The 57,671-nt window shown below is 59.5% G+C and carries 51 protein-coding genes (2 of these 51 only partly in view); 9 read left to right on the forward strand and 42 right to left on the reverse strand.

Annotation, left to right across the window (positions count from 1 at the left end):
- The 6 genes from WA845_RS16830 to WA845_RS16855 form a co-directional block, all read right to left on the reverse strand.
- Nucleotides 1-660: the 5' portion of an aldose 1-epimerase gene (locus tag WA845_RS16830; RefSeq protein ID WP_112552826.1), read on the reverse strand. 228 nt of this gene lie to the left of the window's left edge; 660 of the gene's 888 nt are visible here — the first part of the coding sequence; its start codon is at nt 658-660; its stop codon lies off the left edge, out of view.
- A complete protein-coding gene (locus WA845_RS16835; RefSeq protein ID WP_022563876.1) occupies nt 647-1,834 on the reverse strand; it encodes a galactarate dehydratase in 1,188 nt (395 codons plus the stop codon). The genes WA845_RS16830 and WA845_RS16835 overlap by 14 nt, the downstream gene beginning before the upstream one ends.
- A gap of 42 nt (nt 1,835-1,876) precedes the next feature.
- The gene (locus tag WA845_RS16840; RefSeq protein WP_162719081.1) at nt 1,877-3,601 is read right to left on the reverse strand and encodes an ABC transporter ATP-binding protein; all 1,725 of its coding nucleotides are present in this window, start codon (nt 3,599-3,601) and stop codon (nt 1,877-1,879) included.
- A gap of 8 nt (nt 3,602-3,609) precedes the next feature.
- On the reverse strand, nt 3,610-4,734 hold the full coding sequence (locus WA845_RS16845; RefSeq protein ID WP_004444561.1) for an ABC transporter permease: 1,125 nt from the start codon (nt 4,732-4,734) through the stop codon (nt 3,610-3,612).
- A 9-nt stretch (nt 4,735-4,743) separates the two neighbouring features.
- Nucleotides 4,744-5,730 (reverse strand): ABC transporter permease, encoded by a 987-nt coding sequence (locus tag WA845_RS16850; protein WP_003521681.1) that lies wholly within the window; start codon nt 5,728-5,730, stop codon nt 4,744-4,746.
- A gap of 121 nt (nt 5,731-5,851) precedes the next feature.
- Entirely contained in the window at nt 5,852-7,801 is a 1,950-nt protein-coding gene (locus WA845_RS16855; RefSeq protein ID WP_037092956.1) for an ABC transporter substrate-binding protein, read from the reverse strand.
- 301 nt (nt 7,802-8,102) lie between these two features.
- Between WA845_RS16855 and WA845_RS16860 the strand changes: the two genes are divergently transcribed.
- From WA845_RS16860 to WA845_RS16870, 3 genes are read left to right on the forward strand one after another with little or no spacing between them, the layout of a single operon-like run.
- A complete protein-coding gene (locus WA845_RS16860; protein ID WP_003521683.1) occupies nt 8,103-8,822 on the forward strand; it encodes a FadR/GntR family transcriptional regulator in 720 nt (239 codons plus the stop codon).
- 58 nt (nt 8,823-8,880) lie between these two features.
- The gene (locus WA845_RS16865) at nt 8,881-9,762 is read left to right on the forward strand and encodes an SMP-30/gluconolactonase/LRE family protein (protein WP_112552824.1); all 882 of its coding nucleotides are present in this window, start codon (nt 8,881-8,883) and stop codon (nt 9,760-9,762) included.
- 31 nt (nt 9,763-9,793) lie between these two features.
- Complete coding sequence (locus WA845_RS16870) at nt 9,794-10,690, forward strand: dihydrodipicolinate synthase family protein (protein ID WP_022563871.1); 897 nt, start codon at nt 9,794-9,796, stop codon at nt 10,688-10,690.
- 135 nt (nt 10,691-10,825) lie between these two features.
- Here the strand turns inward: WA845_RS16870 and WA845_RS16875 are convergent, their stop codons facing one another.
- From WA845_RS16875 to WA845_RS16910, 8 genes are all read right to left on the reverse strand, one after another.
- The gene (locus tag WA845_RS16875; RefSeq protein ID WP_112552822.1) at nt 10,826-12,478 is read right to left on the reverse strand and encodes an MFS transporter; all 1,653 of its coding nucleotides are present in this window, start codon (nt 12,476-12,478) and stop codon (nt 10,826-10,828) included.
- A 115-nt stretch (nt 12,479-12,593) separates the two neighbouring features.
- Nucleotides 12,594-12,938, reverse strand: a complete 345-nt coding sequence (locus WA845_RS16880) for a formate dehydrogenase subunit delta (protein ID WP_112552820.1) — start codon at nt 12,936-12,938, stop codon at nt 12,594-12,596.
- Nucleotides 12,939-13,001: 63 nt separating this feature from the next.
- Entirely contained in the window at nt 13,002-15,884 is a 2,883-nt protein-coding gene (gene fdhF / locus WA845_RS16885) for a formate dehydrogenase subunit alpha (RefSeq protein ID WP_337322463.1), read from the reverse strand.
- A 4-nt stretch (nt 15,885-15,888) separates the two neighbouring features.
- Complete coding sequence (locus tag WA845_RS16890; protein WP_337322464.1) at nt 15,889-17,445, reverse strand: formate dehydrogenase beta subunit; 1,557 nt, start codon at nt 17,443-17,445, stop codon at nt 15,889-15,891.
- Entirely contained in the window at nt 17,442-17,921 is a 480-nt protein-coding gene (locus WA845_RS16895) for a formate dehydrogenase subunit gamma (RefSeq protein WP_112552814.1), read from the reverse strand. The genes WA845_RS16890 and WA845_RS16895 overlap by 4 nt, the downstream gene beginning before the upstream one ends.
- Nucleotides 17,922-18,034: 113 nt before the next feature.
- Complete coding sequence (locus tag WA845_RS16900) at nt 18,035-18,958, reverse strand: LysR family transcriptional regulator (RefSeq protein WP_006700319.1); 924 nt, start codon at nt 18,956-18,958, stop codon at nt 18,035-18,037.
- Nucleotides 18,959-19,058: 100 nt separating this feature from the next.
- Complete coding sequence (locus WA845_RS16905; protein WP_112552812.1) at nt 19,059-19,781, reverse strand: aspartate/glutamate racemase family protein; 723 nt, start codon at nt 19,779-19,781, stop codon at nt 19,059-19,061.
- A 21-nt stretch (nt 19,782-19,802) separates the two neighbouring features.
- Nucleotides 19,803-20,432 (reverse strand): flavin reductase family protein, encoded by a 630-nt coding sequence (locus WA845_RS16910; RefSeq protein WP_022563864.1) that lies wholly within the window; start codon nt 20,430-20,432, stop codon nt 19,803-19,805.
- 129 nt (nt 20,433-20,561) lie between these two features.
- Between WA845_RS16910 and WA845_RS16915 the strand changes: the two genes are divergently transcribed.
- Nucleotides 20,562-21,239 (forward strand): GntR family transcriptional regulator, encoded by a 678-nt coding sequence (locus WA845_RS16915; protein WP_006700316.1) that lies wholly within the window; start codon nt 20,562-20,564, stop codon nt 21,237-21,239.
- A 9-nt stretch (nt 21,240-21,248) separates the two neighbouring features.
- Here WA845_RS16915 and WA845_RS16920 read toward each other — a convergent pair whose 3' ends face one another.
- The 7 genes from WA845_RS16920 to WA845_RS16950 all read right to left on the reverse strand — a co-directional run bounded on the left by WA845_RS16920 (nt 21,249) and on the right by WA845_RS16950 (nt 29,676).
- On the reverse strand, nt 21,249-22,271 hold the full coding sequence (locus WA845_RS16920) for an ABC transporter ATP-binding protein (protein ID WP_080823115.1): 1,023 nt from the start codon (nt 22,269-22,271) through the stop codon (nt 21,249-21,251).
- On the reverse strand, nt 22,268-23,251 hold the full coding sequence (locus WA845_RS16925) for an ABC transporter ATP-binding protein (protein WP_112552810.1): 984 nt from the start codon (nt 23,249-23,251) through the stop codon (nt 22,268-22,270). Before WA845_RS16925 ends, WA845_RS16920 begins: the two co-directional genes overlap by 4 nt.
- Nucleotides 23,244-24,737 carry an amidohydrolase family protein gene (locus WA845_RS16930; protein WP_111813770.1) on the reverse strand — a complete coding sequence of 498 codons (1,494 nt, stop codon included), beginning with the start codon at nt 24,735-24,737 and terminating at the stop codon, nt 23,244-23,246. Before WA845_RS16930 ends, WA845_RS16925 begins: the two co-directional genes overlap by 8 nt.
- The gene (locus tag WA845_RS16935) at nt 24,737-25,930 is read right to left on the reverse strand and encodes an amidohydrolase family protein (protein WP_112552808.1); all 1,194 of its coding nucleotides are present in this window, start codon (nt 25,928-25,930) and stop codon (nt 24,737-24,739) included. Before WA845_RS16935 ends, WA845_RS16930 begins: the two co-directional genes overlap by 1 nt.
- Before the next feature lie 5 nt (nt 25,931-25,935).
- On the reverse strand, nt 25,936-26,883 hold the full coding sequence (locus tag WA845_RS16940) for an ABC transporter permease (protein ID WP_004444582.1): 948 nt from the start codon (nt 26,881-26,883) through the stop codon (nt 25,936-25,938).
- An 18-nt stretch (nt 26,884-26,901) separates the two neighbouring features.
- On the reverse strand, nt 26,902-27,870 hold the full coding sequence (locus WA845_RS16945) for an ABC transporter permease (RefSeq protein WP_004444583.1): 969 nt from the start codon (nt 27,868-27,870) through the stop codon (nt 26,902-26,904).
- Between the two features lie 240 nt (nt 27,871-28,110).
- On the reverse strand, nt 28,111-29,676 hold the full coding sequence (locus WA845_RS16950) for an ABC transporter substrate-binding protein (RefSeq protein WP_111813776.1): 1,566 nt from the start codon (nt 29,674-29,676) through the stop codon (nt 28,111-28,113).
- A gap of 159 nt (nt 29,677-29,835) precedes the next feature.
- Between WA845_RS16950 and WA845_RS16955 the strand changes: the two genes are divergently transcribed.
- On the forward strand, nt 29,836-31,371 hold the full coding sequence (locus WA845_RS16955; protein ID WP_112552806.1) for an amidohydrolase family protein: 1,536 nt from the start codon (nt 29,836-29,838) through the stop codon (nt 31,369-31,371).
- 189 nt (nt 31,372-31,560) lie between these two features.
- On the opposite strand, the gene WA845_RS16960 is transcribed toward WA845_RS16955, so the two are convergent.
- From WA845_RS16960 to WA845_RS16990, 7 genes are all read right to left on the reverse strand, one after another.
- Nucleotides 31,561-32,625: a porin gene (locus tag WA845_RS16960; protein ID WP_044458912.1), complete on the reverse strand. Its 1,065-nt coding sequence runs from the start codon at nt 32,623-32,625 to the stop codon at nt 31,561-31,563.
- Nucleotides 32,626-33,077: 452 nt separating this feature from the next.
- Entirely contained in the window at nt 33,078-35,252 is a 2,175-nt protein-coding gene (locus WA845_RS16965) for a putative bifunctional diguanylate cyclase/phosphodiesterase (RefSeq protein WP_112552931.1), read from the reverse strand.
- A gap of 231 nt (nt 35,253-35,483) precedes the next feature.
- Nucleotides 35,484-36,419, reverse strand: a complete 936-nt coding sequence (locus WA845_RS16970; RefSeq protein WP_337322465.1) for a 2-hydroxyacid dehydrogenase — start codon at nt 36,417-36,419, stop codon at nt 35,484-35,486.
- Nucleotides 36,420-36,442: 23 nt separating this feature from the next.
- Nucleotides 36,443-37,174, reverse strand: a complete 732-nt coding sequence (locus WA845_RS16975; protein ID WP_004444596.1) for an amino acid ABC transporter ATP-binding protein — start codon at nt 37,172-37,174, stop codon at nt 36,443-36,445.
- Nucleotides 37,155-37,814, reverse strand: coding sequence for an amino acid ABC transporter permease (locus tag WA845_RS16980; RefSeq protein WP_003521700.1), 660 nt, complete (start codon nt 37,812-37,814; stop codon nt 37,155-37,157). The genes WA845_RS16975 and WA845_RS16980 overlap by 20 nt, the downstream gene beginning before the upstream one ends.
- The gene (locus tag WA845_RS16985) at nt 37,811-38,515 is read right to left on the reverse strand and encodes an amino acid ABC transporter permease (protein WP_112552803.1); all 705 of its coding nucleotides are present in this window, start codon (nt 38,513-38,515) and stop codon (nt 37,811-37,813) included. Before WA845_RS16985 ends, WA845_RS16980 begins: the two co-directional genes overlap by 4 nt.
- Nucleotides 38,516-38,581: 66 nt before the next feature.
- Nucleotides 38,582-39,385 (reverse strand): transporter substrate-binding domain-containing protein, encoded by an 804-nt coding sequence (locus tag WA845_RS16990; protein ID WP_337322466.1) that lies wholly within the window; start codon nt 39,383-39,385, stop codon nt 38,582-38,584.
- Nucleotides 39,386-39,680: 295 nt separating this feature from the next.
- Between WA845_RS16990 and WA845_RS16995 the strand changes: the two genes are divergently transcribed.
- Together WA845_RS16995 and WA845_RS17000 are read left to right on the forward strand one after the other, a co-directional pair.
- Complete coding sequence (locus tag WA845_RS16995) at nt 39,681-40,001, forward strand: hypothetical protein (protein WP_006700306.1); 321 nt, start codon at nt 39,681-39,683, stop codon at nt 39,999-40,001.
- 172 nt (nt 40,002-40,173) lie between these two features.
- Nucleotides 40,174-41,196 (forward strand): LacI family DNA-binding transcriptional regulator, encoded by a 1,023-nt coding sequence (locus tag WA845_RS17000; protein ID WP_035209565.1) that lies wholly within the window; start codon nt 40,174-40,176, stop codon nt 41,194-41,196.
- Nucleotides 41,197-41,410: 214 nt separating this feature from the next.
- Here WA845_RS17000 and WA845_RS17005 read toward each other — a convergent pair whose 3' ends face one another.
- The 7 genes from WA845_RS17005 to WA845_RS17035 form a co-directional block, all read right to left on the reverse strand.
- Nucleotides 41,411-42,439 carry a trans-3-hydroxy-L-proline dehydratase gene (locus tag WA845_RS17005; RefSeq protein WP_045533948.1) on the reverse strand — a complete coding sequence of 343 codons (1,029 nt, stop codon included), beginning with the start codon at nt 42,437-42,439 and terminating at the stop codon, nt 41,411-41,413.
- A 10-nt stretch (nt 42,440-42,449) separates the two neighbouring features.
- Nucleotides 42,450-44,144, reverse strand: a complete 1,695-nt coding sequence (gene lhpI / locus WA845_RS17010; protein WP_337322467.1) for a cis-3-hydroxy-L-proline dehydratase — start codon at nt 44,142-44,144, stop codon at nt 42,450-42,452.
- A gap of 111 nt (nt 44,145-44,255) precedes the next feature.
- Entirely contained in the window at nt 44,256-45,497 is a 1,242-nt protein-coding gene (locus tag WA845_RS17015; RefSeq protein WP_135856212.1) for an NAD(P)/FAD-dependent oxidoreductase, read from the reverse strand.
- Nucleotides 45,497-46,219 (reverse strand): amino acid ABC transporter ATP-binding protein, encoded by a 723-nt coding sequence (locus tag WA845_RS17020; RefSeq protein WP_004444624.1) that lies wholly within the window; start codon nt 46,217-46,219, stop codon nt 45,497-45,499. Before WA845_RS17020 ends, WA845_RS17015 begins: the two co-directional genes overlap by 1 nt.
- On the reverse strand, nt 46,212-46,865 hold the full coding sequence (locus WA845_RS17025; RefSeq protein WP_006700301.1) for an amino acid ABC transporter permease: 654 nt from the start codon (nt 46,863-46,865) through the stop codon (nt 46,212-46,214). The genes WA845_RS17020 and WA845_RS17025 overlap by 8 nt, the downstream gene beginning before the upstream one ends.
- 12 nt (nt 46,866-46,877) lie before the next feature.
- Entirely contained in the window at nt 46,878-47,543 is a 666-nt protein-coding gene (locus tag WA845_RS17030; RefSeq protein WP_004444628.1) for an amino acid ABC transporter permease, read from the reverse strand.
- Between the two features lie 69 nt (nt 47,544-47,612).
- The gene (locus WA845_RS17035; protein WP_004444630.1) at nt 47,613-48,419 is read right to left on the reverse strand and encodes an ABC transporter substrate-binding protein; all 807 of its coding nucleotides are present in this window, start codon (nt 48,417-48,419) and stop codon (nt 47,613-47,615) included.
- A 444-nt stretch (nt 48,420-48,863) separates the two neighbouring features.
- On the opposite strand from WA845_RS17035, the gene WA845_RS17040 reads away from it, so the two are divergent.
- Entirely contained in the window at nt 48,864-49,901 is a 1,038-nt protein-coding gene (locus WA845_RS17040) for an Ldh family oxidoreductase (RefSeq protein ID WP_337322468.1), read from the forward strand.
- A 286-nt stretch (nt 49,902-50,187) separates the two neighbouring features.
- On the opposite strand, the gene WA845_RS17045 is transcribed toward WA845_RS17040, so the two are convergent.
- The 3 genes from WA845_RS17045 to ftsZ form a co-directional block, all read right to left on the reverse strand.
- Nucleotides 50,188-51,153 (reverse strand): dihydrodipicolinate synthase family protein, encoded by a 966-nt coding sequence (locus WA845_RS17045; RefSeq protein WP_006700297.1) that lies wholly within the window; start codon nt 51,151-51,153, stop codon nt 50,188-50,190.
- Nucleotides 51,154-51,261: 108 nt separating this feature from the next.
- The gene (locus WA845_RS17050; protein WP_004444640.1) at nt 51,262-51,960 is read right to left on the reverse strand and encodes a GntR family transcriptional regulator; all 699 of its coding nucleotides are present in this window, start codon (nt 51,958-51,960) and stop codon (nt 51,262-51,264) included.
- Between the two features lie 241 nt (nt 51,961-52,201).
- Complete coding sequence (gene ftsZ / locus WA845_RS17055) at nt 52,202-53,164, reverse strand: cell division protein FtsZ (protein WP_004444641.1); 963 nt, start codon at nt 53,162-53,164, stop codon at nt 52,202-52,204.
- A gap of 479 nt (nt 53,165-53,643) precedes the next feature.
- On the opposite strand from ftsZ, the gene WA845_RS17060 reads away from it, so the two are divergent.
- Nucleotides 53,644-54,087 (forward strand): response regulator, encoded by a 444-nt coding sequence (locus WA845_RS17060; RefSeq protein ID WP_006700295.1) that lies wholly within the window; start codon nt 53,644-53,646, stop codon nt 54,085-54,087.
- A 496-nt stretch (nt 54,088-54,583) separates the two neighbouring features.
- Here WA845_RS17060 and WA845_RS17065 read toward each other — a convergent pair whose 3' ends face one another.
- The 4 genes from WA845_RS17065 to rbbA all read right to left on the reverse strand — a co-directional run.
- Nucleotides 54,584-54,730, reverse strand: a complete 147-nt coding sequence (locus WA845_RS17065) for a DUF1127 domain-containing protein (protein ID WP_004444643.1) — start codon at nt 54,728-54,730, stop codon at nt 54,584-54,586.
- Between the two features lie 217 nt (nt 54,731-54,947).
- Entirely contained in the window at nt 54,948-55,550 is a 603-nt protein-coding gene (locus WA845_RS17070) for an acyloxyacyl hydrolase (protein WP_168247116.1), read from the reverse strand.
- Nucleotides 55,551-55,688: 138 nt separating this feature from the next.
- Nucleotides 55,689-56,807, reverse strand: a complete 1,119-nt coding sequence (locus WA845_RS17075; protein ID WP_035209548.1) for an ABC transporter permease — start codon at nt 56,805-56,807, stop codon at nt 55,689-55,691.
- A protein-coding gene (rbbA, locus tag WA845_RS17080) for a ribosome-associated ATPase/putative transporter RbbA (RefSeq protein WP_135856216.1) crosses the window boundary here: on the reverse strand, nt 56,804-57,671 show its 3' end. The gene runs 1,901 nt beyond the window's last position; only the last 868 of its 2,769 coding nucleotides appear in the window; its start codon lies off the right edge, out of view; its stop codon occupies nt 56,804-56,806. Before rbbA ends, WA845_RS17075 begins: the two co-directional genes overlap by 4 nt.

The raw sequence follows: 57,671 nt of genomic DNA on the forward strand, positions 1-57,671 counted from the left end.
GAAGTCGACCTGTGCGCTTGACCAATCGGTGAAATGCAATGTGTATCCCGCTGCGGCGGGAATGGCGGGTTTCGGGCGAGGTGCCGGCGGCTGGCCGGTTGGCACGTTCTGCGCGTCCAGCGGATATTGCAGTTTGGCGTCCGTCCGCGCATCGCAACCGAGCCCGGCCGCCAGATAGGGATGCCAGCCCAGCGACACCGGCGCAGGCACATTAGCGCGATTTGTTATCGACAATTCCACGGTCATGCTGTCGTCTTCCAGCAGGAAAGACTGCTCGGCGCGGAAGGAAAACGGCCACTCTCCGTCAGCCTCGTAGTCCAGTGCCAATGCGACCCGATCCGACGACAGGTCCGAAATCTCCCACGGCCGGCGGTGAGCCGGGCCATGCATGGCGTCAGGCGCAAGCGCCGGATGCGGCAGCAGGTCATGGCGGATACCCGTATGGACGAAGGACCCGCGATAGAGCCGGTTGTGATAGGGAAACAGCGGGTATGCGCCGGCCCTCGGCCAGTTGAACGGCTCGAAATCCTGCTCCGTTGTCGGCACCAGAATATCACCGTAGTCCGCGTGCCACAGATGGGTCATCCTACCACCCCAAGCAGGGCGCAGGCGGGCATAGAGCCGCCCGCAGGCAACCGTAACCATTTCAGGCGAAGGCATAGGAGCCGTCAGGCCGTTTCGGCACCCGTCTTTGCCAATGAACATAGCCATCTTCCTGCATGGCTTTTTCATCCATCTCGACACCCCAGCCCGGGCGGTCGGGCCTCAGCTCCAGATATCCGTCCTTCGGCAGATAGGGGTCGACGACATAGCGGGTTTCGTCCTCGCGTTTTTCGAGATCGGTGCCGCCATAGACGTAGCATTGCCCTTTCGGCAGCCGGTATTCGAGAATCCGGAAATTCTGCTGGGCAGCGGAAAAATGCACGTTGACGGCGGTGGCGAGCGGTCCCATCGGGTTATGCGGCGCGATGCTGACGAAGTGGGCTTCCGCGAGCGTGGCGATGCGGCGCATCTCCGAAATGCCGCCGACGACGCAGATATCGGGCTGGATGATATCCGCACCCTTTACCTGAAGAAGACGCAGGAACTCATTGCGATTATAAAGGCTTTCACCGGTTGCCAGCGTGCAGTTCAGCCCCTGTTTCAGGTCTCCCCACATCTCGATGTTTTCCGGGCGCAAAGGCTCTTCGAAGAAAAGCGGATCGTAAGGGGCAAGCGCATTGCCAAGCTGGCGGGCGGCCGCTGGCTCGAAAATCTTGGCATGGGCGTCAAAGGCGATGTCGTAGTCCGGCCGCACCGTTTCGCGAAGCGAACGGAAATACTCGGCGGAACTGCGCACCACCTCGCCCCAGCGATGGGCGTGGATATCGAGGCGCCACGGGCTGAGCTTGAAGGCCGTGAAGCCCCAATCCTCGTTGAGACGGTCGAATTCCTCCTTTGCCGCCGGCGCATCCGGAGCGGTGTAGACACCGGCATAGACCTTGATACGGTCGCGCACTTCGCCGCCCAGCAGCTTGTAGACCGGCACGCCCGCCGCCTTGGCCGCTAGGTCCCAGAGGCAATGATCGAGCGCCGAGATCGCCGACAGACCGAGCGCTCCAGGCGGAAAGCGGTTCTGCTGGAGCAGGAGATTATAGAGATACTCCACCCTTGTCGGATCCTGACCGGCGAGGAATCCGTAGAGGTAATCCAGCACCGGCGGCAGGGCGAGATCGGGGCCGTGATTGTAACATTCACCCCAGCCGGTCAAACCGTCATCGGTATCGAGAGCGACGATGACACGGGGGCGGTCCTTGTCGCGGGTGACGAATACCCGCATGCGATCGATTTTCATGCTTCAGTCTTCCTCATGAATTGCAGCGTGCGAGGCCCGGCATCATCGCGCGACGGCCCCGTTCTTGACTTCGGATGGTTCGACGTAGCGGAATCTGCGGGTACGGTCCCGGTCGCGTGGGTCCGGGCGCGGAATGGCGGAAAGAAGCGCCTGCGTATAGGGATGATCCGGCGCGTTGCAGACCTTTTCGGCGTCTCCCACTTCCACCAGCTTGCCGCGATACATCACACCTACGCGGTCACACATATAGCGGATGACGCCGATATCATGACTGATGAAGATATAGGCGAGCCCCAGCTCGTCCTGCAGCCGCATCAAAAGATCCAGCACCTGGAACCGCACCGAAACATCGAGCGCCGAAGTCGCCTCATCCGCCACAATGATACGCGGCTTCAGGGTTATGGCGCGGGCGATGCCGATGCGCTGGCGCTGGCCACCGGAAAAAGCGTGCGGGTAACGCTCACGTCCGGCCGGATCGAGACCCACCTGCTCCATCAGCGCGCAGACACGCTCATCCAACTCCCTGCCCCTGGCAATGCCGTTGACCAGCAACGGCTCGCCGATGACCTGTGCCACGGTCATGCGCGGATTGAGCGAGCCGAACGGGTCCTGGAAAACCATGCGCAGCTCACGCCGTGCGGCTTTCAGCTCGGCGCCTTCTATCCTGGCCAGATCGACCACGCTGCCATCTGCCCGGCGATAGAGCATCGCGCCGCCGGTCGGATCGTAAAGGCGCATGATGGAGCGGCCCATGGTGGTCTTGCCGGAGCCGCTTTCGCCGACGATGCCGAGCGTCTCGCCCGGCAATAGTTTGATCGACACGCCATCCAGCGCCTTCATCTCGCCGAAATGCATGGAAAGGTCATTCACTTCGAGCACCGGCGCGGCCGTGAGATCGAGCGGAGGTCGCGCAAGCCGGATTTCAGCCTTCCGCTCCAGCTTCAGCACGGAGCCGATCAACATGCGGGTATAGGGGTCCTGCGGATTGTGGAATATCTCATCCACGGTTCCATATTCCTTGGCGACCCCATGGTGCATGACCAGCACGTCGTCGGCAATCTGCGCCACCACACCCATATCGTGGGTGATGAACAGCACCGCCATGCCATGCGCCTTTTGCAGCCGCGATATCAGGTCGAGGATTTCGGCCTGTGTCGTCACATCGAGCGCCGTCGTCGGTTCGTCGGCGATCAGAAGCTGCGGTTTGCAGGCCAGCGCCATGGCGATCATCGCACGCTGGCGCATGCCTCCCGAATATTGGAAGGCGTAGCGATCCAGCGCCTTTTCGGGGTTGGGGATTTCCACCTGGCGCAACAGTTCGATGGCCTCGGCGCGCGCCTCACCCTTGCTCATCTTGAGATGCAGCCGCAGGACCTCGGTGATCTGGTCACCAACGGTATGCACGGGTGAAAGCGACGACATCGGCTCCTGAAAGATCATCGCGATATCAGCGCCGCGCACCGAGCGGATGGCACGGCTGCGCGGATCGAGCTTTGCCAGATCCAGAGAGGTGCCGTCGGCGCGGTTGAGGATGATCGACCCGGACGCAATGCGACCGGGACTGTCGATGATCTGCAGGATGGAGCGGGCGGTGACGGATTTGCCGGATCCGCTTTCGCCGACGACGCAGAGGGTCTTGCCGGGATCGATTGAGAAAGACAGGTCGTTGACGGCCCGGAAAACGCCGTTTCTGACCGGAAATTCAGTGACCAGATTGCGGACTTCAAGCAGCGGTTTGGCTGGCTTCATGGAAAGAATGTCGCTCATCCGGGGCCTCACTTGTTATAGGGGTCGGCTGCGTCGCGCAGGCCGTCGCCGAGCAGATTGAGAGCCATGACGGCAATAACGACAGCCACACCGGGCAGGAACAGCCAGGGTGCGGTTGCAATCGAGCGGATATTCTGCGCCTCGCGAAGCAAAACGCCCCAGGAAATCGTCGGCGGCTGCAGACCTAGACCGAGGAAGGACAGCGATGTTTCCGCAAGGATCATCGCCGGAACCGCAAGCGTGACCGAAGCGATAATATGGCTCGAAAAGCTCGGCAGCATATGGCGGAAGATGATGCGCCCTTCCGGCACGCCATCCAGCCGGGCCGCGGCCACGAACTCTTCGGTCCTGAGCGACAGGAACCGGCCGCGCACGACACGGGCGAGCTGCGCCCACCCGGTCAGGGACAGGATGATGGTGATCATCATATATTGCAGCGTGGCAGGCCAGCCCTGCGGAAGGGCGGCGGCCAGCGCCAGCCAGATGGGAATGGTGGGGAGCGACAGCACGAAGTCGATCACACGCTGCATGACGAAATCGATGCGGCCGCCGTAATAACCGGATATGCCACCGAGAACGACGCCGAGCAGCAGCGAGAAGAACACGCCAACAAGACCGATGGACAGGGAGACCTGCGCGCCCTGCACAACGCGACTGAAGACATCGCGCCCGAGACGATCCGCGCCGAAGAGGAACAACGGCCGCGTTTTGTCGGTGGATGCCAGCAGATGGAGGTCCGTGGTGAACAGGCCGAACACGGAATATTCGTAACCGCGACCGAAAAGCTGAACCGGGATTTTCTTCGCCGTATCCTCGACGAAGACCGCCGCAAGCGTCTCCGGATTGCGGGTCAGCTTCAGCGGATAATAGTGCAGCCCGAGCGAGAAACCCTCGGTCGTATCGATGAAGTGGACGCGCTGCGGCGGATGGAAGGTGGCGCGGGCATTCTGAAGCACCGGATCGTTAATGGCGAAGAAGCCCGGCACCAGCGCGACGATATACATGGCGATGGTGATGAACAGGGCGGCCATGGCCAGCTTGTGGCGTTTGAACGCCCACCAGATGAGCTGCCACTGCGAAGCGACGGCGGCGCGGTCCTGCCGGGCATTGGTGGTCATGGTAATATCGCTCATGGTGCCCTCCTATTCGAGCCGGATGCGCGGATCGACCAGCGCAAGCAGGATGTCGCTGATCAGCGAACCGATCAGCGTCAGCGCGCAGATCAGCAGCACGAAAGCGCCGGCGAGATACATGTCCTGCGCCATCAGCGACTGCAAAAGCAGCGGCGCGGCCGTCGGCAGATTGAGCACGATGGCGACAACCACGGAGCCCGAAATGAGATTGGGCAACAGCCATGCGATGGTAGAGATGAAGGGATTGAGCGCAATTCTGAGCGGATATTTCGTCAGCAGCTTGAACTCGGACAATCCCTTCGCCCGCGCCGTGGTTACATAGGGCTTGGGCAATTCATCCAGCATATTGGCGCGCATGACGCGGATGAGGCTTGCGGTGGAAGACACGGCAAGGATGGCGACCGGCAGCCAGATATGGGCCATCAGGTCCATCATCTTGGCGATGCTCCACGAGGCGGTCTCATATTCCGCGGAAAACAGCCCGCCAACATCGGCCCCGAACTCTACCGCCGCGACATACATCAGCACCAGCGCCAGCAGGAACGAGGGTATGGAAAGGCCGAAAAAAGAAAAGGCAGTGAAGAGATAGTCGCCTATCGAATATTTGCGCACGGCGGAGAAGACGCCAATGGGAAGCGCGATGGCCCAGGTTGCAAGAAGACTTGCGATGGCCAGAACCAGCGTCAGTGCCATGCGCTCCCAGATAAGTCCTGAAACCGGCTGCTGCCACTCGAACGAAATGCCGAAATCGCCGCGGCTGACGATGCCCCATATCCATTTCAGATATTGCACGATCATCGGGTCATCGAGGCCGAAACGTTCGCGCAGCTGCGCCGCCGTATTGTGGTCGATGACCTCGTTGGAGGCGGCCAGTGTGGCGATATAGGTCGTCACATAGTCGCCGGGCGGCAGCTGGATCAGGACAAAAGCAAGGAAACTGACGGCAAACAGGGACGGTATCATCCACAGCAGGCGTTTTACGATGAAAAGCAGCATGTCGTTCTCGCAATCACATTGTGTCGCACGCGCCGCCTTCCACTCAGGAGACGGGCTGTGGGTGGTCGAAACAACCTGAGAGGCGTCGCCGCGTTGCGGCAGCGACGCCCATGTGGCGTTATCAGCTTGTGAAGGTGAACTGTTGCGGCAGCGCCGGGCCGGGATTGGGCCAGGTCCAGCTGTCGGGTTCCGTTTCCGGCACGTTGCGCAGATTGTTGCGGATGATGCCGAAACCGCCCACCGCAAGGCAGAGGCCGATCGTTTCGAACTCTTCCGCCGCAATTTCGAAGATCTGCTTCATCTTCTCGCCGCGCTTGGCAAGGTCGGCCGTGGAGCGCGCCTCATCGAAAAGCTTGAAGCGCTTCTTCTGGCTTTCCGGCGGCTCCTCGCCCTTCTGGCCGTTGGATGTATACCAGAGCGCCCACGGAATGGCGTAACGCGACCCCTGCGGATGGAAGGCGAAGAAATCGCGCGGGTCGAGCATCGGATCGAGACCGCCGGGACCGGGCCAGACGGCGGCATCATGGGCGTTGTCATCGCCGCGTGTATAATAGAGCGCGCGTTCGATGGTATTGACCTTGATGTCGACGCCGATCTGCGCCCATTGCGCCTTCACCAGCTCTAGCGCATCGACCAGATCGGGATAGAGCGTCGGGATAACATCGATGGAGAAGAAGATCGGCTGGCCATCGGGACGAAGCCGCATGCCGTTGCCGTTCTTCTTGTCGTAACCGGCCCTATCGAGAAGGTCGTTCGCCTTGTCGGCGTCATATTCGGTGAATTGCCGTGCCAGCTTTTCATTGTACCAGGGATGTGTCGGGCGTGGCCCGGCCTGGTACCCTTCGCTTTGGCCGAAATAAACGATGTCGATGATTTCCTGCCGGTTGAGCGCAATGGACAATGCCTGACGGAAAGACTTGTCTGCAAACATCTTGCGCATTGCCGGGTCTTTGTGGGTGATGTTCAGGTAAATCTGGCACTGCTGCGCGGCAGACGGCACCAAAGTCAGCAGGCGGTAGTCACCCTTTTTCATGTTCTGCGACAGGGTCGGCTTGTTGGCGAGAACGCTGATATGGCGCTCCTGAATGTCGATCTTGCCGGAAATGACGTTCAGCATCAGCGATTCGACATCCTGCGAAATGCCGAAATTGATTTCGTTGATATAGGGTAACTGGTTACCTTCGGTATCGACCTGCCAGAAGTATGGGTTGCGGGTCATGACCACCCGTGTCGCACCGCCGGAGTAAGGCTCCTTCACCACCCATGGATCAAGCGTCGGCTTGTCGACATTCGACCAGCGGGAGGGAATTTCGATATCCCCGCATTTGGCGCGGAACAGTTCGGTCCAGCTGGAGACGCCCGCCGCCTTCACATCAGCATCAAGCGCCGTGTTGTATTTCGGCAGGAACTTGCTGCAATAGTGTTTGGGAAACAGCGTCGGATGCTGGCCGAGCGGCGTGGCGAGGTTTTCGAGATAAAGCGCATTCGGCGCGGCGAATTTGAACTTTACCGTGAAATCGTCGACTTTTTCGACATCAACCGCCTTGCCGGCCACGGAAAGCTGCGCCGGCGTGGCACTGTAAAGCTCCTTGTTCTTGATGCAGTCCTCGATGGCGAACACCACGTCATCTGCGGTGAAGGGGTGGCCGTCCGACCATTTTGCGCCCTCCAGCAAATGGAAGGTGAATTGCGAGGCATCGTCGTTGACCTCCCATTTCACCGCAAGGTTCGGCAGAACCTCGGTGAAATCCATGTTCCAGCGAACAAGGCCCTGATTGCCGACCATGCGCAGGATGCCGTTATGGTCCGACGAACCGCGCAGGCCACGGCGCAATGTGCCGCCATAGGTGCCGATTTTCTCGTGCGGCGTCACCACCATCGGATTTTTCGGCAGGCGTTCGGCCAAGGGCGGCAATTTGCCGTCCTTTACCAGCGCCTCCAGTTCCGGCGCCTGCTTGCCGGCAGCAGCCCGCGCCGAGGCTCCCATGACGGAAAGTGCGGCCACGCCGCCAACACCCGCCATAAAGGTTCGGCGCGTTACGCCCAGTGAAAATGCTTCGCCATCGCGCATCGACAATCCTCCCAAAAAATCACCGGCAGCGAGACGGCTTTCACCGAACCGCGACGGCCCTCCCGGCCAGCCAGCAAGCCGATCCTCCATCGGCAGGGGCAGACCATATGGGCGTTTGCAGATGATTACAAGTATTGACAGATTTTTACATCTTTTTTATCTGTAGGCCGGCTTTCAGGATCAGGCTTGAAGAAAAAATCGGCAGGACAGCCCCCTCGCGCACAAAAACTCCGGTATCTCTGTTGCGATTAAAATGCAGGAAACCCATTAACTTCAGCGATTTGCAACGAAAGGGCTGCTGATGGACAATCACACTGCATCTGCCGCCGCTCGAGGCGAAACTCGGCTGAGCGACATCATCTACGAAAAAATCGTCGGCATGATTTCGGACGGGCGGTTTCCTGTGAACGAGCGGCTGCCATCGGAACAGAATCTGGCGTCGCTGTTCGGTGCATCGCGACCGGTTGTGCGGGAAGCGCTGGAGCGGCTTCGGAACGACGAGCTTATCGTTTCGCAAAAGGGATCCGGCTCCTATGTACGTCAGCAGCCGGATTCTTCCGTGTTGCAACAGGTGCCGGTCGGCTCGCTGGCCGACGTGCAGCGTTTTTTTGAGTTCAGGGCCGGATTGGAGGCTTCCGCGGCTGAGCTTGCGGCGCGCAACTGGCAGGCCGCTGACAGGGTGCGGATCGAGCAGGCGATTGCCGCGCTGGAACAATGTCTCGAGCGCAACGATCTCGGTGCTGAGGAAGATTTCGCCCTGCACGAAGCCATCGCGAAGGCGAGCCACAACCAGTTCCACATCACGGTGCGGATCTGGTTCAAGCCGCATTTCGCAATCGGCCAGTCGGTGACACGCAGCCTCAGCCTCAAGCGGACGCCGCAGCATGTGCGCGAAGTCCAGAACGAGCACACGGCAATCGTGGAAGCGATTTTTGCGCGACGGGAGCAGGCTGCGCATGACGCGATGAAAGACCACATATTGAAGGCGCGCGCCCGCATGTTTCAGGGCGTTGGCAGTTAGGCCGCATCCTGCACTGTCGAAAATAGAATCATAAAGGGCGGATGAGGGAGAGGAACCAGTGAGCCAGCCGCATATCATAGAACCGAAGCTCCGTTCCTTGATCGATACCCCGTTGAAGGTCGGCGAATCGCCTGCCTGGGACGAGCGAACCGGCGATCTGTGGTTCGTCGATATTCTCGCGCCCGCCATTTTCCGCCTGCATCCCGGCGGAAAACTCGACAGATACGAGATGCCCGCCCAGGTCGGCTGTCTCGGCCTTTGCGACAATGGCTTGATAGTGGCGGGCCTCAGGACCGGCGTGCATCTTCTCGATCCCGCGAGCGGCAAGCTCGATCTTCTCTGCGATCCGGACGGCGGGCGGCCCGACAGCCGCCTCAACGACGGAAAAGTCGGCCCGGACGGCCATTTCTGGGTGGGGACCCGCGATGAGGCCGCGATACAGACGGGCAATGCACGCCTCTATCGCGTTGCCCCGGATGGTGGCATCGAACGCATCATCGATGGCGACATGTTCACTTCGAACGGACTTGCCTGGAGCCCGGACGGCAGACGCATGTACCATTCCGACAGCAGCGGCCTCATGCTTCAGGCGTTCGATTTCGACGCTGCGACCGGCAGGATCGGCCCGGCCGAACGTCTGCACGATTTCGCGCCGGATGAAGGCAGGCCGGACGGTGCGGCGACCGATTGCGAAGGCTGTTACTGGAGCGCCGGCGTTCAGGCGGGACGTCTCAACCGCTTTTCACCGGACGGCGAATTGTTCGAGGTCTACAGGCTGCCGTTCAAGGGACCGACCATGCCCTGTTTCGGCGGTCCCGATCTCAAGACGATCTACCTTACAAGTCTCGTCACCGAGACGGACGGAATAATCACAGCAGGTACGGTTGTTGCATTCGATGCCCCGGTAGCCGGCACGCCCGTTCACAAATTCTCCATCTGAAGATGACTTTTGATCTTAAGGAACACAGTTGATGACGACATTCGATTTTCGCCAGGCCCTGAAGGGCATCTCCGGCGTTCCGGTAACGGCTTACGATGCAAGCGGCGAAGTGGAGACCGGTGTTACCGCCGAGATTTACGCACGCGTTGCAAAGGCTGGAATCCATAATATCGTCGCGGCAGGCAATACCGGCGAATTCTACGCCTTGACGCCTGCAGAAATTCTGAAGGTCTATGAGGCCGCGATAGAAGGTGTCGGCGGGAAAGCCCCGGTCACGGCGGCTATTGGACGCTCTCAGCGCGAAGCGCTCTCCTTGGCGCGTCAGGCAAAAGAAATGGGCGCATCCGCCGTCATGTCGCATCAGCCAGTCGATCCTTTCGCGGCCCCGCAATCGCAAATCGACTACTTTACCGGCCTCGCTGAAGGCAGCGAACTGCCGCTGGTCGCTTATGTCCGGGCGGACGGCTTTTCGGTCGATGACATGGTACGGCTTGCGAGCCACCCGAATGTCGCCGGCATCAAGTTCGCGACGACCGACATCATGCTTCTGTCGCGCGCGATTGCCGCTTCCGATCCGGACGGCGCTCTATATGTCTGCGGACTGGCTGAAAGCTGGGCGGCTGCCTTCGCGGCGGTTGGTGCGCGCGGCTTCACCTCCGGCCTCGTTAACGTGGCGCCGCAATTTTCGCTGCAGGTTCATGAGGCACTGACCTCAGGCGATTTTACGGCTGCACGGAAGATTGTTCAAAAGATCGAATTGTTCGAGCGGCTGCGCACACGATATCGCAACGGCGCCAATGTGACCGTTGTGAAGGAAGCCATGGACATACTCGGGTTCAAAGTTGGCCCGGTGCGCGCACCGGGACTGGCGCGTCTGGATAAAGAGGACCGTGCGACCCTTGAGGGACTGCTTGCCAGCTGGTCTTGATGGCGCCGAACCGTCCAGCTGCAAATTACGCAAATGACGGGGCGCGGTTCATCTGACGTGATCCGAACCGCGCCGCCTCGCCTTGATCGATCATGTGCCGGCCAAGAGCCGGCACATGAGTTTTTGGCGGAACGCCTAGCCGAATAGCGCCAGACTGCTTTTTACCGTGACCCACACGCCCCAGAGAAGCGGAATACCAACCGCAGCCCAGGCAAGAGCGGCCTTGGCGTCCAGTCCACCGCGACCGATCCCGAAGGAGCCTGTCGGCCCGGCATTCGCGGCCGCGGTCTTCGCCTGAAGCGCCGCCACCTCCGAATCCGACATGAACCACTTGTCCGAGAGCGGCCGCACGAAGGCGTTGGCCACGAGGCCGATCGCCAGCATGCCTGCCAGAATATACATGGTGCTTGTGTAGAGTGCGGGTCCGGGTGCCACGCCCGCCGCGATCTGCGCCTCGCGGATGTAATTGACGACCACGGGACCGGCGATGCCGGCAGTCGCCCATGCCGTCAGGAGACGGCCGTGGATTGCGCCGACGAACTGCGTGCCGAAGATGTCCGCAAGATAGGCCGGGATGGTGGCGAAACCGCCGCCATACATGGACAGGATGATACCGAAGGCGAGAACGAAAAGCGCCTTGTTGCCCATCGTCGCGAGCGTCGGCGCCAGCGCGTAAAGAATGATGCCGAGAATGAAGAAGCAGAAATAAGTGTTCTTGCGGCCGATCTTGTCTGACATGGAGGCCCAGAAAAAGCGGCCGCCAATGTTAAAGAGCGAAAGAAGGCCGGTGAAGCCGGCAGCAATCGCCGCAATCTGCGCCTTCTGGCCGGCATCGAGATCAGCAAAACCGACACCCGGAAGGCCGATCAGAGAACCCGCAAAAATTTCCTGCAGCATTGGAGAGGCCATGCCGATGACACCGATGCCGGCCGAAACATTCAGGCAGAGCACCGCCCAGATCAGCCAGAACTGTTTCGTCTTATGCGCGTCGCGCAGATGGACGTGTCGCGTGGTGATCATCGCGCTTTTGGCCGCCGGTGCCGTCCATCCTTCCGGGCGCCAGCCCGCAGGCGGAATGCGATAACCGAAGGCGCCCGCCATCATGAAGACGAAGTATATCAACGCCATGACGACGAAGGTCTGCCAGACGCCGACAGACGTCTCGGTCTTGAAGCTGTTCATCAGCAGGTTGGCAAGTGGCGCGCCAATCATGGCACCGCCGCCAAACCCCATGATGGCCATGCCCGTGGCCATGCCGCGACGATCGGGGAACCATTTGATCAGGGTGGACACCGGCGAGATGTAGCCGAGGCCAAGCCCGACGCCACCGATGACGCCGGCACCCAGCCACATCAGCCAGAGTTGATGGGTGACGACGCCGGCGGCTGCCACCAGAATGCCGCCGCACCAGCAGCAGGCGGAAACGAAGCCCGCCTTGCGGGGTCCCACCCGTTCCAGCCAGCCGCCCCAGATAGCCGCCGAGCAGCCGAGAAGCACGAAGAAAAGCGTATAGATCCATCCAAGATCAGCCACACGCCAATTGCATTCGGTGGTAAACAGTGCGCCGACCAGCGTGAGGCTGGAGCAGCTCGGATCCGTCGCTGGCAACGCTTTCGACAGCGGCAGCCAAAATACGCTAAAGCCATAGGCCATGCCTATGCACAAATGAATGGCAAGCGCTGCCGGCGGCACCAGCCAGCGATTGAAACCCGGTCTTGCGATTATTCGTTCGCGGTCCAAAAACCCGGCTTGCGCCGCCTCTCCCGCCGTTGCGCCTGCTACTGCCATTGACACTACCTCCCTCGTGAATGTCTGGACATTTTTCATTCGCCCCGCCAGGCGAATAGCGATGCCGCCGAACGTCCTCCCATGCGGCGGCAAGCTTCATTCATCTCCGCACGCGTCAGACGCGCCTTGTTTCGGGCACGCTCGGCTCCGAAAGGGATTCTCCCGCAATCGGTCCCTTGCCGCCCGGTGCGCCCTTCGCGTCTTCGCCGAGCCCGACGGCATCGGCCGCTGGCGCGTCTGGCCTTCTGATCTCTCTGGATGCGGCAATCACGAGTGGCCGAAAATCACCGAGACCGGCGTCCACCATCTCAAAGAAGCGCCGCCGCATGCGCGGTTCCCAGAACTTGTTGATATGGGTGGCAACACCATCGATACGGATATCTTCCGGCTGTGACAGAAAAAACGTCGCAATCTGGTTCGCCATCCTCACCAGCTTTTCGTCCGTGTGATTGAGTAACATGATCTACTCCCCGCGCCAGTTCACGTCCCATGATAAAAAGGCCGGGACAAGCCCGGCCCCCGATTATTCCGCAGCTTCCAGCTTGCCGGCGATGCGGCGGGACTGACGCGAAAGCGCATCATATTCTTCCTGCCATTCCGTCGGCCCGTTGGAGGGAGAGACCTGAACCGCCGTCACCTTGTATTCCGGGCAGTTGGTCGCCCAGTCGGAAAAGTCTGTCGTGATGACGTTCGCCTGCGTGCCGGGATGGTGGAAGGTCGTATAGACCACGCCCGGCGCCACACGATCCGTAATCAGCGCTCGCAGCGTCGTATCGCCGGAGCGGCTCGCAAGCTTGATCCAGTCGCCATCCTTGACGCCGCGCTGTTCGGCGTCATGCGGATGGATTTCCAGACGATCCTCCTCGTGCCAGACGACGTTTTCGGTGCGCCGTGTCTGCGCCCCGACATTGTATTGCGACAGGATGCGGCCGGTGGTGAGCAGCAGCGGGAAACGCGGACCGGTGCGTTCGTCCGTCGCCACGTATTCGGTGCGGATGAACTTGCCCTTGCCGCGCACGAAGCCGTCCACATGCATGATCGGCGAACCCTCTGGGAATTTTTCGTTGCAGGGCCACTGCACCGAGCCCTTCTCTTCGAGGTAAGCATAGGAAACGCTGGCAAAGCTCGGCGTCGTTGCCGCGATTTCGTCCATGATCTCGGAGGGATGGGTGTAGTTCCACGTAAGGCCCATGGCCTGCGCCAGCTTCTGGGTTACTTCCCAGTCGGCATAACCGTTTTTCGGCGACATAACCTTGCGCACGCGGTTGATGCGGCGCTCGGCATTGGTAAAGGTGCCGTCTTTTTCGAGGAAAGTGGAACCCGGCAGGAACACATGCGCATAATTCGCCGTCTCGTTCAGGAAGAGATCGTGCACCACGACACATTCCATGGCGGCAAGGCCGGCGGAAACGTGCTTGGTATCGGGGTCCGACTGGAGAATGTCCTCGCCCTGAATATAGATGCCCTTGAAACTGCCATCGACAGCGGCATCCAGCATGTTGGGGATACGCAGCCCCGGTTCGTTGTTGAGCTTCACGCCCCAGAGTTTCTCGAACACATCGCGTGTCGCATCATCGGAGATATGGCGATAGCCCGGCAGTTCGTGCGGGAAAGACCCCATATCGCAGGAGCCCTGCACATTGTTCTGACCGCGCAGCGGATTGACGCCCACCCCGGGACGGCCGATGTTGCCGGTCGCCATGGCAAGATTGGCAATCGCCATGACGGTCGTTGAACCCTGGCTGTGTTCTGTGACACCCAGACCATAATAGATCGCGCCATTGCCGCCCTTGGCATAAAGCCGGGCCGCGCCGCGCAGATCTTCAGCCGGTACGCCCGTGAAACGTTCCGTCTCTTCCGGACTATGCTGCGGCTCGGCAACGAAGGCAGCCCAATCCTCGAACTCCGACCAGTCGCAGCGCTCGCGAATGAATGCCTCATTGAACAAACCTTCCGTGACGATCACATGGGCAAGCGCCGTCAGCACCGCAACGTTGGTTCCCGGCAGCAGCGGCAGGTGGAAAGCCGCCTCCACATTTGGCGTGCGGACAAGATCGATACGGCGGGGATCGATGACGATCAGCTTTGCGCCCTGACGTAGCCGTTTCTTCAGCCGTGAACCGAAAACGGGATGGCCGTCGGTCGGATTGGCGCCGATGACAAGCACGACATCGGAATGCTCCACGCTGTCGAAATTCTGCGTGCCGGCAGATGTGCCGAAGGCCTGGCCAAGACCATAACCCGTGGGCGAATGGCAGACGCGGGCGCAGGTATCAACGTTATTGTTGCCGAAACCGGCGCGAATGAGTTTCTGGACGAGGAATGTTTCCTCATTCGTACAGCGGGACGAGGTGATGCCGCCAATGGACTCTTTCCCATAGGTGCCCTGGATGCGCCGGAACTCGGACGCAACGTGGGAGAAGGCTTCCTCCCAGGTGACTTCCCGCCACGGATCGCTGATCTTTTCGCGAATCATCGGGTTGAGGATACGATCTCTGTGGGTCGCATATCCGTAAGCGAAGCGGCCCTTGACGCAGGAATGGCCACGGTTTGCCTGTCCATCCTTCCACGGCACCATGCGCACCAGCTCTTCACCACGCATTTCCGCCTTGAAGGAGCAACCGACGCCGCAATAGGCGCAGGTGGTGACCATCGAATGTTCCGGCTGGCCAATCTCGATCACCGATTTTTCGGTGAGCGTCGCGGTCGGACAGGCCTGCACGCAGGCACCGCAGGACACGCAGTCGGAATCGAGGAATGCCTCGTGCGCGCCGGGCGATACCCTGCTTTCAAAACCGCGGCCTTCGATCGTGAGCGCGAAGGTGCCCTGCACTTCCTCGCAGGCGCGCACGCAACGGGAACAGACGATGCATTTGGAAGGATCATAGGTGAAATAGGGATTGCTTTCGTCCTTCGGCATAAAGCGGGCATTAAGATCGCCCTCCCCGGTGCGGGCCTTGACGTGATTGTCGCCGTCGTAACCATAACGCACATCGCGAAGGCCCACCGCGCCCGCCATATCCTGCAACTCGCAATCGCCATTGGCGGCGCAGGTCAGGCAGTCGAGCGGGTGATCGGAGATGTAAAGCTCCATCACGCCCTTGCGGATCTGCTTCAGCCGCTCCGTCTGCGTATGCACGACGAGACCGGCGGCAACAGGCGTGGTGCAGGAGGCAGGAGTGCCATTGCGGCCCTCCACCTCAATCAGACAGAGCCGACAGGAGCCAAAGGCATCCACCATGTCGGTGGCACAGAGTTTCGGCACATCGATGCCCGCTTCACGCGAGGCGCGCATGATCGAGGTTCCAGCGGGAACAGTCACCTGGCGACCGTCGATTGTGAGCGTTACCATGTCCGTAGCGTTGGACTTGGGGGTGCCGTAGTCGAATTCAGTTACAAGGGCCATGGTCTTACTCCGCCGCTTCAACACATGGGATGGGGGCAAAATCAGCAGGGAAATGCCGGAGCGCGCTCATGACGGGATAGGGCGTGAAACCGCCGAGCGCACAGAGCGAACCGAATTTCATGGTTTCGCAGAGGTCTTCCAGCAACGCCGTGTTTTTCTCCCGCTCGATTCCGAGCGCGATCTTGTCAACCGTCTCGACACCACGCGTGGAGCCGATGCGACAGGGTGTGCACTTGCCGCAACTTTCGACGGCGCAGAACTCCAGCGCAAACCGGGCCTGATGCAGCATGTCTGCCGTATCATCGAACACCACGATGCCCGCATGGCCTATCAGGCCACCAGCCGCCGTAAACGCGTCGTAGTCAAAGACCGTGTCGAACAGCGACACCGGGAAATAAGCGCCGAGCGGACCTCCCACCTGCACCGCCTTGACAGGCCGGCCGCTGATCGTGCCGCCGCCGATATCGTTCACAAGCTGCCCGAGCGTCAGACCGAAGGCGGTTTCGTAAAGCCCACCATGCTTGAGGTTGCCAGCAAGCTGGATCGGGATGGTGCCGTGCGAGCGGCCGACGCCGAAATCGCGATAAAAAGCTGCGCCACGATCCATGATGACCGGAATGGAAGCGAGCGAAATCACGTTGTTCACGACGGTCGGCTTGCCGAACAGGCCCTGCAGGGCTGGTAACGGCGGCTTGGCGCGCACCGTTCCGCGTTTGCCTTCGAGGCTATTGAGAAGCGAGGTCTCCTCGCCACAGACATAGGCGCCGGCGCCCATGCGCACTTCCATGTCGAAAGCGCGGCCTGACCCGAGGACGGAGGACCCAAGAATACCCGCACGCCTTGCGATTTCGATCGCCTTTTCCATGACCCTGATGGCGTAGGGATATTCCGAGCGGGTATAGATGAAGCCCTTGGTCGCGCCGACGGCGAGGCCGGCAATCGCCATGCCTTCGATCAGCACGAAGGGGTCGCCTTCCATGATCATCCGGTCGGCGAAAGTGCCGCTGTCGCCCTCATCCGCATTGCAGACAATGTATTTCTGGTCCGCCACCGCATCGGCAACGGTCTTCCATTTGATGCCGGTGGGGAAACCAGCGCCGCCGCGTCCGCGCAGGCCGCTCTGGGTCACCTCCGCGACGATATCCAACGGGGTCATCGCAACAGCTTTTTCAAGACCCTTCATTCCCTGATAGGTGCGGTAATCCTCTAGCGACAATGGATCGGTGACGCCACATCGGGCAAATGTCAGACGCGTCTGGCTCTTCAGGAACGGAATGTCCTTTGTCAGCCCGAGACAGAGGCGATGGGTCCTACCTTTCAGAAAATCTGCGTCAAAAAGCGAGGCGACGTCGCTTGCCTTAACGGGGCCGTAGGCGATACGGCCATGCTCGGTGCGCACTTCGACCAGCACTTCCAGCCAGAGCATGCCACGCGAGCCGTTGCGGACAATCTCGACCTCAAGGTTACGGCCAGCGGCCTCGCGGGCGATGGCATCGGCAACACGGTTTGCGCCAACGGCAAGAGCGGCGGAATCGGCGGGAACAAAAACGGTGACACTCATCGGCGTGCCTCCGCCAGAATCTCGACAAGACAGTCCTCATCAAGACGGGCATGGACTTCGCCATCCAGCATCAGGGCCGGTGCCTGAGCGCAGAGCCCGAGACAGAAGACCGGCTCAAGCGTGACGGAACCGTCAGGCGCGGTTTCGTGCCAGTCGAGGCCGAGGCGGGACTTGATGGTTTCCGCAAGAGACTCGCCACCCATCGACTGGCAAGCCTCGGCGCGACAGAGCTTTAAGACATGGCGACCATGCGGATGATCACGGAAATCGGGGTAGAAGGTGACGACGCCATGAACCTCGGCGCGCGATATGTTCAGCGCGGATGCGATGATCTGCTTGGCGCTTTCCGGGATATAGCCGAATTCTTCCTGCATTGCGTGCAGGATGGGTAGCAAAGGCCCCTCCAGATGGAGAAATTCATCAATGATGGCGGAAACACGCGCCGCCTCATCTACGGCAACCGCTCGAATATTCATAAGCCAGTCCTCCCAAACCGACAGGGGCAGGGATGACGAGCGGGATATAGTCAATCCTTTCGCAGCCCTGCGGTGCTTGCAAGATGTCGAGATCGGCGGGATCAGGTCAATAATCAGTTTCCGTCATTTGATAGGAAATTCCTATCAAATGCCTTCTCGGCGGCCCTTTGGCGAGCCTCGTGAAGCAGCGCGGAGACAAGCGGAGTGTGTGGTTCCCGGTGCGTGGCAATCAGGCCCACGAGGTGTTCGGGGTCCGGATCAGTAATCGGGATTATCCTGATCTGCTTAGGAAAACCAAACGATTCCGCGAGGTTACGCGGCATTATTGAAGCCCATTGTCCGGTGCGGATATGAGAAAAAAGCACAATCATCGAGTTGGATTCGAGAGTCGGCTTGGCTTCCACGCCAGCCTCGGCCATGTGCCGGTTGATGATGCGCCTGTTCTGCATGTCCGGAGTTAATAGACAAAGCCTAAGACTGGAAACCTGTTGCCAGGTAACGCTTTCCTGATCAGCAAGTGGCGTTCCGGCAGCCGCGATGAGGTGATAACGCTCGGAATAGAGCGGCACGGTGGTCACGCGTCCGAGCGGCTCATTGTCGAGGTAACTGATTCCCGCGTCGATCTCGAGGTTTTCAATCTGGCTCAAAACCTGCAGCGAGGTGCGGGACGTGACGGAAAAAGTCACATCGGGATGGCGCGCCTGGAAGGATTCGGTCAATCGCGGCACCATTGCAAGCGCGGTCGGAATGACGGCCAGACGTATATGTCCGGCCAGGCCCCTACGGGCGGCGCGCATTTCCTCACGCATGGTGCGTGTATCGCCAACGATACGACGCGCCCATTCCAGCACACGCTGGCCTTCCGGCGTCAGCCCCTGATACCGCGCTGAACGCACCACGAGAACGACGCCCAACTGATCCTCCAACTGCCGGATTGCCGCCGACAGGCTGGGCTGGGAGACACCACATTCCTCCGCCGCCCGGCCGAAATGTTCAGCCCGCGCCAATGCAATGAAAAATTCCAGCTTGTCGATCATACGCTCTCCCCCGCGGCGCGCCCGGTTGACCGGTGTGCGCGGGAGAACACTAGAACGTGGCGCGAGCGCCCGCAAATGGCCGCGGGCATTTTCCTGCAAGCTAGGCGCAGGCGACGAGGGCCGGCCCCTTCACCCGCGGATAGTCGTAAGCATTGACCTTCGAGGTATTGTAACCGGCGCCAACAAGAGCTTCGGCAAGCTTGATCGCTGCCGTCACACCATCGATGACCGGAACACCTGTGGCGTCGCGCAGCCGGTCGCAGAGCGAGGACATGCCCGCGCAGCCGAGAATGATCGCTTCTGCCGCATCCTCCCGCTTGGCGACCTCGATTTCGCGCCGAAGCAGCGCTTCCGCAACCTCTGGATCCTCCTCAAGACCAAGAACCGGCAGGTTGATTGCCCGGACCTTCCGGCAATGCCGTTGCGCGCCGTAATCCTCCACCAGATCTTCGATGATCGCGATGGAACGCGGCAGCGTCGTGATGATCGAGAAGCGGCGGCTGATCGTCATCGCCACCTGCACGGCGGCCTGGCAGATGCCGATGACGGGTCCTCGCGCCACTTCGCGTGCGGCGTGAAGGCCCGGATCGTCGAAACAGGCGATCACATAGGCATCCACGCCCTGCGCCTCACCCTTGCGGATTTCCGCGAGCAGCCCGGGAAGGGCCATGGCCTCATCCGCCTGCCCTTCGATGCTGACGGGGGTATCGTCAGGATTTGCCGCGGAGACGTGGGTCTCCTTCTGCTTGACCCTTAGCGCGCTATCGAGAGCCTGCGCGGTCATGGAGGCGGTGGAATTGGGGTTTATCAAACGAATATGCATCGCACGCATCCTGATGAGCTGTCACTTGCCGTCAGGCGCGGTGAAATCGGTGATTGGTGGCGCCTTCAAAACAAACTGGCGGTCCGAGGTAATGTAGTTGTCGGCGTGAAGCCGGGCGATCGGCTGGTAGCGATCGGCATCGACATAACGTCCCTCCTCATCGAGGCATTCGTTATGGACATGCATATGAACCACTTCGCCCAGCACCAGCGTGCGGCGGGGGTAATCGATCAGTCGCTCCACCCGGCACTCGAAGGCGCAGGGCGATTGCGCGGCATAACTCGCATCGATCTTGCTGCAGGGCATGGCCGTAAGCTTGGCCATCGACATCTCGTCAACTTCATTGTCGAAGCCGAGACCGCAGATCAGCATCTGCTCCGAAAGCGACATATCGACCATATTGACGACGAACTCGCCAGTGCGGCGGATATTCACCATCGTATCCTTTTCCTCGCCGCTCACCTTCGGCTGAATGCCGAGGACCACGATGGGCGGATCATGCGAAAAGACGTTGAAGAAGCTCATCGGCGCTGCATTGTTATGGCCCGCTTCCGAGCGGGTCGTCACGAGTGCGATCGGCCGCGGACCGATAAAATTCGTCAGAAGGCGGTAGCGGCTCTGGGGCTCAAGCGCGCTGAAATCGAATTCCATGATCGGCATCCTAATTTAGTCTACAATTATCTCTCATATTGTTGACAATGTTGCAACCAAAATCCCGTTGATACGGTTGACTTTTTCATTCACATCACGCTTCTCTAGGGCGATTGGGGAGTATGTCGAATGAGCGAGCAGGCCGGCCCGTCCACGCAGCAGATTGTCGAGAAAGTATGGCTTTCGATCGCCGAACGCCGGCTGCGTCCGGGTGTGCAGCTGAAAGAAGAGCAACTGGCGACAATCTTTGGCGTCAGCCGTGCCAGAATCCGCCAGGCCTTGTCCGTTCTCGAACGTGACGGACTGGTGACCATCGTTCCCAATCGCGGTGCTTTCGTCTCCAAACCGTCGGTCGAGGAAGCCCGCGACGTCTTCTTCGTGCGCCGTACCGTCGAGCAATGCGTTGTCGAAAGACTTTGCAAATCCGCCACCAAGACCGATCTCAAAAAGCTACGCGACCACGTGGCAAAAGAGCGCGTGGCCAATGCCAAAAACGTCACGACCGACATCATCAAGCTTTCCGGCGGGTTCCACCTTCTGCTTGCGGAAACGCTCGGTTCCGACTTTCTCTTTACCACCATGCGCGACCTCATTTCCCGCTCGTCGCTGATAACAGCCGTTTACCGTAACACGGATCGCTTCAACTGCGGCCCGGACGAACATGCGGAAATCGTCGATGCGATCGCCAACAATGATCCGTCGCGGGCCATCCACCTGATGACCCACCACCTCGAGCATGTGGAAGCGGAGCTCGATCTCAGCGAAATCCGCGACCTTTCCCACGACCTGCGCGCCGCGCTCGGCTGATTTTTCCGCTCAGGCGCGATGTCGCTCGCCCGCCCATTGCCTGTCATCTTCGACCAGATGACAGGCGACCCGCGTGCCGTTGGCAAGGCTCTTCACCTTAGGCACTTCTGCCGAACATTGCGCCGTTGCGAGCGGACAACGCGGGTGAAACGCGCAACCCGAAGGCGGCTTCAGAGGGCTTGGCACTTCACCGGCAACAATCTCCCGGTCCCGCTGCGGCGCCTTGATATTAGGGATCGTCTGGAGAAGCAGCCGGGTATAGGGATGGCGCGGATTGGCGAAAAGCTCTTCCGTATCCCCCTCCTCCACAATCCGCCCGAGATACATCACCGCAATGCGGTCCGACATGTGACGAACAACGCTCATGTCGTGGCTGATGAAGAGATAGGTGAGGCCGAGTTCATCCTGCAGGCGGCGCATGAGGTTCAGCACCTGCGCCTGCACCGAAACGTCGAGCGCCGATGTCGGCTCATCGCAGACGAGGAATTCCGGTTCGCTTGCCAATGCACGGGCAATGGAGATGCGCTGGCGTTGGCCGCCGGAAAATTCATGCGGAAACTTTTCGCCGTCAGAGGCTGAAAGGCCCACGGTTTTGAGAAGCTCCTCCACCCTATCCATCGTCTCAGCCTTGGTCGCGCGCAGCTTCAATTCGCGGATCGGTTCGGCGATGATGTTCTTCACCCGCCAGCGCGGATTGAGCGAGGCATAGGGATCCTGAAAGATCATCTGTGCCGACAGCGGTTTACCCTTGCCGCCTGCCGCGAAACGAAACTCGCCGGCACTTGGCCGAAAAAGTCCCGTTACCAGGCGGGCGACAGTCGATTTGCCACAACCGCTTTCACCGACGATACTGAGACAGCCGCCGGCCGGAACGGAAAAATCGATATCGTTGACGGCCTGCACGAACTGCCGTGGTTTGCGCTCGATGATGCGATTGAGCAGCGGGGCCGAAACGTCGAAGGTTTTCGTCAGGCCCTTCACCGTCAAGGCCGGCTTGCTCAATGCTGCCTTTTGAGATGCGGATTGTGTCATGCTGTGCCTCCTGCATTCAGCCAGCACGCACTGGCGCCGTTGCCGACGGTTTCGAGTTCAGGCCTTTCCCGCCGACAGCGTGGCCCGGCGAGTCCACAGCGTGGATTAAACGCGCATCCGGGCGGGATCGCGTCGAGACGCGGCATTGCGCCGTCGATCTGGTTCAGCCGCTCCACCCGTGCGCCAAGTGACGGGATGGAGGCCATCAAGCCCTGCGTATAGGGGTGGCGCGGTTCGTGCAGCACCTGCTCGACCGGGCCCACCTCGATCAGCCGGCCGGCATAAAGCACCGCCACACGGTCGGCAGCCTCGGCAATGACGCCCATGTCGTGGGTGACGAGCATGACCGCCGTCTGCTTTTCCTTGCACAGCCGCCGCAGCAGGGAAATGATCTGCGCCTGGATCGAGACATCGAGCGCCGTCGTCGGCTCATCGGCAATGATGAGTTTCGGAGAGGCGGCGAGCGCCAGCGCAATGACGACACGCTGGCGCATGCCGCCAGAAAACTGGTGCGGATAATGATCGACACGATCCGCAGGTGATGGAATGCCGACATCCTTCAACAGTTGAACGGCCCGTGCGCGTGCATCCGCTTTCGACAGCGGCAGGTGCTGGCGGATCGTCTCGACAAGCTGCGCACCGACCGTAAAGAGTGGATTGAGCGAGGTGAGCGGGTCCTGAAAGATCGCACCGATCTCACGACCGCGAATGCTTTCCATCGCCCGGTCATCCAGTTGATCGATACGGCGCGACCCGAGCCATATTTCGCCATCGGCAATGTGGCCGGGCTTCTCGAGCAGGCCCTGTATGGCAAGGCCCGTCATGGATTTTCCAGCACCGGATTCACCGACAACACCCAGAATTTCACCGGGCCGGATCGAAAGGCTGATATCGGAAAGCGCAGTAACGGTGCCTCGACGGCCGGGAAACTCGACCTTGAGATTGCGGACATCGATAACCGATTGGTTCATGTCAACCATGCTGGGCGACCTCCACCGGATAGCTCGGAGGGAAGATTTCGGAGACGGGCGGATTTGCCCAGCTCCGTTCGGGATATTTTGCAATCAGGCGATCGAACTGCGCCTGCGCCTGTTCACGGGCACGCCGCATGTCGATACGGGCGACCTGCCTTTCACGCATGGAAAGACGGCCGTCGACAAAAACGGCCCGCGTGACCTTGCCCGAACCACCGGTCACCAGCGTGGTGATCGGATCGATGCTCGGCGCCATGACGGTATCGTCGAGGTCAAAGACAGCAATGTCTGCCCTTGCGCCCGGGGAAAGATGGCCAAGGTCAGACCGGCCAAGCGCGCGCGCGCCGCCAAGTGTGGCCGCATCGAAGAGATCGGCACAGCGGATCTGGTCCGGAGCACCGTCATTGATGCGGCAGGTGATCAGCCCTACGAGCAAATTCATCAGCATGTCCGCCGGGGCCGTATCCGTTCCCATCGCGATATTGATGCCGCGTTTGCGGCAGGAGGAGAAGGATGAGAGCGTGCTGCCACCACGGCTCGAAACCAGCGGACAGTGGACGATGGAGACGCCGTTTTCCGCATAGAGCGCCAGATCTTCTTCCGTCGCATTGGTGGCGTGCGGCGCAATTAGCCTTTCGCTGAGCAGCCCGGCCTTGGCGAGCCAGACTGGCGCGGTCGAACCGTGGAGCTTGCGAACCGTATCGACCTCCATGACGCCCTGCGCCATATGGAGACGGAACTTGCAGCCGAGCTCGCGGGCCGCTGCGTCGGTGCGCTCTATGAGCGCCAGGGTGGAGGTTTCCACGCGGTCCGGCGCGAGCATGCCGCGCACCAGATCGCCGTGCCTTCCACTCTGCTTTTCGATGAAGGCGATTGCGTCGGCGAGGCCCTGAAAACCGCGCTCCTCATCAAAAACAGGCACCATGCGGCCCGGTTCTTCCAGCACCATGCCGCCTGAACGGAAGGCGGGGCTGAGATAAACGCGCAAACCAAGTTCCCCGGCGGCATCGGCGGCCGCCTCGAATTCCGCCACGGTCTCCCCCCATTCGCGATAAAACAGCGATGCGATGGGGGCTGCCGTGGTGATGCCATTGAGGAGCAACTGCCCGAAGGCGAAACGCTTCTGGAAGGCAAGCTCTTCCGGGGAATACATTTCGTAGGGACCAGCCTCGACATAGGAGCGCGGCCAGACACGACCCTTCGCCCAGCCCGGATGATGATCAATGCCGAGGATCGTCGTATCGAGATCGGAAAGCGCATCGAGATCGATCAGGCCGGGGCTGACGAGCGCATTGCCAAAATCGATACGCCGGGCGATCTCGCCGGGAAATTCATGCCCGACAAAGATGATTTCGCCGTTTTCAAAGACAACGTCACCGTTTTTGAGGAGCCGGTGCGATCCGTCTCTGTGCCCGACAACCCAGCTGGCTGTGAGCAACGTCCGCCCTTGCGGCCTTTCGCCAAGTTGCAACGTATTGAGAACGTCGCTCATCACGGCGCCTCCACGATGGCTTTGCCATCTCTCGCGGTAACCCGGCCGCCTTTGACGACTAGCGGCCGCGGCGCGATATCGACAACAGCATGCGCCAGCGTTTCACCGGTCAGCAGCGTGAAGTCGGCAGCACAGCCGATCTCCACGCCGTAATCCTCAAGACCCATGACATCGGCGCCACCCTTGGAAACGACATGCAGCACATGCGCAAGTTCGATATCCGAACGCAGACCGTTTTTCATGCCGATGATCTTGGCGCGATCCAGCATGTCCGGCTGTCCCCACGGACCCCATGTGTCGCGGATGCCATCACAGCCGCCGCCAACGCGCACACCCGCCTCCTTGAGGCGCATGATCGACGGCACGCTTGCCGATGGCGCACCCGTGGTCAAGATGGCGACATCAAGCCGCGCAATCTCGTCGATCAGCCTACCGACACGCAGATAGTCGTTCATGCCAAGGGCAAAGGCGTGGCTGATGGCAACGTTGCCCTGCATGCCGTTCGCCCGGATGCGCTCGAAGATGAGCTCCATCGTGAAGGCGCCGAGGTCGGCGGCTTCGTGCAGATGGATATCGATCGGCACGCCGTGTTTCGTCGCCAGTTGAAAAAGAATGTCCAGCTGGCCCTTTGGATCGCGGTCAATTCCGCATGGATCGATGCCGCCAAGCACCTCGCAGCCTTGCTTCAACGCCTCATCGAGAAGCTCCACCGTGCCGGGCATGACCATGACGCCGGATTGCGGGAAGGCGACGACCTCGATGTCGATGATGCCAGCAAGCTTTTCCCGTGTTTCCCAGATGCCCTCGACCAGCGTCAGCCCGTGGGTCGGGTCGATATCGACATGGCTGCGAATATGGGTGCCGCCATTGGCCACAAGCCCGATGGCATGGCGCATGGACTGGCGATGCGGATCGATGCCGATCTGAACGCGGTTTTCCCGCTCGAAATCGATCCGTTCGCGCAGGATGGCAGCACGATTGTTGACATGCCAGGGCATGCCCCACGTCGTCTTGTCCAGATGCGTATGGGCATCGATAAGACCGGGAACGGCAATTGCTCCCTTGCCATCCTCAACCGGCATGCCGGGTTCGACGTCAAATGTTCCGAAACCTGAAATCTTGCCGTTCCTGATCAAAATATCGCAGGCCTCGCCCGCCATGGGCCGTACGTTGCGCAGAAGAAGATCGTGCATGGAGTTCACCTCAGTTTCGGGTTGAGCGCATCGCGCAGCCAGTCACCCAGAAGGTTGACGGTGACGACGAGCAGGCAGAGTTGGAAGACAGGGAACAGCACGATCCACCAGGAGCCGGAAAACAAGAACTGGTTGCCGATACGGATCAGCGTGCCGAGCGACGGCTGGCTAGGCGGCATGCCAATGCCAAGGAAGGACAGCGTCGCTTCCGTCAGGATCGCCATGCCGAAATTCAGCGTCGCGGCAACCATGATCGGCGTTAACGTATTGGGCAGGATATGCGCCGCCATGATGCGGCGGGCGGGCACGCCGATCAGCTTTGCGGCCTGAACATAGTCCTTGCCGGTTTCAACGATGGCCTGGGCGCGCACCGTGCGGGCATATTGCACCCAGGCGGAAAGGGCGATGGCGAGAATAAGCACGGCGGAAGCACCGACCTCACGCAGATTGTCAGGTAGCATCTGGCGGACGACCGTCGATACGAGGATGGCAACCAGAATGGTCGGGATCGAGAGCGTGATGTCACCGATGCGCATCAGGAGGCCATCGGCAAAACCGCCGAAGTACCCCGCCACCAGACCTGCCGTCATACCGATGACGAGCGAAAGCAGCACGGAGGCAACACCGATGACGATGGAGATGCGTGTGCCGTAGAGAATGGCCGAGAGCATGTCGCGTCCCTGCGTATCTGTTCCAAGCAGAAACGGCCATTCGCCGCCCTCCTGCCAGATCGGCGGAAGCTCGGCCTTCCACATGTCCAGCGATGCACCGTCATAGGGATTCTGGGGCGCAATCCACGGCGCGAAGACAGCTGCGAGGATCAGGATTGCGAGAATGAGCGCGCTGATCTTGGCCGATTTACTGCGGCTGAACGACCAGTAGAGGTCGCTATCGCGCATGCGGCTGAAAAGTGACCGACGGGCGGTTTTTTCCGTTTGCGAAAGGTCTGTCATGAAACTGGCTCCCTTCGGTCAGCGCGCGGTGCGCAGACGCGGATCGATGACGGCATAGGCGATATCGACGAACGTGTTGAGGACAACGAAGATGAAGGAGATGATGCAGAGATAGGCCGCCATGACGGGGATATCGAGGAAGGTAACCGCCTGAATGAACAGCATGCCCATGCCCGGCCACTGAAACACCGTTTCCGTGATGAGCGCGAAGGCGATGAGCGAACCCACATTCATCGTCGTCAGTGTCACCACCGGCATCAGACAGTTGCGCAGCGCATGACGGAAGTAGATCCGCCAGCGCGGAATGCCGCGGGCCCGTGCGAACTTCACGAAATCGGACCGCAGAACTTCAAGCATTTCAGCCCGCACCAGACGCATGACGAGGGTGATCTGATAAAGCGAAAGCGCGATAGCCGGGAGAATGAGCGCAGCACGCCCGGACGAGGTCAAAAGCCCGGTTGACCACCAGCCGAGCTGAACGACATCGCCACGGCCAAATGCCGGTGCCCAGCCGAGGGAAACGGAAAAGACAAGAATGAGAAGAATGCCGACAACGAAGCTTGGCAGGGACACCCCGACGATCGACAGGAACTGCAGACCTTCCGTGTACCACTTCCCGCGCCGGATCGCCGTCAGAACACCCAGAGGCAGGCCGACGACCAGAGAGATCACGGTGGCAACCAGCACCAGCTCAAGGGTCGCGGGGAACCTTTCCGCGATCAGCGGCAGCACCTGCTGGCCGTTGCGGTAGGAAACGCCGAAATTGCCCTCCGCCGCGTCTTTGACGAACCGCAGATATTGGGTCGGCAGGCTGTCATTGAGGCCGAGCCTCTCACGCAGGGCTGCACGATCCTCCTGCGAGGTCTGTTCGCCGACCATCAGCTCGACGGGATCACCCGCCAGCCGAAAGATGAGAAAGGCGATAAGCGCAACGGAAAGCATGACCAGCACGGCATTTCCCAAACGCTTGATGATGAATACCAGCATTGTTACCTCTCGGACGCGAGCCTGAGCCGCGCAGGCTTTCAGGTTCGATCATTCTCTTCCAGAGATGGGCAAAGGTTACGCGGCGTGTAGGAACCACGAACACAGTGCAACTTTGTCGACAATTTTTGACACGGTTTCGTCGGCTTCACATCCAGTCAAATGAACTGGTGCGTGCTCGAATGTCCGCTGAAACAGGTGAGGCGCTCGGTCCAGTGACCGGCGCCTCGCTTGCTGTCCGTCTTATTTGTCGAGCTGGGTCAGCCAATGGCGTGGCTTGTTGTCGGCGCGGAAGTCGACGCTTTTGACCTTGGCCAGCATAGCCCACGCAATCGGCTGCTGATGCAGCGGAACGAGCATGGTCTCGTCCTTGGCGATTTTCAGCGCAGCTTCTTCGAGCGCCAGGCGTTTCGTATTGTCCTGCTCCTGCGCCGCCTGCGCAACAAGCTTGTCGATCTCGGGATTGGACCAGCCGCCATAGTTGGAGACGCCCATCGCGCCCTTGCGGGTCGAGAGGATCTGCGACAGCATCGAGAAGGCGTCAAGAGTCGGCTCGTTTGCCCAGCTGAGGTTGAAGACGTCAGCCTTGCCGCCATTGCGCTTAGGTGACTGCACGGAACGTGGCGCAATATCGATGGTCGGCTGGAAACCGCCACGCTTCAACATGTTGGCAACGCCCGAGCAGATATCCTCTTCGTTGACGCTCTCGTCATTCATGCAGGTATAGGTGAAGGCAAGGTTCTTCATGCCCGCATCGGCAAGCAGCTTCTGCGCCTTGGCCGGATCGGCCGGCTCGAACGTGTCCAGCGATTTGGCATAACCAGCGATCTCAGGTGCGATCAGCGAGCCGGATGGTCTTGCAAGACCACGCATGACTTTTTTGTTGATCAGGTCACGATCGATGGAGGCTTCGAAGGCCTGACGAACGCGCAGATCATTAAAGGGGTTCGGCTGACCGTTTTCCAGTTTTTCGCGGCGGTTGAAGCCAATGAAAAGCGTGCGGAGCTCGGTGCGCTTCTTGACCGTGATATTGGGCGAGGATTCCAGACGCGGCAAATCCTGGATCGGGGCGGAGTCGATCAGGTCGATTTCACCTGACAGCAGTGCCGCGACGCGTGTTGCCGCAGATGCGATCGGCACGAATTCGATGCGGTCGAGATTGTGCTTCTTCTGGTCCCACCAGCCTTCATTGGCAACGAGAACAGTCTTGCTGTCGGGAACGCGGCTTTCGAGCTTGAACGGGCCTGTGCCATTGGTGTGCATGGTGGTGTAGCCATCGACCTTCGAGGCGAAGTCGGTAGGCTTCTCGCTATTGTTATCTTTCAACCACTTGGCGTTGAAAATGAAGATATTGGTTATGTCGTTCAGAAAGAGAGAAGTCGGTGCGTTGACATCGAGGTCCACCGTGTAGGCGTCAACTTTTTTGACGCCAGCGTAAATCGGGATATTGCCCCGCAGCGGCGACGTCGCGTCCGAAGCGCGCGTGAAGGATGCGACGACATCATCGGCGGTGAAGTCTGCACCATCATGAAATTTCACGCCCTTGCGAAGGGTAAAGCGCCAGGTCTTTCCATCAATCAGCTTCCACTCGGTGGCGAGTGCCGGCTCGATCTGGAAGTCCGGTCCGTAGCGGACGAGACCTTCGTAGATATGATTGAGAAAAGCGAGGTTGGATGTGGACGGGACCGAATAGGGATCGAGCGAATAGAGATCGGCGCGACCGCCCCAGCGAAGGGTCTCCGCGCTGGCGGGAACGGCAATGGCGGCAGCAGCCATGGCCGCCAGGACAAAACTTCTGATACGGGACATTTGATCCCCCCTTTTTATTGATCGTTGGAAACCGGCACGGGTCCGGTCAGGCAGAAGGAGTATTGTTTCGCTGAGGCTTATTGTCAATAATATTGTTGACAATTATCGTACTCAAAATCGCAAGTTTTTGAATACGAGTTTAAGCGAGGAGGAGAGAATATGACAGGCTTTCTGCTGCGGCACGGAACGATCGTTACGGTCGACAAGGAGCGGCGCATTATTGAGAGCGGGGCACTGGCGATAGAAGGCGACAGAATTGTCGACATCGGCACTGTGGATGAACTTGACCCCCGCCACAGTGATAAGGCGGTTATCGACTGCAGGGGAAAGCTTCTCATTCCTGGCCTGATCGATGCCCATGGCCACGCGGGCCACGCCCTTCTTCGCAGCATCGCAGCGGACACCAATGCGATGTGGATGAAAATCATCACCCCGACCTATTACCACTACGTCACCCGCGACTACTGGTATGCCGACGGGCTGATTTCCGGCATTGAACGGCTGCGCGCCGGGGTGACGACCGGGGCCAGCATCATCACTTCGATGCCACGCGCGGATGACCCCGTCTTCGCCATCAACCACGCCCGCGCCTATAGCGAACTCGGCCTTCGCGAAATCATCTGCGTCGGGCCGTCAGGCCTCCCATGGCCTCATCCGGTCACACGGTGGGAGAGCGGTCTACCGGAACGTCGCGACGTTAGCTTCGACGAGATGATGGATGGCAGCGAAGCGGTGATCGAAGCATTGCACGGCAGCGCCGATGGCCGCATCAGCGTTTTCCTGACGCCTTTCACCATCGCACCGTCGGTCGAACCCTCCAATGCATCTACGCCGGACCAGGCGGTGAAACTGACAGAGGGTGACAGAATGCAGGCCCGCCGGATACGCGAGATGGCGCGCAAGACCGGTGTCAGGCTTCATTCCGACGCTTTTGCCGGGCAAATCCGCATGGCGTTTCAGGACAAGGAAAATGCCCTGCTTGGCCCTGACATTCACCTTCAGCATTGCTGGGGTATCTCCCACGACGAAATAGACATACTGGCCGAGACAGGCACACGCGTGACCCATGCGCCGCCGGGCCGCGCAACTCCCATCATGGAAATGATGTCAAAAGGGATTCGTGTCGCCATCACCACCGATGGCGCAGCTCCAAGCCGCCATTTCGACATGTTGCAGACGGCTCGCCTCGCGCAATTTACGCAACATCTCCTGCACAATCACGACCGCTACCTGCTTCCGCCGGGCAAGATCTTAGAGATGATCACGATCGATGCCGCCCACGCTATCGGCATGGAGGACGAGATCGGTTCGCTCGAGATCCGCAAGAAGGCTGACGTCGTCATCATCGACATGCGGAAGCCGCATCTCATGCCCATGTGGATGCCGGTCCACCGTCTGGTACATCAGGTTCTTGGCAGCGATGTAGATACCGTCTTCGTGGACGGTAGATTGCTGATGGAAAATGGCCGGGTACTGACATCAGATGTAGACGCCGCCATTTCCTTCGGTCAACAGGAAGCCATGGCACTGGCAGAACGGGCGGGTCTGAAAGCACACATGCACGATCCGGGCTGGGGCTGCCTGCTGCGCACGTTCGACGAACCCGTGCTCCCTCCCCGTCCGCCGGCGGATGCGAGATTCCGCGCCGCTGACCAAGGGCCTGTTCAGGATCACAAATCGACGCGGGATCACTAATCGACTGGGGTCGGCAAGGTCCCCTGGCACTTCTTGCCAAGATCACGACAAAGACTCCCCGGCCAGGAGAGGACCGGGGAGCAAACCTGACATCATGTCAGGAACTTTGACTGGAGCTAGCACTCACCCGTTCAAGAAACGGGGTGGATCTGAGTTGTCTAACCCGGTTATGCTTTTTGTCAGGCTCTGTTAGAACGAACGCTCAAGACGAACGAAACCGGTCCAGCTGTCGCCACCACCGTTTACGCCCTTCTTGCCATCGACGTCCTGATAGGTAACCGCAACCTTGGTGGAGAGACCAGAGGTGATCTTGTAACCAGCAGCGACGCCAGCGCGCCATGCATCGCGGCTGCCAACGAAGTCGTTGTTAGCGCCGATGTCGATCGTGCCGAAATACTGGAAGCCGGGGGTGATGGTCAGCTTGTCAGTTGCCTTGATGGCGTATTCAGCAGCAACAGTCCACTCGGACTCTTCGTAGTAGTAGTTGGCGCCGGAAGCCCAAGCACCGGAGATGCCGAGCGTGCCGGGACCGATGTCAGCAGTGATGATTGCACGGATTGCACCGTTTTCCTGGTTCGTGTCGTAACCGCCAAGCAGGTTGGCCTTAACGCCGCCGATCTTTGCGCCGATGATGGCGCTGATGCCAACATCGTTCGTGTTGGTCTGGAACTTGCCGCCCTTCGTAACGCCGAGTTCGGAAGTGCCCTTACGCGAACCTTCGAGCTCTTCAACAGCGGCACCGACGTAGAATGAGCCGGCGTCGTAGGTGTAACGGATAGCGTTCAGACGGGTGCGGTTGGAGCTGAGCTGGTCATACTCACCGGAGAGACCGTCGTCCCACCAGTTGTAGTAGAAACCGACTTTCAGGCCGCTGAGTTCGATGAAAGCCTGATCAAGAACGAAGTTGCGGTCAGTATCGTTGTCGGCCTGACCGCGCAGACCGATGTAGCCACGCAGGGCGCCGAGTTCTGTGTCGGTGCGGGTGTCAATGTTGAACTGGGCGCGGGTGAAAGAGTCCCAGTCAGATGTACCGGACTGGTTGCGACCGAAGTCGGTCTGGAAACGAACGTAACCGTCGAACTTCAGGCAGGTTTCGGTGCCGGGGATGTAAAAGAAGCCGGTGCCGAAAGCATCGCAGACGCGAACATATTCCATGGGCTCGGGCTCAGCGGCGACGATGGCGTCAGCGGCCTGTGCGCCGGATACTGCTGCGAGAGCCGCAGCGGAGCCGATCAAAAGGCTCTTGATGTTCATTTGTAATCTCCAGTCAAAAATTTTTCAACGAATGCGCAAATTTGTGGGCTGGTCTTTTCCCTGCCGCCCGCTTCCCTGCGCTGATCAGCAAATGACAGAAATCGCAGGGGAGTCGCAATTCAAATCTCCGGATTTAAAATACAACACGATGACGCAATCACATTACGTAGTAAAATTACAACAAATATAAAGTTTAAAATATAAAAATACACTTATATACACTGGGAAAGTAAGCTTTATTGGATATTTAATTTACGATAATATTCTAATATGGCGAAATTATCAACAATATTGCTGCAACAGGAGCCCAACAGCTCACCTTGAATAACAACGGTGATGTGACAATGGCAGAGGCTGGTGCAGTGACTGCGCAAGGCGGCGATACCCGACCTGGAACTCGCGCGTGGTGCTTCAATTCCGTTCGGATGACGCAGCGGGCGGTGGATCGGCGATTACAGCGGTTGGCTGGAAGAACCGGTTGCAAACGTGGACATCGCCTTCAGCATGCCCTCGATCTCGCCAGCCGCCACGGGGCGGCCAAAATAATAACCTTGCCCGTAGGGACAACCGGCAGCCCGCAAAAAATCAGCCTGCTCGGCCGTTTCCACGCCTTCGGCAATGACATCGATGCCCAGTGAACCGGCAAGCTGGATCATGATCGAAACAATGGCGCTGTCTTTGGTTTTTGCCGGCAGATGCGTGAGGAACGACCGGTCGATCTTCATGCACGAGAGAGGGAATGTCTTGAGCATGCCAAGACAGGAATAGCCGATGCCGAAGTCATCCAGTGCCAGGCTGACGCCCATCTGCTTGATGGCGCGCATGATGCGCACTGACGTGTCGACATCCTGAATGATGAGCGTCTCGGTAATCTCGATTTCCAGCAGCGAAGGTGCAAGGCCGGTTTCCTTCAGCACCGAACTGATCTGGTCCGCCAAGCCGGCCTGGAACTGCCGGGGGGAGATATTGACTGCCATTTTGACAGGCGACAATCCAGCAGCCATCCAGTCTCGCGCCTGACGGCACGCTTTTTTCAGAATGCTCTCCCCAAGCTCCACGATGAGGCCGGTTTCTTCCGCAAGGCCGATGAATTCCGCAGGCCCAAGCAGTCCCTCCGCCGGGTGCTGCCAGCGCACCAGCGCCTCCACCCCACTGATGCCGCCGGTAAGTAGATCGACCTGCGGCTGGAAATGAAGGATGAATTCATCCCGTTCCACGGCCCTGCGCAATTCCTCGATACGCGTGACCTTCTTTCTCAAATCGTCTGCCATTCGCGGCGAGAAGGTGGCGATACCGTCCCGACCATTATGTTTCGCTTGATACATGGCAAGATCGGCAGCGGCGACGATCTCCGCCGTGGTTTCCCCATGTTCCGGAAAAAACGCCACGCCGATGCTGGAAGTCGCCTTGATATCATAATTGCCGATGCGCAGCGGCTGTGAGACCGCAGCCTGGATGCCCCGAAGCCGGGATTCAAAACCGTCACGCTGCTTCTGCAGAATGACGACGAACTCATCCCCACCCACCCGCAACACGAGATCGTTTCGACCCAGGGTCCCTGCGATGCGCGCCGCCGTCTTCGAAAGCAGCGCATCGCCGACGCTGTGGCCCAGCGTGTCGTTGATCTGCTTGAAATTGTCGAGGTCGAGAAAGCAGACGGCGATCGTTCGCCTGGCTTTTGCCGCGGCCGCAAGAACTTCCGGCAGTCGTGTATCGAGAAAACGGCGATTGGGGAGCCGGGTCAGCATGTCGTGATCAGCCAGAAAGGCGATATGTTCGGCCGCACGTTTGCGGTCGATCGCGAGCCCCGCCATGCGTGCAGCCGCACCGATAAATTCCACCAGTGCCGGATCTGGCTGGCGGGCCGCGAGCATGCACCAGACAAAACCGTGCGCCTTGCCGTCGCTGGCGGGAATATCGAAGCTGAAGGCCGTGTTATCGGCAGGGGAAGTGATGATGTCAGGATCGCTGACCGAGGAAATCAGCGCCGTCAGCCCCGCATGCGGAGCGAGTGCCGGCGATGCATAAACCGAAGGTTCACCCGTAGCGGCGTCGAACACCCGTACGGCACAGGCAAGCCCCGTGGCGAGATTTTCAATCGCCTTGACGAATTCCTCGAGGAAATCCTCGATACGCGCCGCTGCGACAATCATTTCGAGAATGCGCGCCTGCGTCTGCAGCAGTCTTTCGGAAGCCTTTTTCTGGGTTATGTCCCTAGAAGCGCCGACCACCCCGATGATGTTGCCGGACTTGTCCCGCAGCGGCACGCGCGACATCATCAGCCAGCGGTCGATATCGCCACGCATGGCCCGCTCTTCGTAACCGAGATCCGGTTCTCCCGTGCGCATCACCCGTGCCTCGGTGTCGGGAATGCCCGCCCGCCGTGCTGCTTCGCCGTGAATATCGTAATCGGTGAGGCCAATCAGCTCCTCCACCGTGTCAAAACCATTTTCCTTGACGATTGCGCGGTTCGCAAACAGGAACCGACCTTCCAGATCCTTGGCATAGATAAAATCCGGCACGTGGTCGATCATCGCTTCCAACAACACATGCCGGTCGGATGGATTACTATTTTCATCTGTTGGGGTAGAGGCAGATGGCCCTGTTTCGCGCTTTTTCCGCGATATCCGGTTCTGCACGGGTGTCTTCGGGCCCTTGGAACGCACCTATCCGCCTCATCACTTTATAAGAGAGCAGAATAGTAGGATTATACATATTATATAAATATGAACGAGGGGCGGAGATAGGGTGGCCGGTGGCCGTCTGTACGCTTGCGGCGATGAAATAGCGCCTGTCTCAGGGAAAACGGCGCGGATAGAAGCCGCGCCGCCAGAATTCCGGCATCCAGCAAGGCCCCCTCACGCCACCGGCGTCGGCAGCTCCCTGCCGGCAAAATGCGCGTCGAGATTGGCAAGAACGAGGTCTGCCATGGCCCGTCGCGTCTGATGCGTGCCGCTGCCGATATGTGGGGCGATCGTGACGGTTTCGAAAGCAAACAGCGCTTCCGGCACACGCGGTTCATCCTCGAAGACATCAAGCGCAGCACCTGCGATCACGCCATTCGAAAGTGCCTCAATGAGCGCCTTCTCATCCACCAACGAGCCGCGAGCCACGTTGACAAGCACACCCTGCGGGCCAAGCGCGTTCAGAACCTCGGCACTGACGATATGACGCGTTTCGGCGGTGGCCGCTGCGGCGATGATCAACACGTCACAATTAGCGGCCAGAGCTTCGATGCTGTCATAATAATCATAGGCGACATCGCGACGATTTCTCGTGGTGTAGGAGATATGCGCATCGAAACCTTCGAGCCTCCTGGCAATCGCCTGACCGATGCGGCCGAAACCGAATATGCCATAGCGACGACCGGCCACGCGGGTGGAAAGGCCCATGTCGCCCTTCAGCCATTGCCCGGTGCGGACATATTGGTCTGCCTGCGGCAGCCTGCGTGCCTGCGCCAGAATAAGGCCCAGAGCAAGATCCGCGACATCGGCCGTCAACACGTCAGGCGTATTGGAAACACGAAAGCCGCGCCGCTTCGCTTCAGCCAGATCAACCTTGTCGAAGCCGACGCCGTTGATGGCAACGATTTCAAGCTTTGGTAACGCTGCACCAATATCCGCCGGCAGGCCGATATGACCGCCGGTGACGACGCCGCGGATCGCGCCGCCTTTTTCAGCAAGGAAGGCGGCCCTGTCTGACACTTCGAACAGGCGATGCACGGTGAAGCGCTGCGCAAGTTCTTCCTCCAGTGCCGGAATGAGCGGGCACAGTTGCACGATTTCAGTGGTCATGGATTTTCCTTTGTGCCGGTGAACTACTTTACATCGGCCTTGACGAATTGCCGGAGTTCCGGCGTTTGCGGATTGGCGAAGAGTTCGGACGAGCGGCCCTGCTCCCAGATCTTGCCCTTGTGCATGAAGATCGTTTCGGTCGCCACGCGCCGCGCAAAAGCCATCTCATGCGTCACGAGGATCATGGTCATGCCGTCTCTGGCGAGGTTTTCCATGACAGTCAGCACTTCCTCGGTGAGTTCCGGATCGAGCGCAGACGTCACCTCGTCGAACAGCATTACCTTCGGCCGCATGGCAAGCGAGCGCGCAATCGCCACACGCTGCTGCTGGCCGCCGGACAGCTGGTCCGGATAGGAATCGAATTTCTCCGAAAGACCGACGAGCTGCAGAACCTCACGGGCGATATCCTTGGTTTCCGATTTTGCCACGTCCTTGACGATGCGCGGCGCAAGCATGATGTTTTCGCCGACCGTCAGATGCGGGAACAGATTATAGCTCTGAAACACGATGCCGACATCGGTGCGCAGCTTCCGCAGGGCCTTGGCGTCTTCACCAATCGCATGACCGGCAATTTCGATGCGCCCGGAATTGATCTTTTCCAGCCCGTTCATGCAACGCAAAAGCGTGCTCTTGCCCGAGCCCGAGCGGCCGATGAGGGCGAAGACTTCACCACGGCCGACCGTCAGCGACACGCCTTTGAGGACTTCCAGAGCGCCAAAGCTCTTGTGAACGTTTTCAACGATTACTTCCGGCATGAAGCCTCCTTTCCAGCCAACGCGACAGCTGGGATAACGGGTAGCAGACGATGAAATAAAGTACGGCCACCGCCACGAAGACGCGGAACGGCTGGAACGTGGCATTGTTGATGAGCTGCCCCGCTCTCGCAAGTTCGACGAAACCGATGATCGATGCGATGGACGTGTTCTTGACTACCTGGACGGCAAAACCGACGGTCGGCGGTAGCGAAATTCGGATCGCCTGCGGCAGGATGACGTAGCGATATTGCTGGGCGCGGGTGAGAGCGAGCGATTCCGACGCTTCCCATTGCTGCTTCGGCACCGCCTGGATGCAACCGCGCCAGATTTCCGCAAGATAACCCGATGTATAGATGGTCATCGAGGCACCGGCGGCAAAAAGTGGCGGCAGTTCCAGCCCGGCAAGGCTGAGACCGTAATAGGACAGGAACAGGATCATCAGCACCGGAATGCCCTGGATCACCTGAATATAGGTGCCGGCGGCAATGCGCAGCGCCTTGAAATTCGAGGTGCGGGCGAGCGCCACGAAGAAGCCGACGATGCCGCCGCCGATTAGTGCAATGATCGTCAGAAGCACGGTCCATTGCAGGGCGGTCAGAAGGAAGCCGAATTCGTTCCAGCCGAAAGTTCTAAGGGTCATGACTGCACCTCCGGCAAAGCGGTCATCGTCTTGCGGGCTACGCGGCGACCGAACAGCCACATGCCGACAAGGGCAAGGATGAGCCGCAGGCTGAGCGCCAGCGCCAGATAGATGAGCGTGACGACGATGTAGACCTCGAAGGAGCGATAGGTCTGCGATTCCACGAAGGCTGCGGCCGCCGCAAGCTCATGGGTGGAGATGGCCGAGCATATGCTCGATGCGAGCATCATCAGCACGAACTGGCTGCAGAGCGATGGATAGACCTTGGCGATGGCGGGCACGATAATGACGTGACGATAAATCTGGTACTTGGTGAAGCCCAGAGCCTCACCCGCCTCGATCTGCGACTTGTGCACCGCCCCGATGCCGGCGCGGATGATCTCCGTGGAATAGGCGGCAAGATTGATCGTCATGCCGATCAGCGCCGCCGTATCCGCCCCGACGCGAAAGCCGAGACCCGGCAGGCCGAAATAGACGATGAACAGCTGCACGAGGAACGGCGTGTTGCGGATGACTTCGACATAAGCATCCACGATGATGCGGACGATGCCACCATTGATGGAGCGCAATGAAGCGAGAAGAATGCCGAAAGCGCAGCCGAGCACGATGGAGAGGACCGACAGCTTGATGGTCAGCCATATGCCGTTCAGAATTTCATTCTGATATTGGGCGAGCGCGCCGAATTGGAAGGTATAGGACATGCGTCACTCCGTTGACATTTCCCGGCCCGCCGAACGTATTCCCGGCGGGCGCGTTGAAAGGCTCAATCAGAAGCTTGGCAATTGCGGCAGCGGGCGACCGGTCCACTTGACCGAGATGCGGTCGAGATCGCCGGACATCTTCATCAGGTAAATGGAGGTGTTCAGCCACTGGCGCAGCTCGAAATCCTCAAGCTTGGTCGCCATGGAATTGCCCTGCTGGAAGAAGGTGAATCCGACCTGGAGACCGGCTTCCGGGCGCTGCTTGATGATTGCTTCACCAACCGTGGACGGCAGGGCGACGGCATCCACCTGACCCGCAAGCAAAGCTTGGGCGCTGGTGGAATCGTCTTCGTAAACGACGATTTCGAGACCTTCGACGTTAGCCTTGCGCAGCGCGGTTTCCTGTGAGGAACCGCGGTTGACCGACACGCGCTTACCCTTGAGGGTGTCGAGATTTTCGAATTTCTGGTCCTTGCCGGAGATGATATCCATGTTGAAGGCGCTGTATGGCTGCGTGAACATCACAGTCTTGGCGCGTTCGCCGGTCGGCGCGAGCGTCGCAACGAGGAAATCGACCTTGCCGGTCTGAAGGGCCGGAATACGCGCTGGAGGCGTCAGCGGCACCAGTTCCACCGGCAGCGACAGGTAGGAACCGATGAGATTGGCAACATCGACGTCATAACCGGAAGGGTTGCCCTTTTCATCCACCATGCCCATCGGCGGCGCGCCCGTGAGGACACCGATCTTGACCTTGCCGCGCGCCGTGATCTCGCTGAGCGAGACGGCATGGGCGGACGTTGTAGCCGCAAGCGAAGCTGCGGCAACGCCAACAGCAACGGTCATGTTTTTCAGAAATCTGGATATGCTCATGGTTTCTCCTCCAACCCAAATAGTAGCTGCCCAATGCAGAACAGCGGCCTTCGCAAACCGAAAAATGTTCTCGATAACATTTCTAGGCGCTTGACTGAAAACTCCTCTCAAGAAACTGTGAAAACACAGAACCAGATGAATTTCTTATGAAACTCAATCAGTTAGGATGATTATCGATTTTCCTCTCTTCGACATCGCTTCACGTTCTTGGCAGGATCAATAATGCATGTTATCGGTATCATTGCAAGTCCGATCTACAGAACTGTTTCGGTCGGCATTCATTTCGGGAGGAAACATGTACACACGCTCGGCAATTTTCGAAGGCAGGATTCACGCAGGCCGGGAGGAGGAGTTTTTTCGCATCGTCGAGGAAAAATTACTGCCTGTCTGGAAGCGCATGCCGAATGCGCAGGCGGTGCGAGTGATGCGTACGGAGCGCACGGACCCGGACGCGGCCCAGATCATCATGGTGCAGGAAATCGACTATCCGTCGATGGAGGCCGTGGAGGAAGCGCTGGTGTCTCCGGTCCGGCTGGAAGGCCGGGTACTGACGGATGAGATGATGAGCATGTGTGACGGGCGTTTCTACCATCTGGTCTATAGCCGCGTCGCGTAAATCCGGTGCACGTCGCATTGATCTGCAATCATACGGCGTGTTTTCCCTTGGTATCTTCGTGTATGTCTTGTCGTGAACCGGTCTTCATTCAGCCGGATTGTAACTGGGGAGACATGCTTTGGTGGAGCGCACGCCTTTGGCCGCAGCGTTAGTCACGTCAAAAAAAGCAACCATGAGCGACGTTTCAAAACTTGCGGGCGTCTCCAAGATGACCGTCTCGCGGGTGCTGGCCGATCCCGCTCTGGTGTCCGAGGAGACGCGCCAGAGGGTGATGAAGGCCATTGAGAAGCTTGGTTATGTGCCTGACCGAATCGCCGGTTCGCTTTCCTCTCGCCGCACCAATTTCATCACCGCCATCCTGCCGACTCTCACCAACTCAAACTTCGCCGACAGCGCTCAAGGCCTCGCCAATGCGCTACGCGCCGCCGATTACCAATTGCTGATCGGTTACACCATGTACGACCTGCAGGAAGAAGAGCGCGTCATCCGCACCATGATGGAGCGCCGTCCCGACGCGATTGTCGTCGCCGGCACGGTTCATACCAAGATGGCAAGCGAAGTGTTGATGCGCGCCGGTATCCCGATCGTTGAAATATGGGACGTACCCGAACATCCGATCGACCATGCGGTCGGCTTTTCCAATTACGAAGTGGGAAGAACCGCCGCCAAACACCTGATATCGCTTGGATTCACGCGCATAGGCGCACTTGGCTCCCGAGCCGATGGCGACGTTAAGGACTGGCGCGGCGAAAGCCGCCTGCTCGGTTTTGGGGCTGCCCTGCGCGAAGCCGGCATCGCCGATGATCTCATCATCCGCGAGGGCAGCGCGCCGGTCTCATACGATCACGGCGCGAAAACGCTGGGCTCCCTGTTGGCCAAGGCGCCCGATGTCGAAGCCATCTTCGCCGTGTCGGATATTTCCGCTGTCGGTGCGCTGATGGAATGTCATCGCCGCGGCATTCATGTACCAGATCAGATTTCCATTCTCGGCTTCGGTGATTTTGACATTGGCAGACAATGCTATCCGGCGATTTCAACGATACGGGTCGACGCGCAGATGATCGGCCGCAAGGCGGGCGAGTTGCTGCTTTCGATATTGGAGGCAGAAAAGGATGCCGCTGTTCCCGAGGGTGCGCGGGTGGATGTCGGCTTCGAGCTGATCGTGCGGGAGACGACGAAGCGGTTGGGCCGGTGAAGCTTTAGCCTCGTTGGAACGAGCGTGTACCGCTTCTTTCTTCTCCCCGCCGGGGAGAAGTCCGCGGCAGCGGGATGAGGGGGCAAGCTCTTCGTCTCTCGCGGAGTTACCCCCTCATCCGACCCTTCGGGCCACCTTCTCCCCGGCGGGGAGAAGAAATATGCCGCACCGCTGTGGCGTACTCACCATTCCACCCGAGTGACCTGTAACGCCCTTACCTCGCACCCCAGGTATCCGTCAGCCGATACCCCTCCGGCCATGGATCCGACGGATCGAGCATGTGCTGGTGTATTCCGGTGATCCAGCCGCGGCCGGATATTTCCGGCAGGATGGCCGGGCGGTCGCCGACTGTTGTGGTTCCGAGGATACGGCCCGTGAAGGTAGAGCCGATCAGCGACACCGCCGTCAGCGTTTCCCCTTCCTTCATTTCGCCGCGTGCATGCAGCACGGCCATACGGGCCGAAAGCGCCGTGCCGGTAGGCGAGCGGTCCACCTTGCCCGGCTGGATGGCGACGGCCGCCCCTGCCCGCAGGCCTTCGGCCGTGCGTTCCACCTTGCCGGCGAACAGGCAGAAGGAAAAATGCCGCCAGTCCGGGTTTTCGGGATGATCGAAACCCAGAGTCTTGTTGGCGGCGTTGGTGATGCGCACGCCGAGGCGGGCAATCTCGTGCGCCTCTTCCGGTTTAAGGCTGAAACCCATTGCTTCGGCATCTACGATGACGAAACTGTCGCCGCCGTAGGCCGTGTCCACTTTGAGCTTTCCAAGGCCTTCGACCTCGAGTTCGGCATCAAGCTTCGCGGCGAAGCTTGGCAGGTTCTGCACGAAAATACGCTCGGCCTTGCCGTTGCGGCATTCGGCCCGCACCTTCACCAGCCCGCCGGGAGCTTCCAGCAGCATATGGGTTTCCGGCTCCTGCATCGGCACGATACCGCCATCGAGAAGGACGGTGGACACGCAGATGGAGTTAGAGCCGGACATGGGCGGCGTATCCTCCGGCTCCATGATGATGAAGGCGGCATCCGCATCAGGATGTTTCGGCGGAACCAGCAGATTGACGTGGCGGAATACGCCGCCGCGCGGCTCATTCAGCACGAAGTTGCGAAGCGTCTCGTCACGGGCGATGAAACGGCTCTGTTCCCAGATCGTTTCGCCTGGTGGCGGCTTGACACCACCGACAATCACATCCCCCACCTCGCCTTCCGCATGGGCGGAAATGACATGAACGGTCTTTATACTGCGCATTGAATTCTCCTCAGGAAAGCCAGGCGGGACGACGGGAAGCGGCACGGCCGGTCAACGCGCTCTCGACGCAATCGGCAAGGCTGCCGAAGCGCACCGCGCGGCCGCTGAGACCGGGTCCGTAATGGGCGTATTTGCCGGAATTGGTCATCAAGGCGCGCGTCTTCGTCGGAAAGACCGGCTCGGAAATAGAACACCAGCAGAGGTCAGGCAGTACCTGTACACCGCTATCCTTCAGGCTTTTCAACGTGCCGTCGTGGGCAGCTGCATCGATGACCTGCTGGCCGGCTGTGACGATGACGGCAACATCCGCGCGGCGCCTGCGACCGTCGAAAACAGCCGCGAGGGCACGGCACTCCTCCAGCGACGCGTGGGGACTACCGATGGCGACCAGTTGCACCTCCTCCGGTCCCTCGTTGAGCAGCGACCACCCGGCCGCCATATCGGCAAGCGAAATGCTGACCGTGTCGGCCGTTTCCAGAGGCGCAATGCCGGCTTCCGGCGTAACGCCCTCGATATGTAGCATGGGCGCTGCGGAGGTGGTGCCGAAGGCAGCGCAGAGCGCTTTCAAATCATCCCGCGAGGGTTTCGCAGCCCCAAGCCCGCGCAGCAGCGGTATGCAATCGGGGGCCGCCTTGCCGGCGAGATAACCGACGAGCGGCCAGAACGCATCGTCTATCCCTTGCGGCAGCACCACGTCCACGATGCGCTGCGGCCGGCGATTTTCCTCCAGGTAAACACCCGAAAGCGGGGCCCTGCCCGTCATCGCGATACATAGATCGAGGAAATCGGGATGTTTGGCAGTGCGTGCACCAAGCACCGTATTGGCAAAAATCACCGCGTTCGATTCCGCCCAGGCAATCGATTCACCCGCGCCCGGCGCGCTGTCGAGCAGGTAAGGCGAACAGGTGAAGGTGGGCCGACAGCCCATGCGCACATAAGCATCCGCCAGTCTCGCCGCCGGATCGCCGAAATCATCCGGCACGCCCTGTGCCCGCCAGTTGGCCTTGTCCACCGAAATGGCGTTCATGGTCGTCGGCACCCGGACCTTGCCACCCATCTCAGCCATTTTTTCCGCGAAGGTGAGATTGGCGGGACTGGCATAGATGCAGCCGTCAATATGGCCCTGTGTGACGTTAACGAGCGCGGAAGCGCCCTGCTGGGCTGCCATGGCGACGATGATGCGCATGGCCTGGCGCACGGCGATGCCGTCGCGCCCTTGCAGCATCGCGCGGTCGTCACCCGTGAGATCGAGACGGGCAGTCGCGGGATGCGCTATGGCAAGCGAAAGGCCATCGGCCTCGATGCTGTTTTCATCGATGCGAACATGGGCCGCGCGGGAAAAGCGGGCAAAACTTTCGGCGTCGAGACGGACGACCGGCAGCGCCCGCTCGAACATTTCCGCCGCGACAAGTGCGCCCAAGGTCAGCACATCCTCCGCCTCGCAGAAAACGAGAGCGGATGGCGCCCGGCCCGTTAGAATAAGGTCGAGCAGAACGCCAGACCCGGTGCACGAGCCCCGGCTGGTCGGCATGAAGAGCACGCCGCCGGTTAGACTGACGCCGTGCAGCGGGTGATGCACGTCGATCACCCTGCCGGTGGCGGGATCGACACCGCCCCAGAAACTCAGCGCTTCCGTCGTGGCGATCACGGGGCCTTCGGCCGCACCGGTAAGAATGCTGCGGGCTTGCGGAACGGCAGAAGACATCGAAAATCTCCCTAAGGCATTTCCAGTAAAAGCGCGTCGCGCTTTGCGCCCCGGTAAATGCGTGAAAAAGTGCTAGAGAATTTTTGCGTTTCGGGGAAAAGCCGAAATCCTCTAGAAACGTTGCGGCGAAAAAGCGCTCGTGTCGATGGCGGGTTTTTGCCCCGTCAGAATGTCGGCGACGATGCGCGCCGTACCCGCAGATTGCGTCAGTCCCAGATGTCCGTGGCCAAAGGCGTAGACCACCCGCGCCGTGTGTCGCGCGTGCCCAATGGCCGGCAGGCTGTCCGGCAGCGAGGGGCGAAAGCCCATCCACTGCTTGCCGCCTTCGGTTTTCAGGCCCGGCAGGAAGGCTTTCGCCTTGGCCAGCAGCGCTTCGGATCGGGCAAAATTGGCCGGAAGCTCCAGCCCGCCCAACTCGACCGCACCGCCGACGCGGATGCCGGAGGAAAGCCGGGTAACGACGAAACCATGGCCGCCGAAGGTCACCTGCGTCCGCAGATCGAATGCGCCTGAGGGCAGGGTTGTATTATAGCCCCGTTCCGTTTCCAGCGGAATTTTTTCCCCGAGCGAACGGGCAATGCGGTGGGAAAATGCGCCTGCCGCCAGTACCACCCGGCCTGCCTTGCGCGTGCGGCCGTCATGGCTAACCACCTCGACCCCATCCTCCAACGGCCGGAGCGACGCAATATCGAGGCATTCGATACGCCCGCCCATGGTGCGAAAATGGTCGGCCAGCGCCAGCGTGTAAAGCCTGGGATCGGCAATGGAATACCAGCCAGGCGTGAACGTGCCGCAGGTGAAGCGCGGTGCGATGCCGGGCTGTATCTCGGCCATCTGCTCTGCGTTCAGATGCCGGAACTCGATACCGTGTCGCTCACGCGCCTTCCAGCCGCCGAGTGACGCTTCGAATTCCGCATCGCTTTCATAGACCTGGAGGTTGCCTTCCTTGCGCAGCATGGCAATGGTGTCGGTCCTTTTGAGGAACGGCTCCAGTTCGGCCCTGGAAAGGTCCATCAGTGCCGTCTGCGCTGCAGTTGAGTGCTCCACCTTCGAGGCGGCGCAGGCCCGCCAGAACCGGAACATCCAAGGCGCGATCTTCAGCGCATAGGCCGGCGGCACGCTGAGCGGCCCAAGCGGATCGAGCAGCCACTTCGGCGCCTTCCAGAGAATGCCGGGCGACGCGAGCGGCAGGATATCGGTGAAGGCGAAGGCGCCGGCATTGCCAGCCGAAGCGCCCGCCGCCGGTCCCTCACGGTCGATCATCGTGACCGAAAGACCGCGGCCCTGTGCCGCGATTGCCGCCGAGAGGCCGACAACGCCGGCCCCGATGACGATGACATCATTTGCAGGCATTACCGAACGCTCGCCAGGAACTTCTGCGTCTCGGGATGCTGTGGTGCGCCGAACAGCTGGTCTGGCGTGCCGATCTCGGCCATCACGCCCTGATGGAAGAAGGCGACGCGGTTCGAGACATCACGGGCGAAGGCCATTTCATGCGTGACGCAGATCATCGTCATGCCCTCATCCGCCAGCATCTTCAGCGTGTCGAGCACCTCGCCGACCAGCATCGGATCAAGCGCGGAGGTGACTTCGTCAAACAGCATGTATTCCGGCGACATGGCGAGCGCGCGGGCGATCGCCATGCGCTGCTGCTGACCGCCTGACATGCGGTTCGGATAGACCTTCAGCTTTTCGGCAAGGCCGACGTGGGTCAATTGCTTGACCGCAATTTCTTCGGCCTTCTCTTTCGAAATACCGAGCACCTTGCGCGGCGCCAGCATGACGTTTTCAAGCACCGTCAGATGCGGAAAGGCGTTCCATTGCTGGAAGACGATTCCGACCTTGCGGCGCAGCTTGTTGAGATCGGTCGACTTTGCATGCACCTCGGTGCCATCGATGACGATCTTGCCGCTGTCGATCGGCTCAAGGCCGTTGATGCAGGTGAGCAGCGTCGACTTGCCGGAACCGGAGCCGCCGATGATGGTGACGACCTCGCCCTTGTTGACGGTGAGGTTGATCCCTTTCAGAACCTCCAGCGGGCCGAAGGATTTGCGGACGTTTTCGATCTCAATCATTGGGGGACCACCGTCTTTCGAGATACCCGCCAAAACGGGCGATGGGGAAGCTGATAAGGAAGTAGATGGCGCCGCAGATCATCAGGATGGTCAGCGGTTCCTGCAGGCGGGTCACGAGAATCTGCGAGGCACGCAGAAGCTCAATGAGCCCGAGCCAAAGGACGAGCGCTGAATCCTTCATGACACCCAGCGTCAGGCCGATCCAGGCAGGCAGCGACACGCGCGTGGCAAGCGGCAGAACGATGTACCGCATGTCCTGCGACCAGGTCATACCGAGCGACCGGCAGGCGCGGCGGGTGTTCGAGGGCACCGCTTCGATGCCGCCACGCACGATTTCCGTGCAATAGGCCGCGGTATAAAGCGACAGAACCACGCAGGAGGTCGTAAAGGGTGGCCAGCCGAGCTTTGCGATCGACTGGAAGGCATTGCCGAGAACCAGCTGGATAAGCAGCGGCACGGAACGGAAGACATCCAGAACGAAGGTGAGCGGCAGGGCCCAGTAAGGCCCGAGCTGGAAGCGGAGGACGCCGAAGATGATCCCCATGATGGTGCCTGCCGTGACGGCGACGGCGGTGACGGCAAGCGTCATGCCGGCACCCTTGGCCAGGAAGGCGAGATCACTCCAGGTGAGAGCGGTTTCAAACATGGCTCACCTCTCTCAGTAACGGAAAAGACGCGCGGCCAGCAATCTGGCGGCGAGCGTGACGATCTTGGCGATCACGTAATAGATGACCGCGGCGAGCGCGAAAAATTCGAAGGTGCGGAACGAACGGGCGTTCAAGGCCTGCGTGACACCGGCGAGATCCGTGTTCATGCCGACCGTGACGCCGAGCGAGGTCATGAGGATTGCCCAGACCATCTGGTTCGTGGCAGGCAGGAAGGCAACCCGCAGCATCTGCGGCAGGATGATCAGCCTGAAGGTCTGCATCGAGGTCATGCCGAGCGAGCGGCCCGAACGCGTCTGCGTATCCGGAATGGCCTTCAGCGCGCCACGGAAATTTTCCGCGAGATAACCGGCATTATTGAAGGCGATGCCAACCAGAAGCGCGGTATAGGGGCTCAGATGAATGCCGAAATTGCCGAGCCCGAAATGGGCCATGTAGATCTGGAACAGCGCCGGCGTATTGCGGGCGATTTCCACCCAGACCGAGGCGAAGGCGCCGAGGATACGGTTGCCCGAAAGCCGGAACAACGTCAGCACGATGGCGCAGGACACGCCGATGACCATCGACAGGATGGCGATCTGCAGCGTCACCACCGCACCGTCCAGAAGCTGCGGCAAAGCCTTCAGCGCCTGATTCCAGTGAAATGTGTAGTTGAACATAACCGTCTCACCTTTCAGAAACGATCGACGGCGCGATCATTCGACCGCGCCGTTTTCGAAAAGTCCTGATCAGCGATAAACGCCGTTGACGGTGAGCGAAGGCACTTCCCCGCCAACCCATTTTTTGTAGAGCTCGGCGTAGCGGCCGGTGCGAACCTGCTGATTGATGAAGAGGTTCAGGTAGTTGATGAAGCCGTATTCATCCCGGTTGGTGAAGAGCGCGACGTAATCGATGTCGTAAGGCGCCTTGCCGACCACCGAGATACCGGCGAACTTGCCGCTCTTGACGTTGGACTGCGCAACGGTCGACGTGGAAACGGTGGCATCGATCTGCCCCTGGCTCAGGGCAAGAAACACATCAGCCTGGGTCTGGTAAGGACGGAATTCGCCGACGCCCCACTCCTTGACCGACTTTTCAAGCGCAATGGCTTCGAACGTGCCGGCGGTTGCGCCGACCGTCTTGCCCTTCATGTCCTCGAAGGACTTGACGCCGGACTTGTCGTTGGCGGTAACGGCCATTTCGAAGGCAAAGTAAGGCACGGTCATGCCAACCGTTTTGGCGCGCTCCAGCGTATCGGAGGTCGAAGCGACACCGACGTCGACGCGGCCGGACATCAGTGCCGGAATACGCTCGGGGAACGGCGTCTCGACGATTTCAGCCGTGACGCCGAGCGCCTTGGCGAGGTCGTTGCAATAATCGACGTCGAAACCGATAGGATTGTTGGCGTCATCGCGCGCGCCCATGGGCGGGAAGTCGAGCACAACCGCGCAACGCAGCGTGCCAGACGAGATGATGTCGTCAAGCTTGTCGGCCTTGGCCGGGGTGATAGCGGAAGTGGCGGCCAGCAGGCCGGCGAAAATGACCGATTTTTTCATTCTTGATTTGCTCCCAGAATTGGTCTGCCCTTGAAGGCGCGGTCACTATTTCCCTGTGGGGCTGAGAAATCAATAGAAAAATACAATGAGTATACAAAAAGAATTTTTTGCATCTGCGAACTGATGAGGTGTCGCGGATGATTACGCAAGCCGGCGCGGGGGAGCGGACAAGGTGGGCGAAACATTCAGCCTCCTTCATGCCGTTGCTTTTCACAGGAATCTAGCCAGCCCAAATCTTTGGGCTGAAAGAGGCTTTCCGATGCGCGCACGCGCGTCGACTGCAATCCTATGACAAGCACAGGAATGAGGGCTTAAGGTATCTTCGTGTTTGAGACGGTGGCCTTCTGCTGTGACTGAGCTTCATCGAAAAGACACGTTGCAATACTCACACCTTTGTATACTTTATGTATTCAAAATGTGCGAGCCCGACATCGGAGGATAATGATGAGCGACACCACCACCTTGACCATTGAAGAGCTTTCGACGCGGGTCGAGGCGATTTTCAGCAAGGCGGGCCTCAATAAGGTGCAGTCGGGCGCATTGGCACGCGTCATCACCGCCGGTGAGCGCGACGCCTGCAAATCGCACGGCATTTACCGTATCGAAGGCGCGCTCCGCACCGTCAAGGCCGGCAAGGTAAATCCGGATGCGATACCTGAAGTGGCCGAAGACGACGGCACGGCCGTCGTCAAGGTCAATGCGCATGGCGGCTTTGCCAACCCCGCCTTCGAACTTGGTCTGCCGGTTCTGGTGGAGCGGGCGAGACGCTCGGGCATCGCAGCACTCGTCGTCAATGACTGCACGCATTTCTCGGCGCTCTGGCCGGAAGTCGAAGGGCTGACCGAAAACGGTCTCGCCGGGCTGGTCATGTGCCCGAGCTATTCCACCGTCGCGCCCACCGGCGGAACCAAGCCTCTGCTTGGCACCAACCCCTTCGCCTTCGGCTGGCCGCGCAAGGGCACCTCCCCTTATGTCTTCGATTTTGCGACGTCGGTTGCGGCCCGCGGTGAAATCGAACTACACCGGCGGGCCGGAAAGCCCCTGCCGGACGGCTGGGCTCTGGACGCCGACGGCAAGCCGACGACCGACCCGGAGGCGGCCCTTGCCGGTTCCATGCTGCCATTTGGCGGCCACAAGGGATCGGCCATCGGCACCATGATCGAGCTTCTCGCCGGCATCATGATCGGCGATCTCACCAGCCCCGAAGCGCTCGAATTTCTCGGCACCACCACGCTTGCCCCCACCCATGGCGAATTGATCGTCGCTTTTTCACCTGAAGCCTTTGCCAAGGGCCGCCCAGGCGATCCCTTCCAGCGCGCGGAAGTGCTGTTCGACGCCATTATCGGCCAGGGCGCCCGCCTGCCCTCGGGCCGCCGCTTCACTGCCCGCGCCAAATCCGAAAGCGAAGGCATCACGCTTACCGCCGCCGAAATGGCCGGGCTCGACCGGCTGCTGGAAAAGGGGCTGGACGCGGTTTCCTGACCATTTGGATGGGGAAATGGAAAAAAGGCCCGCAATTGCGGGCCTTCATAACGACAACGTCACTCAGCGTTTTTTGCGACTTCATAGCATCCCCGCCATGTCAGCCCGCACTAGATCCGGGGTCCAGCGCGATCAAGTCCTTGACCGCGGAAGAGACCTTTCATGACGCAGACGCGCCCTGGCTGGATGCCGGATCTAGTCCGGCATGACGGAGGAGAGACATCAAACCTCATCACATGCAAAAAAGGCCCGCAGTTGCGGGCCTTTTTTACACAGCAGCAATATCTCAGGCGGCCTTGCAGGCCTGCACTGCGCCCGGCAGCTTGCTCCAGTCGGCGTACCAGCTGTTGAACAGCTTGAACTGTGCTTCGACATAACCCCGCTGGCTGTCCGTCAGTGCATCTGTTTCGTTGAAGTGCAGCGTGTATTCCTTGTCGCCCTTCAGCACCATCATGTGCTTGAAATAGAGAACCAGATCCGGGCCCTCGTCGAAGGACGAAAGAACGGCCAGCGCCTGTTCCAGTTCCAAGGCGCGTGCGCGGGCATCGGCGTCACCCTTGGCGGCAGCCTGCGACAGCTTGCAGAGGTGGATGACTTCCTTCGGCAGCACGTTGCCGATGCCGGTGATGGCGCCGGTTGCGCCGCAATTGACGAAGCCGTGGAAGACAGCGGTGTCGACACCGATCATCAGCGTGACTTCATCGTCGCGGCTGGTGATGTTTTCAGCCGCATAACGCATATCGGCCGGGCCGCCGAATTCCTTGAAACCAACGAGGTTCTTGTGCTCGGCGCGCAGCGCGAAGAAGAGATCGGCGCGGGTCGCAAAACCATAATAGGGGCTGTTATAGATGACGGCAGGGATTTCCGGTGCAGCCGAGAGGATTGCCTTGAAGTGAGCCTTCTGGGCGGCGATGACCGAACCGCGCGACAGAACGCGGGGAATGACCATCAGGCCCTTGGCGCCAACCTTCTGGGCGTGGGCGGCATGGGCAACGGCAGACGCCGTGTTGACCGCTCCGGTGCCGACGATGACGGGAACACCGGCCTTCACCAGACGCTCCACGCCTTCCATGCGCTGCTCGTCCGTCAGGAGCGGCCAGTCGCCCATGGAGCCGCAATAGACCACGGCGGACATGCCATCGGCGATCAGTTCCTTGCCCTTGCGAACAAGCGCATCGAAATCGGGGGTGCGATCATCCTTGCAGGGGGTCATCAAGGCGGGAATCACGCCGGAAAAAATGCTGGCCGTCATTACTAGCTCCTAAGGGACATGTTTTTCGGGAATGGACGCACGTCCGCGCCACCCTTTCGAGAGGGACATTACTATCTTGTATTTTATTTGTCGACAAGAATCGACAAGCTACAGATTTATTTCCAGCCGTTCGTTTCGCACCAGCAGTTTCTGCACCTGCCGGACGATCTGTTCAGCGTGCTCCCGCGCCAGTCTTTCGGAAAGAGCGATATCGCGTGCGGCAATCGCCTCGATCATCTCTTCATGATCATCGACAAAGCGCTTCGGCAGACGATCGTCATAGGACTGGTAATAAAGCCTGAGAATGCGCCGCCCCTCGTCCAGCAGCCGCTTGAACAGGCTGGTGAAATAGGGGTTGCGCCCGGCCTCCGCGATGGAAAGATGAAGGGCGGCGTTGGTGGAAATCATCGCCAGCGCATCCTGCTCCTCCACCGCAACGGCGAATTCCGCATTATGGGCGCGAATGCCAGCCAGATCTTCCGGGCGGTGATATTGCGCGGCAAGCTGGGTCGTTACCCGGTACATCAAGACCAGCGCATCGAAATAGGTGTGCATGTTGAGGAAATCGATGTTCGACACCATGGTGGAGCGGTTCGGCAGCGTATCGATCAGCCCCTCGCCCGAAAGCCGTACCAGCGCCTCACGGATCGGCGTTCGCGACATCTTGAACCGTTCGGCAAGCTGCACTTCATCGATGGGACTGCCGGGTGGCAGGACCAGATCAAGAATCTCGTCGCGCAGCAGATCGTAGACCATCTTCACACCGGAGCCGCGCTTGCGCTCGGCAGAAGCAATTATATCCGTCATAATCAAATCCTTCTTGTCGACATAAAGAGTACTATTATATTTTTTCGTTATCAACGACGTGTCACCGGGTCGCTGGCTTGCATGACGGAATAATTGTTCAAAAACAACAAAAAGCCGTCGCGAAAATTGCCCGCGACGGCTTTCGATCGTTCGGTTTGTGGGGCAGACGTCTTCATCGCGCTTTCACGGCCGGAGCGGCGAATAGCGGCTTCCAGCGGCGATGCGACGCCTTAGTCGGAGATTAGTTCCGCAGGCCGGTGGCCACGACGGAAATCTTGAAAGCGCCGTCCAGCGTTGGGTCGAACGAAGCGCCCATCACCACATCGGTTTCCTCGCTGACAGCCTCACGTACCAGCGTCATCGCTTCATCAATCTCGTAAAGCGTCAGGTCGTTGCCGCCGGAAATGGAGACCAGCGCGCCACGGGCTTCCTTCAGCGAGGGCTCGCCGAGCAGCGGATTGGCAATGGCCGCTGCCGCTGCTTCCGAAGCACGCTTTTCGCCCTTGGCCTGTGCGGTGCCCATGAGCGCCCGGCCGCCATTCTTCATGACGTATCGCACATCGGCGAAATCGAGATTGACCAGACCTTCACGCAAAATGAGATCGGTGATGCAGCGCACGCCGAGCGACAGTACCTTGTCGGCGGTTTTGAGCGCATTTTCGAAGGTGGTGCCGGCATCGGCAATGCGCAGCAGGTTCTGGTTGGGAATGACGATGACGGTATCGGCCGTGTTGAGCAGATTGGCAAAACCGTACTCAGCAGCCCGCATGCGGCGCACGCCCTCAAAGCTGAAAGGAAGCGTGACGACACCAACTGTGAGAATGTTCTTTGCACGGCAGGCTTCGGCAATAACGGGTGCCGCACCCGTCCCGGTGCCGCCGCCCATGCCGGCGGTGATGAAACACATATCATAGCCGCTCAGGTGATCCATGATCTCGTCGAGGGAATCGATCGCAGCCTGCCGGCCGACCTCGGGATCAGCACCCGCACCAAGCCCGCCCGTCAGTTCTGAGCTGAGCTGCACGAGCCGTGGCGCATTGGTCTTCTTCAGCGCCTGCGCATCCGTATTGGCCGCGATGAAATCGACGCCGCCGATACCCTCGGCAATCATGTTGTTGATCGCGTTTCCGCCACCGCCACCAACTCCGACGACGGCGATGTTGGGAGTGTTGCGGGCAATGGTAGCGCGCGGAGACTGTGTCATCGTCTAATTCTCTTTCCAAATTCATAGGGTCCCGCGCCGGTTTTGACCGCAACACGCGATTGATCGGTGGCGTTCCCGCTCTTCCTTCCTGGCGCGCGAAGGAGGCCGTAACGTCTTGAATTTCCATGTAAGCCTTAAGGACCGATTGCGGCCAAAAGACTGGTGCTCCAGCGGCGAAAGATGCGCTACGGCGACGTTCCTCCACCCTTCCCCCGGATGAAAACCAAACCGAATCAACTGCTTCGCTATCAAGAGGTGATAGCCCAAAAGGCACGTTGTTTACACTCCATTCACTATGTTTATCTCACTTTGGAACGAGTTGGCCCGCCGGGTGTTTGCTTGCCGACCGTGCTGAGGCGGCGGGTGATGAGATCAAACAGTCCCGACGCTCCAGATATTGTCGAAGCACCAGACGACCCCAAACCGCGGCGTATTTTTTCAGTTCGGTGCTTGGTAGCGTACTCAATGGAGGCAGGCATATGTTGGCAGACGTTTTGCAGAGTGAACCCGGCTTCCGCATGGAGCAGCCGCGGGTACTGATCGTGGAAGACGAGTTCCTCATCGCCATGGACATAGAGGATTCCATTCTTCAGGCGGATGAAGAGGCAGACGTCATCGGTATCGCCAACAAGCTGGATGATGCCGTGGCACTTGGCCGCCGCGCCGATATTGCATTTGTCGACGTCAATCTTGCCGATGGACAAACCGGGCCGGAAATCGGGCGACGGCTTTCCGAAGAGCACGGTGTGGTGGTCATCTTCATGACCGCAAACCCCGAGGTCGTGGTCAATCTCGGCATCGGCGCTGGCGTCATCGCCAAGCCCGTTCCGCAAGATGCAGTCGAACAATGCCTCACTTATGCACTCGCCAGACGCGCAGGCACCCGTGCCGTGACGCCCATCGGCATGATGGCATTCGACTGAGATATACCAACAAGGAAAACGGCCAAAAACAAAAAAGCCTGCCGCGGGAGGAGGTGCGGCAGGCTTTCTGAAAAGATGAACAGCGATATGGGAGGAGGAAAACCGCTGTCCCCGGGGCAATCCTTTGGGAGGAGGAGTAGGATCACCCGCTTTACGAAAAGGATGTGGGAGGAGGTACATCCGTTTCGATGAGAGGAACATACCATTTCCCTGCGCATTTGACAGGCACAAGGTTGCAGCACAGATATGCGCTGAGCGCATGGCGTCCGTCACGAAGGACGATACCGGGCATTTACCCGCTTCTCGCGGATCCGGCCTTTACCGAGTTCCCAACCTGCACCGAACATCGACAGCAATCGAGAAGAATGCGGCGCATCCGGTGAGAGCACCGCCTCGCTGTCAGACACTCCCAATGAAGTGCCTTCATTTTCAAACCAAACAAAAACGCCCGCAAAGCGGGCGTTGAAGCATTCAGAATGAGGCGGTATCGCCCTATTTACTTGCCAACAGCGGCGCGAGCGACACTGGTGATCTGGCTGCGATCGATACCGAGATCGTGCAGTTCACGGGTGCTCATGCGGCCGAGTTCGGTGATGGTCTGACGATATTTGCGCCAATTGTTGAAGCTGCGTGCTACGTTCATGACATTACCCTTTCTGAGGTCTAGGTGACGTCAGTAACGTTTTCGTTCCGGCGTCCTTCGATGACCTCTATATGCGCTTTCCAATGGGGATTTAACAGGCAAAATAAGGCAATCCACCCATGCATCAGACGCAAGGGTTGCTGGCGCCAGTTTGCGTTGAAAAAGAAACGTGGCTGAAATCCAGACAGTTCGCAGGACCTTATAACGTAGCGGCGGCTTAGAACTTGTAGCGGACTCCGAACACGTTGGCGTTTGTGGCGCCCTTCATGTTGCCAAGTGTTTTGCCGCCACCGGAACGGTGGTGGAGGCGCCAGAAGAACTCCGTCGAGGAACCCTCGCTGAAAGACACGTTGATTTCCGGCCCCAGATAAAAAAGGACATTGGCGTTGCCGTCGTCCTTGATTTCCTGTTCGCGCTCGCGGCCCGGCTGCGCATCCGTAACAAGGCTGAGCCCTGCTGTAAAACTTGGGGTGATGAACAGTCGCTCTCCAAGCCTGATCTGTTCATACCGCGCGACCGGGCCCGCCCACACCTCGCCGGTGAAGCCCTTGCCGAACCTGACGGCCATGCCGACCTCACCGCCCAGTTTTATATTGCCGATACGGTAAGGATAGAACTGATAGCCGCCGCCGATGACAGCGTTTCTTTCATAGTCCACGGGAATAAGCGCCGCGCTTTTCAGCATGTCTTCTTTTGTCAGGGCGCCAGCGAAGCCGAATATCGCCTCACTCGTCTCAGAGGTCATATCCTCCGACGCGAAAGATGACGTGGCAGCCAGTGCGACCATGGCTGCCGTCGACAGACGTGCTGCAATATTCATCGTGCTACTCCTGAACAAAGCCCGCTTTACCCAGCCGTCCTCATAGGCATAATCGCGGAAGGCGAACATACCGTTACCGAACACAATTAATTCAACTTACGTGGAATCGGCTGAAACATGCGCGTGATCCCGATGCTGTCAGCGCAGGAAACGCCTGAACCGGCGAAGCGCAAAAACGAAAAGAGCCGAGCCGATGGCCAGCAGCGCCAGCAGTTGCGGCCAGACCACATCCAGCCCCGCCCCTCTGAAAAGCACCGATTGCGCCAGGATGATGAAATGGGTGTTTGGCGCAAGAAGCATGATGTACTGGATGATATCAGGCATGCTTTCGCGAGGCGTCATGGCGCCGGACAGCACCTGCAACGGCAACAAAAACAGGATCAGCAACATGCCGAATTGCGGCATGGACCCGGCGACTGTCGCGAGAAAAATTCCCATGGAAGTCATGGCGAAGAGTTGCAATGCCGTTCCGAGCAGGAAAAGAGAAAGCGAGCCTTCGATGGGAATGGCAAGCAGGCCCCTCACCACCACGAACAGGGAAAATGCAGAGGCCACCAGCACGACCAGCCCCATGGACCACACCTTGCTGAGCATGATTTCCAGCGGCGTCACCGGCATGACCAGCAGATGCTCGACCGTTCCGTGTTCTCGCTCGCGAATGAGCGCCGCGCCCGTCAACACGATGGATAGCATGGTAATGGCGGTGATGATGTTGTTGATCGAGCCGAACCAGGACTTGTCCAGTTCCGGATTGAAGCGGGAACGTAGCGTGAGGTCCACCGGCACCGAGGTCGCGCCGCGATAGCGGTCGACATACTCCTGTATTTCGCTCGTCACGATGCTCTGCACATAACCGCCACCGCTGAAAGCCTGGCTCATGCGGGTAGCGTCGATATTGAGCTGGATGGCCGGCTGCTGTCCGGCCATCAGCCGGCGCTGGAAATCCGGGGGAATGTTGAGCGCGAAGGTATCGAGGCCCGCATCCATGCGCTTGTCCATTTCAGCGATGGAAATCTGCTTCGGCGGGGAGAAATAGGGCGGATAAAACGCCGTGCTGATGCGGCTGGAAAGCGGCGACTGATCCTCATCGACAATGGCGATGGCCGCGTTGTTCAGCGTCTCCGGCAGCGCGCTGGAACCGGTATAGATCTGCAGCGTGAAGGCATAGACGATAAGCAGCATCAGCATTCCGTCTCGCGCGAGACCGCGCAGTTCCTTTATGCCGAGCTGGAAGATGTTGGACGAAAAAAGCCTCATGACGCCTGCTTTCTCAAAAGTGCAGCGCCGGCAATGAGGAGCAGTGGAATGGCGATGAGAAGCGGTAGAAACGAGCCGGAAAGTCCGGCGAAATCCAGGCCCTTGGAGAAAGTTCCGCGCGAAATGGTCATGAAATAGGTGGCAGGATAGACGTTGCCGATAAAGGCGCCCGCCCCTTGCAGCGACGAGACGGGATCGATCATGCCCGAATATTGCGTCGCCGGAATGAGCGTCAGAAGAGCCGTGCCGAAGATTGCCGCAATCTGGCTCTTCATGAAGGAAGACATGAGGAGGCCGATGGATGTGGCGATGATGACATAGAGCAGCGCGCCCGTCGCATAAGCGAGATAACTTCCGGTGAACGGCACCTGAAAGATGAAGACCGCAAATGCCGTCAGAAGCACGAAATTGAGCATGCCAAGGGCGACATAGGGAAGCTGCTTGCCGATCAGGAATTCCAGCCGCGTGGTCGGCGTCACGTATAGATTGACGATCGAACCGAGCTCTTTTTCCCTGACGACGCTGAGGGCCGCCAGCATTGCGGGGATGAGCATGAGAAGCAGCGGAATGACCGCCGGCACCATGGCGACAAGGCTCTTGACGTCGGGATTGTAACGATAGCGCGTTTCGATGCTGAAGCTGCTTTGCGTGGCCGCGCTGCCGTAAATCTCGGCGGCCTTCCGCGCCAGCCATGTCTGATGCATGCCCTGCACGTAACCGCGAACGGTCTCCGCCCGCTGCGGCATGGCGCCGTCTATCCAGGCCCCTACCTCCACAGTCTTGCCGCGCAACACATCGCGGCCAAAGCCAGGAGGAATTTCTATGGCAAGGCTCAGTTCGCCATCACGCATCCGCCGGTCCATA

The sequence above is a fragment of the Agrobacterium sp. CMT1 genome, from assembly GCF_037203725.1.
In the GTDB taxonomy this organism is placed as follows: Bacteria; Pseudomonadota; Alphaproteobacteria; order Rhizobiales; family Rhizobiaceae; genus Agrobacterium; species Agrobacterium pusense.

What these genes read in the sequence shown, in the direction of transcription:
- WA845_RS16860 (WP_003521683.1), top strand. Translation starts at nt 8,103, where the DNA reads ATGGACAATCACACTGCATCTGCCGCCGCTCGAGGCGAAACTCGGCTG.
- fdhF (WP_337322463.1), bottom strand. Translation starts at nt 15,884, where the DNA reads ATGGCCCTTGTAACTGAATTCGACTACGGCACCCCCAAGTCCAACGCT.
- WA845_RS16910 (WP_022563864.1), bottom strand. Translation starts at nt 20,432, where the DNA reads ATGGAATTCGATTTCAGCGCGCTTGAGCCCCAGAGCCGCTACCGCCTT.
- WA845_RS16935 (WP_112552808.1), bottom strand. Translation starts at nt 25,930, where the DNA reads ATGCACGATCTTCTTCTGCGCAACGTACGGCCCATGGCGGGCGAGGCC.
- WA845_RS16835 (WP_022563876.1), bottom strand. Translation starts at nt 1,834, where the DNA reads ATGAAAATCGATCGCATGCGGGTATTCGTCACCCGCGACAAGGACCGC.
- WA845_RS16975 (WP_004444596.1), bottom strand. Translation starts at nt 37,174, where the DNA reads ATGCCGGAAGTAATCGTTGAAAACGTTCACAAGAGCTTTGGCGCTCTG.
- WA845_RS16890 (WP_337322464.1), bottom strand. Translation starts at nt 17,445, where the DNA reads ATGAGTGTCACCGTTTTTGTTCCCGCCGATTCCGCCGCTCTTGCCGTT.
- ftsZ (WP_004444641.1), bottom strand. Translation starts at nt 53,164, where the DNA reads ATGACACAGTCTCCGCGCGCTACCATTGCCCGCAACACTCCCAACATC.
- WA845_RS16990 (WP_337322466.1), bottom strand. Translation starts at nt 39,385, where the DNA reads ATGAGCATATCCAGATTTCTGAAAAACATGACCGTTGCTGTTGGCGTT.
- WA845_RS16995 (WP_006700306.1), top strand. Translation starts at nt 39,681, where the DNA reads ATGTACACACGCTCGGCAATTTTCGAAGGCAGGATTCACGCAGGCCGG.
- WA845_RS16875 (WP_112552822.1), bottom strand. Translation starts at nt 12,478, where the DNA reads ATGGCAGTAGCAGGCGCAACGGCGGGAGAGGCGGCGCAAGCCGGGTTT.
- WA845_RS16850 (WP_003521681.1), bottom strand. Translation starts at nt 5,730, where the DNA reads ATGCTGCTTTTCATCGTAAAACGCCTGCTGTGGATGATACCGTCCCTG.
- WA845_RS16905 (WP_112552812.1), bottom strand. Translation starts at nt 19,781, where the DNA reads ATGCATATTCGTTTGATAAACCCCAATTCCACCGCCTCCATGACCGCG.
- WA845_RS16980 (WP_003521700.1), bottom strand. Translation starts at nt 37,814, where the DNA reads ATGACCCTTAGAACTTTCGGCTGGAACGAATTCGGCTTCCTTCTGACC.
- WA845_RS16930 (WP_111813770.1), bottom strand. Translation starts at nt 24,737, where the DNA reads ATGAGCGACGTTCTCAATACGTTGCAACTTGGCGAAAGGCCGCAAGGG.
- WA845_RS16950 (WP_111813776.1), bottom strand. Translation starts at nt 29,676, where the DNA reads ATGTCCCGTATCAGAAGTTTTGTCCTGGCGGCCATGGCTGCTGCCGCC.
- WA845_RS16880 (WP_112552820.1), bottom strand. Translation starts at nt 12,938, where the DNA reads ATGTTACTCAATCACACGGACGAAAAGCTGGTGAGGATGGCGAACCAG.
- WA845_RS17065 (WP_004444643.1), bottom strand. Translation starts at nt 54,730, where the DNA reads ATGAACGTAGCACGCAGCTTCAACAATTGGCGCAAATATCGTCAGACC.
- WA845_RS17020 (WP_004444624.1), bottom strand. Translation starts at nt 46,219, where the DNA reads ATGATTGAGATCGAAAACGTCCGCAAATCCTTCGGCCCGCTGGAGGTT.
- WA845_RS16845 (WP_004444561.1), bottom strand. Translation starts at nt 4,734, where the DNA reads ATGAGCGATATTACCATGACCACCAATGCCCGGCAGGACCGCGCCGCC.
- lhpI (WP_337322467.1), bottom strand. Translation starts at nt 44,144, where the DNA reads ATGTCTTCTGCCGTTCCGCAAGCCCGCAGCATTCTTACCGGTGCGGCC.
- WA845_RS16940 (WP_004444582.1), bottom strand. Translation starts at nt 26,883, where the DNA reads ATGACAGACCTTTCGCAAACGGAAAAAACCGCCCGTCGGTCACTTTTC.
- WA845_RS17075 (WP_035209548.1), bottom strand. Translation starts at nt 56,807, where the DNA reads ATGAGGCTTTTTTCGTCCAACATCTTCCAGCTCGGCATAAAGGAACTG.
- WA845_RS17045 (WP_006700297.1), bottom strand. Translation starts at nt 51,153, where the DNA reads ATGACGGCCAGCATTTTTTCCGGCGTGATTCCCGCCTTGATGACCCCC.
- WA845_RS17005 (WP_045533948.1), bottom strand. Translation starts at nt 42,439, where the DNA reads ATGCGCAGTATAAAGACCGTTCATGTCATTTCCGCCCATGCGGAAGGC.
- WA845_RS16955 (WP_112552806.1), top strand. Translation starts at nt 29,836, where the DNA reads ATGACAGGCTTTCTGCTGCGGCACGGAACGATCGTTACGGTCGACAAG.
- WA845_RS16870 (WP_022563871.1), top strand. Translation starts at nt 9,794, where the DNA reads ATGACGACATTCGATTTTCGCCAGGCCCTGAAGGGCATCTCCGGCGTT.
- WA845_RS16970 (WP_337322465.1), bottom strand. Translation starts at nt 36,419, where the DNA reads ATGACCACTGAAATCGTGCAACTGTGCCCGCTCATTCCGGCACTGGAG.
- WA845_RS16900 (WP_006700319.1), bottom strand. Translation starts at nt 18,958, where the DNA reads ATGATCGACAAGCTGGAATTTTTCATTGCATTGGCGCGGGCTGAACAT.
- WA845_RS17030 (WP_004444628.1), bottom strand. Translation starts at nt 47,543, where the DNA reads ATGTTCAACTACACATTTCACTGGAATCAGGCGCTGAAGGCTTTGCCG.
- WA845_RS17050 (WP_004444640.1), bottom strand. Translation starts at nt 51,960, where the DNA reads ATGACGGATATAATTGCTTCTGCCGAGCGCAAGCGCGGCTCCGGTGTG.
- WA845_RS16985 (WP_112552803.1), bottom strand. Translation starts at nt 38,515, where the DNA reads ATGTCCTATACCTTCCAATTCGGCGCGCTCGCCCAATATCAGAATGAA.
- WA845_RS17035 (WP_004444630.1), bottom strand. Translation starts at nt 48,419, where the DNA reads ATGAAAAAATCGGTCATTTTCGCCGGCCTGCTGGCCGCCACTTCCGCT.
- WA845_RS17000 (WP_035209565.1), top strand. Translation starts at nt 40,174, where the DNA reads ATGAGCGACGTTTCAAAACTTGCGGGCGTCTCCAAGATGACCGTCTCG.
- WA845_RS16945 (WP_004444583.1), bottom strand. Translation starts at nt 27,870, where the DNA reads ATGCTGGTATTCATCATCAAGCGTTTGGGAAATGCCGTGCTGGTCATG.
- WA845_RS17025 (WP_006700301.1), bottom strand. Translation starts at nt 46,865, where the DNA reads ATGTTTGAAACCGCTCTCACCTGGAGTGATCTCGCCTTCCTGGCCAAG.
- WA845_RS16895 (WP_112552814.1), bottom strand. Translation starts at nt 17,921, where the DNA reads ATGAATATTCGAGCGGTTGCCGTAGATGAGGCGGCGCGTGTTTCCGCC.
- WA845_RS16925 (WP_112552810.1), bottom strand. Translation starts at nt 23,251, where the DNA reads ATGGTTGACATGAACCAATCGGTTATCGATGTCCGCAATCTCAAGGTC.
- WA845_RS16915 (WP_006700316.1), top strand. Translation starts at nt 20,562, where the DNA reads ATGAGCGAGCAGGCCGGCCCGTCCACGCAGCAGATTGTCGAGAAAGTA.
- WA845_RS16960 (WP_044458912.1), bottom strand. Translation starts at nt 32,625, where the DNA reads ATGAACATCAAGAGCCTTTTGATCGGCTCCGCTGCGGCTCTCGCAGCA.
- WA845_RS17070 (WP_168247116.1), bottom strand. Translation starts at nt 55,550, where the DNA reads ATGAATATTGCAGCACGTCTGTCGACGGCAGCCATGGTCGCACTGGCT.
- WA845_RS17040 (WP_337322468.1), top strand. Translation starts at nt 48,864, where the DNA reads ATGAGCGACACCACCACCTTGACCATTGAAGAGCTTTCGACGCGGGTC.
- WA845_RS17060 (WP_006700295.1), top strand. Translation starts at nt 53,644, where the DNA reads ATGTTGGCAGACGTTTTGCAGAGTGAACCCGGCTTCCGCATGGAGCAG.
- WA845_RS17015 (WP_135856212.1), bottom strand. Translation starts at nt 45,497, where the DNA reads ATGCCTGCAAATGATGTCATCGTCATCGGGGCCGGCGTTGTCGGCCTC.
- WA845_RS16855 (WP_037092956.1), bottom strand. Translation starts at nt 7,801, where the DNA reads ATGCGCGATGGCGAAGCATTTTCACTGGGCGTAACGCGCCGAACCTTT.
- WA845_RS16920 (WP_080823115.1), bottom strand. Translation starts at nt 22,271, where the DNA reads ATGACACAATCCGCATCTCAAAAGGCAGCATTGAGCAAGCCGGCCTTG.
- WA845_RS16840 (WP_162719081.1), bottom strand. Translation starts at nt 3,601, where the DNA reads ATGAGCGACATTCTTTCCATGAAGCCAGCCAAACCGCTGCTTGAAGTC.